Annotated in this window: 55 protein-coding genes and 1 tRNA gene (2 of these 56 cut by a window edge); 18 read left to right on the top strand and 38 right to left on the bottom strand. The window is 62.8% G+C overall.

The annotated features are described in order from the left end of the window. From D3250_RS08055 to D3250_RS07990, 12 genes are all read right to left on the bottom strand, one after another. Window positions 1-1,296, bottom strand: the 5' portion of a protein-coding gene (locus D3250_RS08055) for a S8 family peptidase (RefSeq protein WP_225973221.1). 183 nt of this gene lie to the left of the window's left edge; 1,296 of the gene's 1,479 nt are visible here — the first part of the coding sequence; the start codon lies at window positions 1,294-1,296; the stop codon falls past the left edge of the window. After that, window positions 1,293-2,267: a Ppx/GppA phosphatase family protein gene (locus D3250_RS08040; RefSeq protein ID WP_192892577.1), complete on the bottom strand. Its 975-nt coding sequence runs from the start codon at window positions 2,265-2,267 to the stop codon at window positions 1,293-1,295. The genes D3250_RS08055 and D3250_RS08040 overlap by 4 nt, the downstream gene beginning before the upstream one ends. After that, entirely contained in the window at window positions 2,264-2,875 is a 612-nt protein-coding gene (locus D3250_RS08035; RefSeq protein WP_119902823.1) for a DUF501 domain-containing protein, read from the bottom strand. The genes D3250_RS08040 and D3250_RS08035 overlap by 4 nt, the downstream gene beginning before the upstream one ends. Before the next feature lie 11 nt (window positions 2,876-2,886). Next, entirely contained in the window at window positions 2,887-3,513 is a 627-nt protein-coding gene (locus D3250_RS08030; protein WP_119902822.1) for an FtsB family cell division protein, read from the bottom strand. Window positions 3,514-3,706: 193 nt separating this feature from the next. Next, complete coding sequence (gene eno, locus D3250_RS08025) at window positions 3,707-4,990, bottom strand: phosphopyruvate hydratase (protein ID WP_119902821.1); 1,284 nt, start codon at window positions 4,988-4,990, stop codon at window positions 3,707-3,709. Between the two features lie 59 nt (window positions 4,991-5,049). Next, complete coding sequence (locus D3250_RS08020; RefSeq protein WP_119903051.1) at window positions 5,050-5,433, bottom strand: MazG nucleotide pyrophosphohydrolase domain-containing protein; 384 nt, start codon at window positions 5,431-5,433, stop codon at window positions 5,050-5,052. A gap of 14 nt (window positions 5,434-5,447) precedes the next feature. Further along, a complete protein-coding gene (locus D3250_RS08015) occupies window positions 5,448-6,587 on the bottom strand; it encodes an adenosine deaminase (RefSeq protein ID WP_119902820.1) in 1,140 nt (379 codons plus the stop codon). 29 nt (window positions 6,588-6,616) lie between these two features. Further along, the gene (locus D3250_RS08010) at window positions 6,617-7,348 is read right to left on the bottom strand and encodes a DedA family protein (protein ID WP_119902819.1); all 732 of its coding nucleotides are present in this window, start codon (window positions 7,346-7,348) and stop codon (window positions 6,617-6,619) included. A 10-nt stretch (window positions 7,349-7,358) separates the two neighbouring features. Further along, window positions 7,359-8,675 (bottom strand): thymidine phosphorylase, encoded by a 1,317-nt coding sequence (locus tag D3250_RS08005; protein ID WP_119902818.1) that lies wholly within the window; start codon window positions 8,673-8,675, stop codon window positions 7,359-7,361. Further along, the gene (locus tag D3250_RS08000) at window positions 8,672-9,076 is read right to left on the bottom strand and encodes a cytidine deaminase (protein WP_119902817.1); all 405 of its coding nucleotides are present in this window, start codon (window positions 9,074-9,076) and stop codon (window positions 8,672-8,674) included. The genes D3250_RS08005 and D3250_RS08000 overlap by 4 nt, the downstream gene beginning before the upstream one ends. Before the next feature lie 9 nt (window positions 9,077-9,085). Then, window positions 9,086-10,366 (bottom strand): amidohydrolase, encoded by a 1,281-nt coding sequence (locus tag D3250_RS07995; RefSeq protein WP_119902816.1) that lies wholly within the window; start codon window positions 10,364-10,366, stop codon window positions 9,086-9,088. Beyond that, the gene (locus D3250_RS07990) at window positions 10,356-11,525 is read right to left on the bottom strand and encodes a mannose-1-phosphate guanylyltransferase (RefSeq protein ID WP_225973220.1); all 1,170 of its coding nucleotides are present in this window, start codon (window positions 11,523-11,525) and stop codon (window positions 10,356-10,358) included. Before D3250_RS07990 ends, D3250_RS07995 begins: the two co-directional genes overlap by 11 nt. Window positions 11,526-11,766: 241 nt before the next feature. Between D3250_RS07990 and sdhC the strand changes: the two genes are divergently transcribed. From sdhC to D3250_RS07970, 4 genes are all read left to right on the top strand, one after another. Then, on the top strand, window positions 11,767-12,171 hold the full coding sequence (gene sdhC, locus D3250_RS07985) for a succinate dehydrogenase, cytochrome b556 subunit (protein ID WP_225973219.1): 405 nt from the start codon (window positions 11,767-11,769) through the stop codon (window positions 12,169-12,171). Window position 12,172: 1 nt separating this feature from the next. Then, a complete protein-coding gene (locus tag D3250_RS07980) occupies window positions 12,173-12,682 on the top strand; it encodes a succinate dehydrogenase hydrophobic membrane anchor subunit (RefSeq protein WP_119902813.1) in 510 nt (169 codons plus the stop codon). A 63-nt stretch (window positions 12,683-12,745) separates the two neighbouring features. Continuing rightward, window positions 12,746-14,533 (top strand): succinate dehydrogenase flavoprotein subunit, encoded by a 1,788-nt coding sequence (gene sdhA, locus D3250_RS07975; RefSeq protein ID WP_119902812.1) that lies wholly within the window; start codon window positions 12,746-12,748, stop codon window positions 14,531-14,533. Beyond that, window positions 14,533-15,321 (top strand): succinate dehydrogenase iron-sulfur subunit, encoded by a 789-nt coding sequence (locus D3250_RS07970; RefSeq protein ID WP_119902811.1) that lies wholly within the window; start codon window positions 14,533-14,535, stop codon window positions 15,319-15,321. Before sdhA ends, D3250_RS07970 begins: the two co-directional genes overlap by 1 nt. A 22-nt stretch (window positions 15,322-15,343) precedes the next feature. On the opposite strand, the gene D3250_RS07965 is transcribed toward D3250_RS07970, so the two are convergent. Continuing rightward, window positions 15,344-16,468: a YihY/virulence factor BrkB family protein gene (locus D3250_RS07965; protein ID WP_119902810.1), complete on the bottom strand. Its 1,125-nt coding sequence runs from the start codon at window positions 16,466-16,468 to the stop codon at window positions 15,344-15,346. Window positions 16,469-16,473: 5 nt separating this feature from the next. Continuing rightward, on the bottom strand, window positions 16,474-17,469 hold the full coding sequence (gene trpS, locus D3250_RS07960) for a tryptophan--tRNA ligase (protein ID WP_264080526.1): 996 nt from the start codon (window positions 17,467-17,469) through the stop codon (window positions 16,474-16,476). A gap of 272 nt (window positions 17,470-17,741) precedes the next feature. On the opposite strand from trpS, the gene D3250_RS07955 reads away from it, so the two are divergent. Beyond that, a complete protein-coding gene (locus D3250_RS07955; protein WP_119902808.1) occupies window positions 17,742-18,572 on the top strand; it encodes a hypothetical protein in 831 nt (276 codons plus the stop codon). A 30-nt stretch (window positions 18,573-18,602) separates the two neighbouring features. On the opposite strand, the gene menC is transcribed toward D3250_RS07955, so the two are convergent. From menC to D3250_RS07935, 4 genes are all read right to left on the bottom strand, one after another. Beyond that, on the bottom strand, window positions 18,603-19,715 hold the full coding sequence (gene menC / locus D3250_RS07950; RefSeq protein WP_119903050.1) for an o-succinylbenzoate synthase: 1,113 nt from the start codon (window positions 19,713-19,715) through the stop codon (window positions 18,603-18,605). Between the two features lie 5 nt (window positions 19,716-19,720). Then, entirely contained in the window at window positions 19,721-19,999 is a 279-nt protein-coding gene (locus D3250_RS07945) for an Lrp/AsnC ligand binding domain-containing protein (RefSeq protein WP_119902807.1), read from the bottom strand. Window positions 20,000-20,179: 180 nt separating this feature from the next. Continuing rightward, a complete protein-coding gene (locus D3250_RS07940) occupies window positions 20,180-20,956 on the bottom strand; it encodes an exodeoxyribonuclease III (RefSeq protein WP_438830141.1) in 777 nt (258 codons plus the stop codon). A 199-nt stretch (window positions 20,957-21,155) separates the two neighbouring features. After that, entirely contained in the window at window positions 21,156-21,722 is a 567-nt protein-coding gene (locus D3250_RS07935) for a hypothetical protein (protein WP_192892576.1), read from the bottom strand. A 69-nt stretch (window positions 21,723-21,791) separates the two neighbouring features. Here D3250_RS07935 and D3250_RS07930 point away from each other — a divergent pair, with 69 nt between their 5' ends. Beyond that, a complete protein-coding gene (locus D3250_RS07930) occupies window positions 21,792-22,130 on the top strand; it encodes a hypothetical protein (RefSeq protein WP_147383506.1) in 339 nt (112 codons plus the stop codon). Here the strand turns inward: D3250_RS07930 and D3250_RS07925 are convergent. The 4 genes from D3250_RS07925 to D3250_RS07910 form a co-directional block, all read right to left on the bottom strand. Further along, window positions 22,114-23,595 carry an MFS transporter gene (locus D3250_RS07925; RefSeq protein WP_119902804.1) on the bottom strand — a complete coding sequence of 494 codons (1,482 nt, stop codon included), beginning with the start codon at window positions 23,593-23,595 and terminating at the stop codon, window positions 22,114-22,116. The genes D3250_RS07930 and D3250_RS07925 overlap by 17 nt on opposite strands. Window positions 23,596-23,673: 78 nt before the next feature. Further along, window positions 23,674-24,306, bottom strand: coding sequence for a DUF3784 domain-containing protein (locus D3250_RS07920; RefSeq protein ID WP_119902803.1), 633 nt, complete (start codon window positions 24,304-24,306; stop codon window positions 23,674-23,676). A 66-nt stretch (window positions 24,307-24,372) separates the two neighbouring features. Next, on the bottom strand, window positions 24,373-25,656 hold the full coding sequence (locus D3250_RS07915) for an ABC transporter permease (protein ID WP_119902802.1): 1,284 nt from the start codon (window positions 25,654-25,656) through the stop codon (window positions 24,373-24,375). Beyond that, a complete protein-coding gene (locus D3250_RS07910; protein WP_119902801.1) occupies window positions 25,653-26,444 on the bottom strand; it encodes an ABC transporter ATP-binding protein in 792 nt (263 codons plus the stop codon). The genes D3250_RS07915 and D3250_RS07910 overlap by 4 nt, the downstream gene beginning before the upstream one ends. Before the next feature lie 165 nt (window positions 26,445-26,609). On the opposite strand from D3250_RS07910, the gene D3250_RS07905 reads away from it, so the two are divergent. Together D3250_RS07905 and D3250_RS07900 are read left to right on the top strand one after the other, a co-directional pair. Beyond that, complete coding sequence (locus D3250_RS07905) at window positions 26,610-27,617, top strand: ABC transporter ATP-binding protein (RefSeq protein WP_119902800.1); 1,008 nt, start codon at window positions 26,610-26,612, stop codon at window positions 27,615-27,617. Continuing rightward, on the top strand, window positions 27,610-29,412 hold the full coding sequence (locus D3250_RS07900; RefSeq protein ID WP_119902799.1) for an ABC transporter permease: 1,803 nt from the start codon (window positions 27,610-27,612) through the stop codon (window positions 29,410-29,412). The genes D3250_RS07905 and D3250_RS07900 overlap by 8 nt, the downstream gene beginning before the upstream one ends. 119 nt (window positions 29,413-29,531) lie before the next feature. Here the strand turns inward: D3250_RS07900 and D3250_RS07895 are convergent, their stop codons facing one another. Next, window positions 29,532-30,701: a serine hydrolase gene (locus tag D3250_RS07895; protein ID WP_119902798.1), complete on the bottom strand. Its 1,170-nt coding sequence runs from the start codon at window positions 30,699-30,701 to the stop codon at window positions 29,532-29,534. A gap of 109 nt (window positions 30,702-30,810) precedes the next feature. Between D3250_RS07895 and glyA the strand changes: the two genes are divergently transcribed. The 3 genes from glyA (at window position 30,811) to D3250_RS07880 (ending at window position 33,513) form a co-directional block, all read left to right on the top strand. After that, window positions 30,811-32,082, top strand: a complete 1,272-nt coding sequence (gene glyA, locus D3250_RS07890; RefSeq protein WP_225973216.1) for a serine hydroxymethyltransferase — start codon at window positions 30,811-30,813, stop codon at window positions 32,080-32,082. Window positions 32,083-32,093: 11 nt separating this feature from the next. Next, complete coding sequence (locus D3250_RS07885) at window positions 32,094-32,981, top strand: bifunctional methylenetetrahydrofolate dehydrogenase/methenyltetrahydrofolate cyclohydrolase (RefSeq protein ID WP_119902797.1); 888 nt, start codon at window positions 32,094-32,096, stop codon at window positions 32,979-32,981. Between the two features lie 319 nt (window positions 32,982-33,300). Then, the gene (locus tag D3250_RS07880; RefSeq protein ID WP_119902796.1) at window positions 33,301-33,513 is read left to right on the top strand and encodes a hypothetical protein; all 213 of its coding nucleotides are present in this window, start codon (window positions 33,301-33,303) and stop codon (window positions 33,511-33,513) included. 72 nt (window positions 33,514-33,585) lie between these two features. On the opposite strand, the gene katG is transcribed toward D3250_RS07880, so the two are convergent. The 12 genes from katG to D3250_RS07820 form a co-directional block, all read right to left on the bottom strand. Continuing rightward, complete coding sequence (gene katG / locus D3250_RS07875; RefSeq protein ID WP_119903048.1) at window positions 33,586-35,856, bottom strand: catalase/peroxidase HPI; 2,271 nt, start codon at window positions 35,854-35,856, stop codon at window positions 33,586-33,588. A 69-nt stretch (window positions 35,857-35,925) separates the two neighbouring features. Beyond that, window positions 35,926-36,369, bottom strand: coding sequence for a Fur family transcriptional regulator (locus tag D3250_RS07870; RefSeq protein WP_119902795.1), 444 nt, complete (start codon window positions 36,367-36,369; stop codon window positions 35,926-35,928). 109 nt (window positions 36,370-36,478) lie between these two features. Beyond that, window positions 36,479-37,519, bottom strand: a complete 1,041-nt coding sequence (locus tag D3250_RS11805) for a hypothetical protein (protein WP_158583106.1) — start codon at window positions 37,517-37,519, stop codon at window positions 36,479-36,481. A 28-nt stretch (window positions 37,520-37,547) separates the two neighbouring features. After that, window positions 37,548-38,426 carry a hypothetical protein gene (locus D3250_RS07860; protein ID WP_119902794.1) on the bottom strand — a complete coding sequence of 293 codons (879 nt, stop codon included), beginning with the start codon at window positions 38,424-38,426 and terminating at the stop codon, window positions 37,548-37,550. 160 nt (window positions 38,427-38,586) lie between these two features. Continuing rightward, window positions 38,587-40,278, bottom strand: a complete 1,692-nt coding sequence (locus D3250_RS07855) for an alpha-amylase family protein (protein ID WP_119902793.1) — start codon at window positions 40,276-40,278, stop codon at window positions 38,587-38,589. Further along, window positions 40,278-41,258, bottom strand: coding sequence for a TIGR03885 family FMN-dependent LLM class oxidoreductase (locus D3250_RS07850; RefSeq protein ID WP_119902792.1), 981 nt, complete (start codon window positions 41,256-41,258; stop codon window positions 40,278-40,280). Before D3250_RS07850 ends, D3250_RS07855 begins: the two co-directional genes overlap by 1 nt. A 94-nt stretch (window positions 41,259-41,352) precedes the next feature. Next, window positions 41,353-41,892, bottom strand: coding sequence for a gamma carbonic anhydrase family protein (locus tag D3250_RS07845; protein ID WP_119902791.1), 540 nt, complete (start codon window positions 41,890-41,892; stop codon window positions 41,353-41,355). A gap of 2 nt (window positions 41,893-41,894) precedes the next feature. Beyond that, window positions 41,895-44,114, bottom strand: a complete 2,220-nt coding sequence (locus D3250_RS07840) for an NADP-dependent isocitrate dehydrogenase (RefSeq protein ID WP_119902790.1) — start codon at window positions 44,112-44,114, stop codon at window positions 41,895-41,897. A 60-nt stretch (window positions 44,115-44,174) separates the two neighbouring features. Then, a complete protein-coding gene (mgtE, locus tag D3250_RS07835; protein WP_119902789.1) occupies window positions 44,175-45,509 on the bottom strand; it encodes a magnesium transporter in 1,335 nt (444 codons plus the stop codon). A gap of 131 nt (window positions 45,510-45,640) precedes the next feature. Further along, window positions 45,641-47,275 (bottom strand): bifunctional phosphoribosylaminoimidazolecarboxamide formyltransferase/IMP cyclohydrolase, encoded by a 1,635-nt coding sequence (purH, locus tag D3250_RS07830; RefSeq protein WP_119902788.1) that lies wholly within the window; start codon window positions 47,273-47,275, stop codon window positions 45,641-45,643. Window positions 47,276-47,347: 72 nt separating this feature from the next. Continuing rightward, window positions 47,348-48,028, bottom strand: coding sequence for a response regulator (locus D3250_RS07825; RefSeq protein ID WP_119902787.1), 681 nt, complete (start codon window positions 48,026-48,028; stop codon window positions 47,348-47,350). Then, window positions 48,025-49,299 carry a sensor histidine kinase gene (locus D3250_RS07820; protein WP_192892575.1) on the bottom strand — a complete coding sequence of 425 codons (1,275 nt, stop codon included), beginning with the start codon at window positions 49,297-49,299 and terminating at the stop codon, window positions 48,025-48,027. Before D3250_RS07820 ends, D3250_RS07825 begins: the two co-directional genes overlap by 4 nt. A gap of 166 nt (window positions 49,300-49,465) precedes the next feature. Between D3250_RS07820 and phoU the strand changes: the two genes are divergently transcribed. Beyond that, entirely contained in the window at window positions 49,466-50,122 is a 657-nt protein-coding gene (gene phoU / locus D3250_RS07815; RefSeq protein ID WP_119902786.1) for a phosphate signaling complex protein PhoU, read from the top strand. A gap of 186 nt (window positions 50,123-50,308) precedes the next feature. Here phoU and D3250_RS07810 read toward each other — a convergent pair whose 3' ends face one another. The 3 genes from D3250_RS07810 to D3250_RS07800 form a co-directional block, all read right to left on the bottom strand. Continuing rightward, on the bottom strand, window positions 50,309-51,286 hold the full coding sequence (locus D3250_RS07810; protein WP_119902785.1) for an endonuclease domain-containing protein: 978 nt from the start codon (window positions 51,284-51,286) through the stop codon (window positions 50,309-50,311). A 221-nt stretch (window positions 51,287-51,507) separates the two neighbouring features. Next, the gene (locus D3250_RS07805; protein WP_119902784.1) at window positions 51,508-52,254 is read right to left on the bottom strand and encodes a phosphoglyceromutase; all 747 of its coding nucleotides are present in this window, start codon (window positions 52,252-52,254) and stop codon (window positions 51,508-51,510) included. 90 nt (window positions 52,255-52,344) lie between these two features. After that, the gene (locus D3250_RS07800) at window positions 52,345-52,677 is read right to left on the bottom strand and encodes a DUF2516 family protein (RefSeq protein ID WP_225973215.1); all 333 of its coding nucleotides are present in this window, start codon (window positions 52,675-52,677) and stop codon (window positions 52,345-52,347) included. A gap of 21 nt (window positions 52,678-52,698) precedes the next feature. On the opposite strand from D3250_RS07800, the gene tmk reads away from it, so the two are divergent. From tmk to D3250_RS07770, 6 genes are all read left to right on the top strand, one after another. After that, window positions 52,699-53,364 carry a dTMP kinase gene (gene tmk, locus D3250_RS07795; RefSeq protein ID WP_438830133.1) on the top strand — a complete coding sequence of 222 codons (666 nt, stop codon included), beginning with the start codon at window positions 52,699-52,701 and terminating at the stop codon, window positions 53,362-53,364. Next, window positions 53,361-54,590 (top strand): DNA polymerase III subunit delta', encoded by a 1,230-nt coding sequence (locus D3250_RS07790; RefSeq protein ID WP_119902782.1) that lies wholly within the window; start codon window positions 53,361-53,363, stop codon window positions 54,588-54,590. Before tmk ends, D3250_RS07790 begins: the two co-directional genes overlap by 4 nt. Beyond that, the gene (locus D3250_RS07785; RefSeq protein ID WP_119902781.1) at window positions 54,583-56,226 is read left to right on the top strand and encodes an alpha/beta hydrolase; all 1,644 of its coding nucleotides are present in this window, start codon (window positions 54,583-54,585) and stop codon (window positions 56,224-56,226) included. The genes D3250_RS07790 and D3250_RS07785 overlap by 8 nt, the downstream gene beginning before the upstream one ends. Window positions 56,227-56,315: 89 nt before the next feature. Next, window positions 56,316-57,287: a universal stress protein gene (locus tag D3250_RS07780; RefSeq protein WP_158583105.1), complete on the top strand. Its 972-nt coding sequence runs from the start codon at window positions 56,316-56,318 to the stop codon at window positions 57,285-57,287. Between the two features lie 74 nt (window positions 57,288-57,361). Then, window positions 57,362-57,437: transfer RNA gene (locus tag D3250_RS07775), tRNA-Thr, on the top strand. A 91-nt stretch (window positions 57,438-57,528) separates the two neighbouring features. Beyond that, on the top strand, window positions 57,529-57,671 hold the start of the coding sequence (locus tag D3250_RS07770) for a hypothetical protein (protein WP_119902779.1). 178 nt of this gene lie beyond the right edge of the window; 143 of the gene's 321 nt are visible here — the first part of the coding sequence; the start codon lies at window positions 57,529-57,531; its stop codon lies off the right edge, out of view.

Here is a 57,671-nt window from a genome sequence, read left to right as displayed (position 1 = left end):
AATGTCACCTGCGTCCTGCGCATCGGACTCGGAGCGGCGGTGCACCTGGATCCAGTTTTCCAGAGTGTCGTAGTCGGCTGCGTTGAAGTCTGGGACGCTGCCGCTGACTGCCGCATCAACATTCAGCACCCCGTGACCATACTCCGGGTCGAGGCCGTCAGCTCCGGCTGAGTCCGCCGTGGTCAGCAGACGGTGCTTGACCTCCTGCGCCGAGAGCTCTGGGTGTGCAGCCATGACTAGGGCAGCGGCTCCTGCCACAATGGGGGTGGCTCCCGAAGTGCCGGTCCAGGCGGAATAGCCGCCCTCGGGAAGCGCGCCCACCAACGGTTCGGACGCTGCGGCGATGTCAATGGCGATGCCCTGGGAAGACGATTCCTGACTGATGTCACGTTCCTGGTCCACCCCCGCGACTGTCAGGACACCAGGAATCGTCGCGGGCGCACCCACGGACCAATGTCCGGCGGCCCGGTTCCCCGCTGCGGCGATGACCAGGACATCATTCTGCTCCGCGTGCATGAATGCCTCGTCCCAGCTTTCTGGCCAATCCTGGGTCCCTGAGCCGATCGACATGTTAATGATGTCAGCGCCGTTGTCCACGGCCCAGGTCACAGCTTGGGCGATCTGGTCCTCTGTCCCGGGGCCGTACGGGTTAGGGTCTTCCAGCACCAGCGAAACAGATAAGAGCTCAGCTTCCGGGGCGACCCCCACGACCCCCGCAGGGCGCTCCGGCCACGGCAGTGACTCGGGGTCCACCTCATCGGAGTCGTCGTCCTCAGCTTCCTCTATTCCAGGGAAGCTGCGGGTTTCGTAGAATTCGTCGAGGACGTCTTCGTCGACTTCTTCCTCCCAGTCTTCGCCGTAGATCTCCTCCAAATCGGCGAGGAAGTCGTCAAACCAATCGTCCCACTCCTCGTCGGAGAGGTCGTCAAAGTCTTCAGCTTCCATCTCCTCGGGCAGCTCTTCGCCACGTCCTGCCGCGAGGGAGGCTACTAAGGTGCCGTGTTCGGTATTGGTCTGCGTGACAGGGCCTCCACTGCCGTCGCCTCCCCCTGAGACGTCGGTGCCCCCGACTGTGGCTCCCTCGAGCGAGGGATGGTCGCCGTCGACCCCCGTGTCAATCACGGCAATTGTGATTCCTTCACCCTGGGTGGTCTCCCAAGCCTCGGTGATCCCGTAGTCCTCCAGCCAGAACTGGTCGCCACGGGGCCCCTGACCGTAAGCTGGCGCGGCCATCAGCTGTGCCGCTAAGAGCCCGACGACGCCGACTGATGAGACCCTGCGTCCGATCCGGTTCAACTCGTGACCTCTTGGGCAGCCGGCTCATCGCGGGCCACAGACATCACCAGTCCGTCCAGAATGTCGTGCTCCGAGGCGATAGCGGTGGTGACTCGACCCTCAGTGATCTTGTTGAGGTAGTCCAAGATGGTGCCCCAAATCAGCGCACCGGCGCCGATAACATCAACCCGGCCTGGGTGCATGAACGGCATAGCGGCCCGCTGGTCCCGGGTGCTGTGGATCAGCTGCTCAACCGACTGCTGGACGGCATCGAGTGACAGTTCGGCTCCATGAATTGTCTCGGCGTCGTAGTCCTCCAACTTCAGCGCATGAGCGGTGACGGTGGTGACAGTGCCGGCCACACCGATGACTGTCTCAATCTCGTGCAGCGGCATCACCTGCGCGACGTTTTCCAGGAAAGTCAAAGTTTCGAAGGTCGCCATGGAACATTCAGTCTCTTCGGGAGGGTCCGTGCGCATATGCCGTTCGGTGAAACGCACACAACCCATATCAGTCGAGGTGGCGTGCTCGGCCCCAGCACAGGTGCCCATCACAAATTCGGTGGACCCTCCACCCAGATCGACCACCAAGACCTTTCGGTTCGAATCCCAGTCCAGCACCGAGACTGCCCCCGAGAAGGAGAGCCCGGCTTCCTCGGACCCGCGGATGATTTCCGGCTCCACCCCGAGTCTCGCTTTGACTCCTGCAATGAACTCACTGCGATTACTGACGTCCCGAGAGGCAGATGTGGCCACGAATCGGACCGCTTGTGCTTGATGCTTACGAATGAGCGCGGCGTAGTCGTCAACCGCTGCGAACGTGCGTCGCAGGGCCTCGGCGGAAAACTTTCCGGTCTGATCGACTCCCTCTCCAAGACGCACAACGGTCATGCGGCGGACCACATCCCTCAGCGCACCGCTGCCCGGGAGGTCAACATCGGCTATCAGCAGGCGGATGGAGTTGGTGCCACAGTCGATGGCGGCGACTCTCATGATGATTCTCTTTCCTCGAGACGGCGCACGTGGCGCGACAGGTCTGCGACGGGGACATCGGCACTGTGGTCCCACGCAGTCTCACATGCACAGGTCTCCGGGGTCCATTCAGGGCTGATCAGTTTCAGAGTCTGATCTCCCAGGGGGTTGGTTCCGGGGCCGGCTGCCAGTGCATGCCCGGCAAGCACGTGGAGGCACTTGACTCGCGTGGGCATTCCACCTGCGGTGATGCCTTCGATTTCCCAGACCGGCTCCAGACCTGCCTTCTTCCGGATGCGTTCCCGCTCCTGAAGATAATGCTCGTGGGCTTTCTGATACTGCTCCGCCAGCTCCTGATCCTCACTGAGCTGTTGTGTCATCTCTGCCATGACTCCTGCTGCTTCGAGCCGGGAGACGGCCGCCGTCAGGGTCGGATGAGTGAGGTAGAACGTGGTGGGAAAGGGGATCCCATTGGAGAGTCGGGGTGCCGTGGCGGCAACCAGCGGGCTCCCGCAGATGCAACGAGCCGGGATTTCGACGACGTCGCGCACCGGCCTGCCCAACTGGAGGCTCAGCGTGTCAAGATCCTCCTGAGTCGGAGTGGACGAGGGTAGGGGTGCGCGGTTCACAGCACACCACTTTACTGCTCAGCTGATTCGATGACCGATTCCCATAAGTCGTCCGCCCAGTTGACGTCCTCAGTGGCGTCCTCAGCCGAGTCTGTGTGAATGTCCACCGTATCGAGATCACCGATCACGTGGTACCTGCGCTCCCCTGGGACCATGAGGTTAATCCGCTCCCTGGCCTGGCGCTGCACAAACTGCGGATCATCCCAGCGTGCCAATTCGGAGTAGAGCTCCTCCTGTCGCTGCTGCTCCTCGGTGATCTCTGCTGCCAGCTCGTTGAGCTCGGCACGCTGCTGCATGTACGTGCGAACGGTCGGCACAAGGAAGGAGATCACCACCAGCGTGACGATCGTCAGCACAATCATCCGGCCGGAAAAGGTCCGCTCCGGCACCAGGGTCCGGGCCGAGACCGGTGTCCTGGTCGAGGGCCGCTGGGTGTGCTGCCGAGGCCGGTCCGCCTGGCGGGCACGGCGGGCGGTGATTTCATCGGGGGTGCGGATCTCACCTGAGACCTGTTCGCGCTCCTGGAGGCGCCGAGCTCGGGCTCGTTCTGCCCTTGTCTGCGCCCGGTGCTTGCTGCCGCTGGCGGAGGTTTCCGGTGCGGGGGCGGCCGCATCTGAGCTGCGCGCGTGTCGGGGCACGACTGTCACCGCCTTAATTAGGTATGTCTCGCCGGTTCAGCCGCGGGAGGCCAGAACCGGCGAGCACACCACTGATGGGAAGCGTTCTTACAGAACCTCAGCGTACTGGCGGGCCAGTATAAGCGGACCCTAGGACACGCAGAGGCGCCGGGATTGTTGTGGGCAGTGCCCCTCCCGGAGAGTCGGGGCAGCCCTAGGACGCAGCGAAGCGCGGGAAGGCGGACGCACCGGCGAAACGCGCAGCATCTCCGAGCTCCTCCTCGATGCGCAGGAGCTGGTTGTACTTGGCCACACGCTCTGAACGCGCGGGAGCACCAGTCTTGATCTGTCCGGAGTTCACCGCCACAGCAATATCGGCGATTGTGGTGTCCTCAGTCTCCCCGGAGCGGTGACTGATCATGGTGGTGTACCGACTCCGCTGCGCAAGTGAGATAGCGTCCAGAGTCTCGGTGAGCGACCCGATCTGGTTGACCTTGACCAGCAAGGAGTTGGCGGTGCTGCTGTCGATACCTTTGGCGAGGCGATCGGGGTTCGTGACGAAGAGGTCGTCACCGACTAGCTGGACCTGCGCTCCGATGGTGTCTGTCAGTGTCTTCCACCCCTCCCAGTCATCTTCGTCCAGCGGGTCTTCAATAGAGACTAGCGGGTAGGCCTCCACCAGCTCCCTGTAGTACTGGCTCATCTGCTCCGGTGTCTTCTGCTCACCCTCAAAGGTGTATGCGCCCTCAGAGTAGAATTCGGTGGCGGCGACATCCAGGGCAAGGGCGACATCTACCCCTGGTGTGTAACCGGCCCGTTCAATGGCCTCGGTGATCAGATCCAGCGCAGCCCGGTTCGACGGAAGGTCGGGTGCGAAACCCCCTTCGTCACCCAGCCCGGTGGACAGGCCCTTCTCCTTCAGCAGGGCCTTGAGCGCGTGGTAAACCTCCACGCCGGAGCGCAGCGCCTCGGAGAACGTCACCGCACCGATCGGGGCGATCATGAACTCCTGGATGTCCACATTGGAGTCTGCATGTGAACCGCCGTTGAGAATGTTCATCATGGGTACCGGAAGCAGGTGAGCGTTCGGCCCACCGAGGTACTTGTAGAGCGGCAGGTCCGATGCATCCGCCGCCGCCTTCGCGACCGCCAGCGAGACGCCCAGGATGGCATTCGCTCCGAGGCTGCCCTTGTTCTCGGTGCCGTCGAGGTCTAGCAGCACCTGGTCCAGGGATCGCTGCTCCGTGGCGTCCAGGCCCTCCAACGCTGGAGCAATGATCTCGTTGACCGCCTTCACAGCCTCCGTGACGCCCTTCCCCAGGTAGCGCTGTTTGTCGCCGTCGCGCCGCTCCACAGCCTCGAATGCGCCGGTGGACGCTCCCGAGGGGACGACGGCTTGGCCGAAGCTCCCATCATCGAGCAGAACATCGACCTCCACCGTGGGGTTGCCGCGGGAGTCGAGGATTTCGCGGCCGAAGACGCTAGCGATCAGGGACATGGATTCTCCTTGGCTTAAGGGGACGACGGGACTTCGGTCACCATTGACTGGTCCCCAGCCTAGTCGAGTTCAGCCTTCTCCTGGGCTTTGATTCGGTCCCAGGCGGCGTCAATCTCCTCAACTGTTGACTCCTTGGGGTTCAGCGTCCCATTCGGCTCGAAGACGTGAGGGTTGCGCCGGATGAGTTTGGCACAGATGGCCTCTGCCACACCGTCCAAATCGAACTCCCCGCGCTCTTGAGAGATCGCTGCGTGCAGCACCACCTGGAGGAGGATGTCACCAAGTTCCTTGCGCAGCGGCTCCCCCACGATCCCCGCCTCAATCTCCGCAGCGACTTCCTGAGCCTCCTCCAACAGGTAGGGGGTCAGGGCTTGGTGGGTCAGCTCAGCGGTCCAGGGGCAGTGCTCACGCAGCTGGGCGATGATGTCGCGCAGCTGCTCCATATGCGGAAGTGCAGTCACTGCCAGGCCTCAAGGATATGAGCGGCGAGCACCTCGCGCTCCTCATATCCCAGAAAGCTTGCTTCGATAGCGTTGACCTGAAAATCAGCCAGCTCAGCCAGTCCGTAGTCGAAGGCTTCCGCAAGCGCGGCGAGCTCCCCACTGAGCGTGACACCAGAGACCAGGCGGTTATCAGTATTGACTCCCACGTTGAAACCTAGCTGGTACAGCATGTCAAAGGGGTGGTGGGGCATCTCTGAGGGACTCTTCCCGGTCAGGGCGGAAACGGCACCGGTCTGGAGGTTGGAGGTGGGGGACGTCTCCAGGTGGATCTGCCGATCACGGACCCAGGTGGCCACAGGGCCAAGTTCCACCTCGATGAGGTCCTCTCCGCCGTCGCCGGTCTTCGACCGCGACTCAGGTCCGGACGTGAGTGCAATGTCCTCGGCCACCCGGATGCCGTGACCCAGCCGCTGGGCCCGGCCGTCCACCAGAGCACTGCGCACGGACTCGATGCCGTCAGCCTCCCCGGCGTGCACGGTGACCGGGAGCATCTGCTGGGCCAACCGGGTGAAGCTGGAGGCGAATCGGGAGGGCGGGAATCCCGCCTCAGGCCCAGCGATGTCGAAGCCCACCACTCCAGCATCCCGGTGCCGCAGCGCGAGTTCGACAATCTCCTCGGCATGGTCAGCCTGGCGCATGGCGGAGATCAGCTGCCCGACTGCGATCACGCCGTCTTGCTCCTCGACGGCCTCAGTGCCCTCATTGAGCCCGGCTTGGACCGCGTCGACTGCTTCATCCAGGGTCAGGCCCCCAGCGAGATGCTGCTCCGGAGCCCACCGCACCTCCGCATAGATCACGCCGTCGGCGGCCAGGTCCTCCACGTACTCCCGCGCCACCCGGCGCAGGTTCTCCGCTGATTGCATCACCGCAGTGGTGTGCGCGAACGCTTCCAAGTATTTGAGCAGGTCGCCAGAGTTTGCGTTGCTGCGGAACGTCTCCTGCAGTGATTCAGGGTCGGCGCTCGGCAGCTCATGGCCGATCTCGCTGGCCAGCTCAATCAGGGTGGAGGGCCGAAGGGACCCGTCCAGGTGGTCGTGCAGTGATACTTTGGGCAGGTCGCGCAGCTGGGCTTCAAAACCCTCGAGAGTGCTCATACCCCTAGCCTACCGCCGGGTCCCGCGTCTCAGAATGCGTCGCCCCCATCATTCTTGTCCCGAGGTCTGCGCCGAATGTGGATGGGAGGCTCCACCGGGACCTCACCGATGTCTTGGTACCCTTTGGCGTCCAGACGGTAGCCGCGGCGGTCCAGCCAGACGGTGAAAAGTTTGAACACTCGCTCACTGATCCACCCCAACACAATGGCGACCCCGATACCCACCACCATGGCGACGAGCATATTTCCGATGATTGCCTCTCCGATCATGCCAAGACCGGTCAGCCAGCTGGCCCAGAGCAGAGAGGCGGCGCTGTCGATGAGCACGAACCGACGTAGGGAGTACTGTGTGGACCCCGCCACGAAGTTGATGGCGACCCTAGCTCCCGGGATGAACCGGCCCACAAAGATCAGCAGCACGCCACGCTTATCAAGTTCGTGCCTGGCCCACACAAGTGTCTTCTGCGGCCTGGGCTGGCGCATCCACTGGAACCGGTGGGTGCCGATCCAGCGGCCCAGATTCCATGCGATGACGTCACCCACAACGGCACCACCGGCGGCCACCAGGATGACCCACAGCCAGTACGGCGTTCCCATCGAGTCCTGGACAGATCCGAGGCCGACCACCAGGGCGTCCGAAGGGAGCACTGGGAAGATCCCGTCCCCCACACAGAAAATGAAAAGACCCACCAGGGTCCACCATCCGGAGGCCGCAGTGAGGATCAGCTCATTGAGCTGGTCAAAGAGGTCACCAAGTCCCATTGCGGATACGTCAGATGTCCCCGGCAACGATCCGGGCCTTGATCAACGCCACAGGCTCGGCGTCTCCGCCCTCGAAGATGTCAATAGCTTCGGCCATCGCCTGTTCGGCGCGCGGGATGCGCTGCTGCTCATCGGTGCAGAGCGTGACCAGCGGCGCCCCGGCCCGCACGGTGTCACCGGGCTTGGCATGCAGCCTCACACCGGCAGCGGCCTGTACGGCGTCCTCCTTGCGTGCCCGTCCAGCCCCCAGCCGCCACGCGGCGACGCCGACTGCATAGGCATCTAGCCGGGTCACAGTGCCGGACTCCGCAGCGGTGATGGTGTGCTGATGGCGCGGCTCGGGAAGCTGCGCATCCGGGTCTCCCCCCTGGGCAGCGATCATGGCGCGCCAGGAATCCATAGCTTTGCCGTTGTTCAGCTTCTCCCGCGGGTCCACTCCAGTAATACCCACTCCCGCCAACATCTCCTCGGCCAGCGCCACGGTCAGCTCGACGACGTCGGCCGGACCGTCTCCGGCAAGCACCGCCACAGACTCCTCCACCTCCATGGCATTGCCGGCGGTGAGCCCTAACGGGGTGTTCATTTCGGTGAGCAGGGCGGTGGTGTTCACCCCGGCATCGGTGCCCAGCGCCACCATAGTCCTGGCCAGCTCGGCGGCGTCATCGCAATTCTTCATAAACGCCCCTGTGCCGACCTTCACATCGAGCACCAGTGCATCGGTGCCCTCAGCGATTTTCTTGGACATGATGGAGCTGGCGATCAGTGGAATCGACTCTACGGTGCCGGTGACGTCGCGCAGCGCGTAGAGCTTCTTGTCTGCTGGTGCCAGGCCGGACCCGGCGGCACAGATCACCGCACCGATGGTGTCCAGCTGCTGGAGGATCTCCGCGTTAGAGAGGCTAGCCCGCCACCCAGGAACAGCCTCAAGCTTGTCCAGAGTTCCCCCGGTGTGGCCCAGACCGCGGCCCGAGAGCTGCGGGACCGGCACTCCGTACGAGGCGACCAACGGGGCCAGCGGCAAGGTGATTTTGTCTCCCACTCCTCCAGTGGAGTGTTTGTCCGCGGTCCGCCGTCGGCCGCCCTCTGGGTTGCTGAGAGAGCTGAAGTCCATCTGCTCCCCGGTGTTGATCATGGCTGCGGTCCACTGGCGGATCTCCGCTCGGCTCATACCGCGCAGCACGATCGCCATAGCGAGGGCGCTCATCTGCTCCTCGGCGACGGTTCCGTCGGTGTAGGCGGTGATGAGCCAGTCGATCTGATCCTTACTCAGTGATCTGCCATCGCGCTTGGCTCGGATGAGGTCGACGGCATCGTACGCCGAATTCACGGTGCCACCTTTTCAAGGTCTGCAGAGCCGAAGGCCTGCGGCAGGATCCCCTCCATGTCGGTGACTCCCTCCGGAGTCAGGATCGCAAAAGTGTCTGCTGCGAACTCCTTGAGCAGCTGCCTGCACCGACCACAAGGCATGATCGTCTCCCCGTTGGCGTTGACGCAGGTGAATGCCACAATGCGGCCTCCGCCGGTGAGCTGCAGCTGACCGACCAACGTGTTCTCAGCGCACTGCCCGAGCCCGTAGGACGCGTTCTCCACGTTGCAGCCGGTGATCAGCCGCCCGTCACTGGTCAGTGCCGCGGCCCCCACCGGATACCGCGAGTACGGCGCGTATGCGCGGCTCATCGCCTGGTGTGCGGCGGCGGTGAGTACACTGAAATCGACGTCGTCAGACATGGGCCAATCCTAAGCGTTGGCGGAGAGGCAGGCCCGTGCCACTTCTGTCATTACTCTGACGCCGACCGCGATGGCCCTCTCGTCAGGAATGTAGTCTCCGCGGTGCAGGTCGTAAACCTCTCCGCCCGGGGTCATGGTGCCTAGACGGAACATCGAGCCGGGAACCTCCTGAGTCATCCAACCGAAGTCCTCACCGCCCATGGACTGCTCGGCGAGTGTCAGACCGGATTCGCCCAGAGCCCGCTTGACGGCTCGGTCGATAATGCCTGTGGCGCCCTCATCGTTGACCACCGGGGGGACTCCTCGCACGTGATCCAGCGCGACGCTGACTCCGTAGGCTGCGGCTGCCTGCTCCACTACGTCTGCCAGCACTCCCCCTGCCTCTTTCCATGCATCAGCGTCAAGGATCCGCATGGTGCCGTGAAGCGCGCCGGAGGCGGGAATGGCGTTGGCGGCATTCCCGGCGCTGATGTGACCCCACACCAATGCCACACCGCTTCGGACGTCGATCCGGCGGGCCAAAATAGCCGGCACACTTGTGGCAATATGCCCCAGCGCGCCGATGACGTCTTCAGTCAGATGGGGCCGGGAAGTGTGTCCCCCACGGCCGGAGACCTCTACCTGGACCAGGTCGGAGGCTGAGGTGATGGGGCCGATGCGAGTGCCGACGCAACCCACTGTGAGTTTGGGGTCTGCGTGCAGGGCGAAGATCCGCGGCACACCGCGGAGCAGGCCCTGCCTAACGACCTCCTGAGCGCCTCCTGGGAAATGCTCCTCAGCGGGTTGGAAAATGATCCTGATTCGGGAATCGAGACCCCCAGATCCGGTCACTGACGACGCCTGAGTATGCACACGCTGCAGAGTCCAGGCTAGGCCTAACATAACGGTGGTGTGCAGGTCGTGACCGCAGGCATGTGCCACGCCCGCATTCTGCGAGGCATAGTCGAGTCCCGTAGTTTCGGTGATCGGCAGCGCATCAATGTCACCCCGGAAGGCTGCAGCGATCGGGGCATCGGCGGGTCCGATGTCCACATAACAGCCCGTGGTCTCCGGCAGCAGCTGGGGCTCTAAACCCACCTCGCGCAACTGTGATGCGATGGTGGCGGTTGTCCGCTTCTCCCTCCACGACAGCTCCGGATGCGCGTGGATGTCCCTGCGGAAGGAGATCAGGGCGTTCTCCAGCTCCGCGACTATGTCCGCCACTTCGGCGACCGGTGTGGTGGCGAGAGTGACCTCGGCGTCGACCCGCGCCGTGGTCTCCTGCCCGTATGCTTCCGCTTCAGAGGACATCGGAATCTCCCTTCTCCTTAAGCGCTTCGACTGCCTGCTTCACACTCTGCGCGTGATCAGTGGTGGTGACCAGAAGGGCATCCTCTGTATCGACCACCACGATGTCTTGGACCCCGATCAGCGCCACCACCCGTTGGGTCTCCGAGACGACGACACCTGAAGAATCCTCAGAGTAGACCCTCGGCTTGGTACCCAGGACAGTCATATTCTCCTGTTGGGCCGCCGGGTTGAGCCGCGCGATAGCGGCAAAGTCACCGACGTCGTCCCAGGTGAAGTGCCCGGGAATCACAGCGACGTCGCCGGCATCGGCGGCGGGCTCCGCCACGGCATAGTCAATGGCAGTCTTCGGCAGCGTCGGCCAGATGCGCGCCATGGTCTCCGCTTGGCGTGGAGTCCCCCATGCGGCAGCGATCTCACTCAGGCCCGCGTAGAGCTCGGGCTCAGCAGCGGCCAAATGATCAAGCAGCAAGGACACGGGTGCCACGAACATGCCGGCATTCCAAAGGTAGTGACCACTGGCCACATACCCCTGGGCCACCTCCTCGACTGGCTTCTCCACGAATTCGATGACGTGGTGTGCATCCGGGGCGTCCGTCACTTGGTACTTATCGCCGGTGCGTATGTACCCGAAGCCGGTTGAGGGGTGAGTCGGTTTGATGCCGATGGTCACGATCTTTCCAGTGGCAGCTGTGGCCACTGCCTGACCCACCGCTTCGCGGAAGATCGGCACGGGAGCGATCACATGGTCAGCAGCGAAGGAACCCATGATGGTCCCTTCGGAATCAGTGCGGCCCGCCGCTTGATCGCGCGCGTGAAGAATGGCGGCGGCCAGGCCTATGGCTGCGGCCGAGTCTTTGGGTTCGGGCTCCAGCACCAGATCCGCGGCATTCAACTCAGGAAGCTGACCCAGTACTGCCTCACCGTGAGCCTCTCCGGTGACGACCATTACCGCGTGTCCGGAGAGTGGGAAGAGACGCTCATAGGTGGAACGGATGAGTGTGGTTCCCGCGCCGGTCAGGTCGTGCAGGAATTTCGGGGCGCCCTCCCGGGAGAGTGGCCAGAGCCTGGTACCCACACCGCCAGCAGGAATGACTGCATGGAAGCGGTCCAGTGCCGGCGCGTAAGGACGGGCTTGTGTAGAGCTGGAGCTGGAAGTCACTCGACCAAGAGTATCCTCTGGGCAGCAGCTGCTATGGCACCTGTGAAGCACGTCATGCAACTCCGCTGAGGCCCCTCGTAGGAGGCGTGCGTAGGGCATCGGGCTGATCGGAGGTGATTTGGGTGATTGTACGTGAAACTGAGATCGAGTCTTTTCTACAGCGTGTAGAAAACAAAGCGGCATCAGTAAAGATTAGGATGGAGCTCAGTGCCATGCGACGACGCTGGAAAGGTAACTGATCGTGACGCAGACAAAAAGCACCTCCGGTGGACGGGGGACGCTCTACAGAGGCCGCGAGGGTATGTGGTCCTGGGTGGGACACCGCATCACCGGGGTCGGCATCTTCTTCTTCCTTCTGGTCCATGTTTTGGACACCTCGCTGGTCCGCGTCTCGCCAGAGGCCTACGACGCGGTCATCGGCGCGTATAAGCACCCCATCATGATCATGGGCGAGATCGGTCTGGTCGGCGCCATAGTCTTCCACGCCTTCAACGGCCTGCGCATCATCCTGGTGGACTTCTGGAAGCAAGGAACCCGGTACCACCGGCAGATGCTGTGGGCCGTGATGGTTCTGTGGTTCGTAACCATGGTGGCGTTCTCAATACGCCACCTGATGATCTTCTTTGAAGGCTGGGAGGGTTTCTGAGATGACCGCCACTAACTCCGAGGCAGTACTCCCGGCGCAGGGCATCGAAGCCCCCCGCTCGGGACGCATCGATCCGAAGTACTTGCGTTCCAGCGCCTCCTCCGGCTCATTCGAGATGGTGGCATGGGTGTTCATGCGCGTCTCCGGGGCAGCACTGGTAGTGCTCATCTTTGTGCACCTCTTTTCCAATCTGATGGTTGGGGAAGGTATTCACCAGATCGACTTCGCATTCGTGGCAGGCAAGTGGGCCAATCCCGTATGGCAGTTCTGGGATCTCACCATGCTCTGGCTGGCCATGCTGCACGGCACCAACGGCATGCGCACCATCATCAATGACTACGCCGAGAAGGACTCAACCCGGTTGTGGTTGAAGTCGATCCTCTACTTGGCCTGTGCCGTCATCATCATCCTTGGCACCCTGGTGATCTTCACCTTCGAGCCTTGCCTGCTCGATGACGCCGGCAACCTGATGGACTACTCACCGTCGTTCTGCGAGAGCGTTGTGAACTGATCACAACGGCATCACCGCACCGCACGCACTCAAACGCACCAACAGAAGAGAGCCGAACAGAACATGCAGGTTCATAAGTACGACGTTGTGATCGTCGGCGCCGGCGGCGCAGGGATGCGCGCTGCCATCGAGTCAGGTCAGCGCGCACATACCGCGGTGCTGACGAAGCTCTACCCCACTCGGTCGCACACCGGCGCCGCACAGGGCGGCATGTGTGCAGCTCTGGCAAATGTCGAAGAGGACAACTGGGAGTGGCACACTTTCGACACTGTCAAAGGTGGCGACTACCTGGTGGATCAGGACGCCGCGGAGGTCATGGCCAAAGAAGCTATCGACGCCGTACTGGATCTGGAAAAGATGGGGCTGCCCTTCAACCGCACCCCCGAGGGCAAGATTGATCAGCGTCGCTTCGGCGGCCATACCCGCGACCATGGCAAAGCTGCCGTGCGCCGGGCATGCTACGCTGCCGACCGCACCGGCCATATGATTCTGCAGACGCTCTACCAGAACTGCGTCAAACACAACGTGGAGTTCTACAACGAGTACTACGTCCTGGACCTCATCACTGTGGAGGAGGACGCCACTCGCGAGGACGGCACCACGTACAAGCAGAAGCGTGTGGCGGGTGTAGTGACCTATGACCTTGCCTCAGGTGAGCTGCACATCTTCCAAGCGAAGTCAGTGGTCTTCGCCACAGGCGGACTGGGCAAGATCTTCAAGACTACCTCCAACGCGCACACTCTGACTGCCGACGGCATGGCCCTTGCTTACCGGGCCGGCATCCCGCTGGAAGACATGGAGTTCGTGCAGTTCCACCCCACCGGACTGGCCGGCCTAGGAGTGCTGCTGTCCGAGGCGGCACGTGGCGAGGGTGGCATTCTGCGCAACAGTGACGGTGAACGGTTCATGGAGCGGTACGCCCCAACGATCAAGGACCTAGCTCCCCGCGATATCGTTGCTCGCGCGATGGCCCAGGAAGTCCGGGAGGGACGGGGCGCCGGCCCCAACAAAGACTATGTGTACCTGGACCTGACGCACCTGGAGCCGGAGCACATCGACGCGAAGCTCCCGGACATCACCGAGTTCGCTCGCACGTACCTCGCAGTGGAGCCACACACCGAACCTGTGCCGGTGTTCCCCACCTGTCACTACGCCATGGGTGGTGTGCCAACGAATATCAAGGCTGAGGTCCTCCAGGACAACGAGGTAGTCGTTCCGGGTCTCTACGCCGCAGGTGAGGTGGCCTGCGTGTCAGTGCACGGCTCCAACCGGTTGGGCACCAACTCGCTGCTGGACATCAATGTGTTCGGCAAGCGCGCTGGCATCTATGCCGCCGAGTACGCCTCCACCGCCGAATTTGTGGAGCTTCCGGAAGCTCCGGAGACATTCGTGACCGAACAGCTGGAGATGCTTCGCAACTCCAGCGGAGATCAGCGCGTGGCCACTATCCGGGCCGAACTCCAGGACACTATGGACCTCAATATGCAGGTCTTCCGGTCCGAGGAGAGCATCCGGGAGGCGCTGGATAAGATCTACGAGCTCAAAGGCCGGTACCAGCAGATCACTGTTCAGGACAAGGGCAAGCGCTTCAACTTGGACTTGTTGGAGGCTCTCGAGCTGGGATTCCTGCTGGACATGGCCGAAGTCATGACCGTCTCCGCCATGCACCGCAAAGAGTCCCGTGGTGGCCACTACCGTGAGGACTACCCTGACCGGGACGACGAAAATTTCATGCTGCACTCGATGCTGTATAAGGATCCCGGCTTCGAGACCGAGGGGGTCAAGGGCATCCGCTTCGACACCAAACCGGTCATCTTCACCCGCTACGAGCCGATGGAGCGTAAGTACTGATGAGCACTCCCACAGTTGAGAAAGAGCCCGCTTCCAAAATCGATCTCGCCGAGTCCGGCGATGGCGCGGGAGCCGTGCAGCAGTTTGACATCACCCTCAAGGTGCGCCGTTACGATCCCGAACGGACCGAGGATGCTTGGTGGGACGAATGGAACCTCACCATGTTCGGCACTGACCGTGTGCTGGACGCCCTGCACAAGGTCAAGTGGGACGTGGACGGAACCCTCACGTTCCGTCGATCCTGCGCTCACGGCATCTGCGGCTCCGATGCGATGCGCATAAATGGTCGCAACCGTCTTGCGTGCAAGACCCTTCTGAAGGACTTGGACACCTCCAAGCCGATCATCGTCGAGGCGATCAAGGGTCTGCCCGTGGAGAAAGACCTGATTGTGGACATGGAGCCGTTCTTCCAGTCCTACCGGGAGATCATGCCCTTCATGATCAACAGCTCCCCTACCCCCACGGCAGAGCGGGTGCAGTCCCCTGAGGAGCGGCAACGCTTCGACGACACCACTAAGTGCATTCTGTGCGCAGCCTGCACCAGCTCATGCCCGGTGTTCTGGACCGACGGTCAGTACTTTGGTCCCGCAGCCATCGTCAACGCCCACCGCTTCATCTTCGATTCGCGCGACGATGCCGGCGATATGCGTCTGGAGATCCTCAACGACAGAGAAGGTGTGTGGCGCTGCCGCACCACGTTCAACTGCACCGAGGCATGTCCCCGCGGCATTGAAGTCACGAAAGCCATCCAAGAGGTGAAGACAGCCATTCTGACCCGCTCACTCTAGTGAGTGCGCCGCTGACCGTCCCCTAGGGGCGGTCAGCGTGGTCGGAGGCCGCTATGGCGCCCCAACTGGCGGCAAAGAGATAGACCAGGCCGAAGATGAAGAAGTAGAAGAAGACGCCTAGCACTGTGCCAAAGGTGTTCAGGAGCGGGTTGGGGCTGTCAGCAAAGTTCTGCAGGAGCTGACTCGAAGCCAGGCGGAGCAGGGAGGCCCCAACCCCCGCAATCAGCGCTGACTGCCACAGAGCAGCCACCGGCATCACCAGCCGGGAGGCGACCCGCATCAGGATAATGGCGATCATCATGTCCAGGACAAAGGAAATGCCGAAGGACACCAGCTGCAGCACCACTCCGGTCCGCCCCTCGGAAGTCCATCCCAGGAAATTCAGGACCTCGGTGATCAGACCGTGGCTCAGCAGACCCAACACCGCAGAGACAATGGCGATGACGCCCAGAACAATCAGCATCACAAAATCTTTGAGCTTCACGAAGATCACGTTCTCGGCCATCAGCGGCCGCTCCCAAATGCTACGAATGCCGGCGCGCAGACCGTGCAACCAGCTCAAAGACGTCACCAGCGCCACCGCTACAGCAATAGCCAACGAGACAGTCAGCCCTTCGAGGATGAAGAGGTCGCGTGCCTGGTTCTCCGATATCAGTCCACCCTCGCTGATCAGGCCAGGGACCGCAGTCTGAACACTCTCTATGATGAGGTCCTGGTATTCGGGGCTCCCACCGATGATAATGCCCGCCACCGAGAAGCCGGCCCACAGCATGGCCGTCACCGAGAAGAACATCATGTAGGCCGCACCTGCGGCCATCACTGTTCCGTAGTGGAAGAAGAAGAGGTTCAGGGAGCGCATCAGTCGCGTCCGACTCAGCCGGGCAAAGCCCCAATCCATTAGCGGAACGAGCCGGGCGATGCCGGTACGGCCCGCGCGCTTGGCTCGACCGTAGGCCATGCGCGCCTGAAGCTCCTCCTGTTGGAGGAGGTCATGGTTCAAAGGATTATTGCGTGCCCTGACCTCATGACGCTCATCCAGCTTCTCGACGCGCGCCTTGGCCGCCTCCAGGATTGCGCCGGTGCTGCCCAGCTGAGATCCTCGGCTACCTGGTTGGGGCTGCGGGCGAAGGCCGCGGCTGCGAGCCATCTGAGCTATACCGGAGCCGCAGGCAGGAAGCCGACTTTGTCGTATACCTCAGCCAGCGTCCCAGCTGCGGTTTCGCGCGCCTTCGCTGCGCCTTTCGCCAGCAGGTGGTCCAACTCGCCAGGGTCGGCCAAGAGTTCTTGGGTCCGGTCCCGAACCGGTCCGATTCTCGCTACCACTACTTCCGCGAGGTCCACTTTGAGGTGACCGTACATCTTGCCCTGATACTCGGCCACCAACTCGGGAATGCTCCTGCCCGTCACGGCGGAGTAGATGCTCAGAAGGTTGGAGACACCCGGCTTCGCCTCGCGATCGAAGCGAATTTCTGTGCCGTCATCGGTGACCGCGGACTTGATCTTCTTGGCGATCTTCTTATCGGTGTCGTTGATGTTGATGAGCCCATTGGGGGATGACGCTGATTTGGACATCTTCGCAGTCGGCTCCTGGAGGTCGTAGATCCTCGCGCCCACTTCGGGGATGAAGGGTTCAGGAACCCGGAATGTCTCACCGAAGCGGTGATTGAACCGCTGGGCGAGGTTCCTGGTGAGCTCCACGTGCTGCTTCTGGTCATCACCCACCGGCACACCGTGGGGCTGATAGAGGAGAATATCGGCGGCCATAAGCATGGGATAGCTCAGGAGCCCGACGGACGACGCTTCCGTTCCCTGCTTTGCCGACTTGTCCTTGAACTGCGTCATCCGCGCAGCCTCACCCATCCCTGTAAGACAGGTGAGCACCCAGGCCAGCTGGGCGTGCTCAGGCACATGGGATTGGACGAACAGTGTCGACCGGTCAGGATCAATGCCCCCGGCGATGAACTGCGCGGCAGTGTTCCGCGTCCGTTCGCGCAGAGCCTGCGGCTCGTGCGGGACGGTGATCCCGTGCAGATCCGGGATGAAGAAGAAGGCTTCGTACTGCTCCTGAGTCTTCACCCAATTGACCAAGGCACCCACGTAGTTACCCAGGTGCAATGACTCGCCCGAGGGCTGCATGCCTGAGATCACTCGCGCACCGGGTTCCGGAACTGTTCGAAGGGTCCTTTGCTGATCAGGGGAGAAGTTGGGGTCGTCAGTCACGGAGAGATCCTTTTGTCCTATTCATTTCGGAGCGAGTCTGCGGTCATTCTATGGCCCTGGTGAAAACCACCAAAGTTCTGGTGACGCACCTGAATGATGACTATCCTGAACGGAAGCTGAATCCAAGCTAGAGTTGCACAGGACCACCGTCTTATGTGGTGCAGAGGGGCCCAGCGACTGACCCGGAGGTAGGAGGAACGGTGACACATTATTCGACCACCAAGCAGGTCGGCAGGACAGCGGTGCTAGGCATGGCTGCGGCGGGACTCTTCGCCCTCACCAGCTGCGGTGAAGACGAGCCACCTCCGCTGGAAGACATCGCGGACACCATTATTGAGTCTGTTGAGGAGGCCGAGTCCTTCACTGTCCTCAGCGACGGTGACTGGGACGCGGCCTTCGCCTCCGACCCTATGCTCGACGATGTTGATGCAGATGCTGATCAGCAGGAAGTCCTGGTGCACTTCACCGAGGGCGGGGATCGGGTATCTATGCAGATCGATGTGTTGGACGTGGAGTGGGACATGCTGTTCCTCCGACCGGAGGCAACCGCATACATGCCGGTGGCCGCGTTCATTGAACTCATGGAGCTCGGCGCCGAGATGGAGGGCGACGACATCAGCTCGTTCCTCGATGTAGACGGCTTCCGGGAGGACGCCGGCGACCGCTGGTTGATCATCGAGGACATCAGCGAGTCCGAGATGGAGGAGCTCGAGATCAGCAGCCTGCTTTCCGAGTATGGATTCGATGACGGCCCCAGCTTGGCCGAGCAGTATGCCAGCGAAGGTGAGCTTCAGGATCGCGAGGGCACATCTGTATGGGTCTACGAAGGCGAGGACGAGACAGAGCTCGTAGTCCTGGCGGACTCGGAGAACCCATACTTTGTAGAGCTGACCTATTACGAAGACGACGTTCGCGTCACGGAGCACTACTCCAACTGGAATGATGCTCCGGAGACTGAAGCTCCGTCCGAGGATGAGCTCATCACCGAACAGGAGCTCGAAGAGCTTCTGATGCGTCACATCATTTTCTGAGAGCGCGAGAGGACCCAGGGGTTTACCGGCTCAGCGGAGCTGGACGGTGAATTCCTGGGTCGTCAGCGACTCCAACATGGCGGTCTTGACCTCGTACCCCAGACCCGGCCCTGTGGGCACTTCGATCTGGCCATTGTGCATCGTCACCTCGGGGGTGATGAGGTCTTCGGCCCAATATCGCGCTGACGGCGCAGTGTCGCCAGGAAGCGTGAAGCCGTCCAAGCTGGCGATCGCTACATTGTGCGCGCGCCCGATCCCCGTCTCGAGCATCCCTCCGCACCAGGCGTCGACCCCGGACTCCCGGCAGAGCTGTTCGATCTTCAGCGACTCGGTCAGACCACCAACCCGACCCACCTTGATGTTGATTATCTTGCCAGAGCCGAGTTCCAGAGCCTTGCGGGCGTCATCGAGCGAGTGGATGGACTCATCAAGACAGATGGGAGTCCGAATCGCCGCCTGCAGGTGACGATGATCCACAATGTCGTCATGCGCCAGCGGCTGTTCGATCATCATCAGATTCAGCTCATCGAGTGCGGCGAACAGCTGAGCATCGTCCAACGTGTAAGCAGAGTTGGCGTCGACCATGATCGCCTCGTCGGGGAATTCCCGCCGGACGGCGCGCATCATCTCGAGGTCGCGGCCGGGGGCAATCTTAATCTTTATTCGCCGGTACCCGGCTTCGACTGCCTCACCTACAGCCTGGAGGAGTTCAGCGTCGGTCGGTTTGATGCCGATGCTCAGGCCGACGTCCACCCGGCTCTTGGTGCCGCCGAGCGCCTGCGACAGCGAGATTCCCTGCTGTTTGGCCCACAGGTCCCAGACGGCGCCCTCCACCGAGGCTTTCGCCATGTTGTTGCGTTTGATGGGGTGCAGCAGCGTACTGATGTCGTCCGGATGCTCCACCGCGGCGTTCTGCAGCCGGGGCAGCACGTACTCAGCCAGAGCGACTTCACAAGTGCTGGTGGCCTCCTCGGAGTAGGTGGGTTCGGCACCGGCTACACATTCTCCATATCCCACCGTGCCGGCGTCGTCGCGTGCTTCGACAATCAGCAGGTCTCGGTGAGTCTGAGTGCCGAAGCTTGTGGTGAACGGGGTGAGCATTTCTGTCGTCAGCCGGCGCACGGTGATGGAAGTCAGATTCATCACTGTCAGTCACCCCCGAGGGCGAACCCGGCCTCGAGATCGCGCTGGGAGTACGTGCGGAAGGCGACCATCGTTTCGGTGCTGATGATTGACCCGGCCTTGGAGATCTTGCCCGGCACCAGCTCGCTGAGATCCTCGAAGTTCTGCGTCTTCACCACCGCGACCAAATCCCATGACCCGGTCACTGAGTACACCGCGTCGACCTCTTCGATCGCCGCAATCTCTTGGGCGGTCTCTGGGATCTTCTTAGGATCCGTCTTGAACAGAGTGATCGCGGTGATCAATGTGAACTCCTTCGAGTCTCGAGGGCTGGACGACCATCTACATGCTGCTACCCCTGGGGGAACGCCGCACGCGTCGGGGCAGGCCTCCCCGGAAAGAGACCCATTTCATACTCTAAGGCACTGTCGTGCAGGAGCGCCCGCCCAAAGCGGAAATCCTCGAGCTGCGCCCGCCGCCGGTGCTTACGGCAGGTTGTAGTCGACCACCAGCGGGGCGTGGTCCGACCAGCGCATGGAGTAGTCAGCTGCACGGTCAACTTGAGGATTGACGGCACGGCCTGCAAGCTCTGGTGTCGCCATGTGGTAGTCAATGCGCCATCCGGTGTCGTTGTCGAAAGCTTTTCCGCGATAGGACCACCAGGTGTAGGGGCCGTCGACCTCCCCGGCGAGCGACCGGGCCACATCAACGTAACCGGCATCGCCGAAGAACGTGTCGAAGAACGCGCGCTCCTCCGGGAGGAAGCCGGAGTTTTTCACATTTCCCTTCCAGTTCTTGATGTCGAGCTTGGTGTGGCCCACATTGAGGTCGCCCAGCACCAGCACATGATCAGAGCGCTGTGCCAGCTGTGGAAGGTGTTCACTCATGTACTGCAGGAAACGCATCTTGTGGTCCTGGCGGGGGGTGCCGACTTCTCCGGAGTGCGCGTAGACACTGACCACTGTCAGAAGGCTGCCGTCGCCGATCTCGTAGTCGGCCTCGATCCACCGACCGTCGTCCTCGGGGCGGTCGTCACCTATCCGTGTCCGGGTCTCCACCGGGGCCTTACGGGAGAGGATGGCCACTCCGGCACGGCCCTTGTGCGCAGCCTCATGGTCGTGGACGTGCCACTGGGAGTCAGGGTCCTCGGCGCCGGCCTGCTCAGCAAATTCGGTGACCACCTTGCTGAGGACGTCCGGTGTGGCCCGCACTTCCTGCAGCGCTAAGATATCCACCTCCCGGGAGGCCAGCCACTCCCCCATGCCTTTACGGGCAGCTGCTCGGATGCCGTTGACGTTGACCGAGGCGATCCGAGTCGCCTCTGCTGGCTTGGGGTCCACAATCCGGTGCGGGAAGTCGTCGGGCTCGCTCACTGGTTCTCCTTCACAGGTGTCAGGTGGGTGTTGAGATGACGCATAGCTACAGCGGACTGGCATCTCAACAAGGCAAAGAAAACGTGCGTCAGCGCACGATGTCGCCTTCGATAGTCTCGCCGTGGGCGTCGTCGTTCCCGGCTGGCTTCTTCTTCCGCCGACCAACCTGCTCGGCGAGCATATCCCGACCGTTGTGCGCGGTGATCTCCAGGGTTTCCAAGGCGCGGTCCACCATCTCGGTGTCGGCCTCCTGGCCCTTGCCCAGCTCCTGCTGGATGACCCGGGTTTGAACCTGGACGATCTTGAAGGAGTGGTCCAGCTTGAGGTTACGGGTGTGAGTGTCCTCATCGATCACTGCGGTGCCCCCTGAGCTTGGGGCCCGGGTAGCCGCCACATCCGCTCTGGCTGAGTCCACGGCCTGGCCGAACTTCTTGGCGCTGCGGGAGAAGGCGAGCACCACGATGGTGGCCAGCAGCAGCCAACCACCGGCGATCACCACCAGAATCCATCCGATGATCTGGTTCTCGTTGGCCGCGAAGATCAGCGCCACCAGCAGCACGGTGATCATGACCGCGAACACGATGCTGGTGCCCCGGCGGCCGGCATTGCGCAAGGCTTCGTGCGCTCTTTGGGGGGAGGGAAGAGAATTGCTCACAGGAGCCTATTGTTCCAGACTGCAGGGATAAGATCTAAAGGCACCGACTGCAAACTTGAGGAGCTCGACGTGACCGTACTGCCGGAGATGATTGCCACTGACACTTCTGAGCGGACCACATGGATGCGGCGCTACACCCTGGAACCTTCGCTGGCCGACCAGTTTGTGCAGTTCCTCAGCCAAGAGGTCTTTCCGGCTCGTGAGGGACGTGGCTTCACCATAGAGTCCGTCTGGCTGGACAGTGACAAGTCCCAGCTGACATGGTTCGTCTCCCGGCTGGGCAGCTCAGCGGAGTTCGCTGAGGCTGAGCAGGCGTGGGAGGACTCGGAGGAGCGTGCCGAGATCTTCGCGGGCAAGCCGCAGTTCGTCACGGGCAAGGACGTTCGCGAAGTCATTCGCCTGAGGTGACTGTTGCGCTCCGACTGAGCCGTCTGTCGGCTGCGGCACGCCGGGCAGCGCCCACCGCGGCGAGCACCGAAGTGAGCATGATTCCGGAGATCACAAGTGACGTCACCAGGAGGGCTGTCTGGTGGTCGTAGCCTGAGAGCACCATGAAATAGACGGCTGTCACCACCGCGAGCCCAATCGCCGTGACCACCCTTTGCGCGCTCTGCGCCACTCCCCCGGCCGCACCGGCCATGCTTTCGGGTACGTCCTGCATGGAGAGTGTCTGCGCACTCGGGATGATCAGTGCCTGGGAAAGGCCGTTGACACCCAGCGCCAGCGCGACCCACCCGATTGAGGCCCACTGGGTGCTCTGCAGAAACGCAGCGCCGGCTAGCACAAGCATGGAGATGAAGGCCGCGACGCTGCCCAGAACCAGCATCTGCGGGCCTATCCGCTCCACTCGGCGCCCCACTTGGGAGGCCAGCAGGATGACCATGGCCGCGCTGGGCAGCATCACCAGGCCTGCGGTCAGGGCGCTGAGCCCCAAGCCCTGCTGTATGTAGATGGCGACGACCGCCCAAATGCCCGGCATACCGGCGAAGTAGAGAATGATGACTGCAGAATTCCAGGTGTAGCTCGGCAGTGTGAACAGTTTGAGATTCACCATGGGTGCTTCAGCATCGCGTTCGCCCAGCCGCTTTTCCCACAGGTACCAAAGCACCAATAGGACCAGGCCTCCCACCCCGACTGCTGCGCCGATGAGGTTAGCGAACTGGATGACGGGCAGCATCACGCACACGATGGCGACGGAGAGCAGCCCGGCCCCGAGCGGATCCAACTTTCGTATCCCGCGGAAGGCACCGGCCGCGGTGGACTTGGTGGGGTGAGCGTCTCGGAATTTGGGCAGCCAGAGGAACGCCGCGACCAGCGCCGCTGCCGTGACCGGGACATTGAGGAGAAAAACGAGTCGCCAACCTGTGTCCGCTGATGCTGCATCAATCAGTACCCCTGCGAGCAGTGGGCCGATGGCAACAGCGACACCGATGACCGTGCTCATCAGGCCGTAGGCGCGGCCGCGGGCCTGACCTGTGAAGAGCCGCTGGATCATCCCGATAATCTGCGGAACGAGCATTGCCGCACCTAAGCCAGCGGCAATGCGCATGGCGTTGAGCATCAGCGGATTGGGCGAAAATGCGGCCGCCAGCGATGTGGCGGCGAAGACGGCTGTACCGATGAGGAAGAATCTTCGGCGCCCCCAGAGGTCTCCGGCTCGGCCAGCAGGCACCAGCCCCACACCGAATGCAAGCGCATAACCCGAGAGGACCCACTGGAGGTCGGCTGAGGTCGCACCGAGACCCTCCTCGATGGCTGGGAGAGCGACCATCACCGAGGAGATGCTCATCAGCGAGGCGAAGAGGGGCAGCAGCAGCGCGATGAGGACACGTGCACTCGGTGCACCCTCGGAACTGCGCTGATCCTGGCTCACCTGATGCACTCTATACCGAACCGGAGGGGCCGTTGCGCAAGGCAACTTTCCTCCCCGTGGGTCCTCATGTGCGAAGTCTCAGCGCTTGACCTCGCGCAGGTAGCGGGCCACGTCCGGACTCAAGGCAAGCACCAGCCAATAGATGTTCACACCAATCCAAATCAGCGTAATCACAATTGTGGCGAAGTCTGTCGGCCCGCCGAGGACGAAGCCGAAGATCCCAAAGCCGGCGCCGAGGAAAGCGAAAACGATGCCCACGATCCTGGCCCAGTTCTTCGACGCCCGCAGTCCGGAGTACACCATGAGGTAGATGCCCAACCCGATGAGGGCGAAGATCACGGTGACGCCGAGGACAACGCTGAGGTAGTTCTCAATTTCGCTGCGTTCTATAGTCTGTCCAGCCGCTGAGAGCTGCTGTTCAAAATCGTTGATCATCTGCTCGCGGTACGTAGCCGTGTTCATCATGATGAAGCTCACCAGCTGGTTGAGCACATACACTGCCAGGGACACCAGGGTGACGAGCTTCAACTTGCGGAACTTATCTGGCGCCTCGACGGGGCCGCCGTAGGCGTGCGGGTTATAGGGCTCGGTGCCGTATTTTGAGGGGCCCGCACCACCGTAAGGTGAGTCACCCCCGCCAGGCGCTGCGCCGGGCTCGGGGGTCCCCCACTGGGGATCATCGGGGTGGTTCTCGTGCGGTGGGTTGCTCATGTCTCCTCCTTGTGCTGGGAAGTTTCCACTATGGTTCCCGTCAGATTCTCTGCTGCTTTTAGGTGACTATTCATACCGCAGCGCCTCAATGGGGTCTTTCTTCGCCGCTCGCGCAGCCGGCAGAGTGCCCGCCAAGAAGGCGATGATAATGATGAGCAGAAAGATTCCGCCGATGGCAAACGGGTCGAGCCCGAAGAGACTCAACTCGGCAAAGCCGCCCAGCGGTCCATCATCTGCAGTCAACAGGCCGTTGGTGACGAAGCCGGCGATCAGCCCGAGGCCGATGCCGACCACTGAACCCATGATGCCGATCACCACTGCCTCCATGGAGAACAGAGTGAACACCCTAGCCCGTGACATGCCCAGCGCCTTCATCAGACCGATCTCTCTAGTACGCTCCTGGACACTCATCAGCAGCGTGTTGACGATGCCGAAGCTGGCCGCGAGCAACGCGATGAGCGCAAACCCGGACAAGATCCACGTGATGGCGTCAATGACCGCTTCGAACATGGCGATCTGGTCTTCGACGGTGAGTCCCCAAAGGCCCTCAGCGGCGAGCGCATCCTTCACCGCGTCCTCATTCGCCTCGAGGTTCTCTATCTCGGCAGCAGCCATAATGTAGGCCTCGGGCATCTGCCCTTCGTAGCCCTCGGCATTGATATCAGCAACTTCCTCAGCAAGCGCCACTGAGGGAATCGGGGTGAAACCGACGCCCGCTAGGGTCCCTTGGGTGACCCCCACCACCTCGGCCTCGAACTCGGTGGTCTGTCCCACCGCATTCGGGGCGGCGACTATCAGCGTCTGACCCAGAGCGTCCTCCGGGTCCTCAGTTCCGAAAATCTCCAGCCAGTCCTCCGGCAGGGTGATCTGCATTTCACCTCGGTCGGGTGCTCCTCCAGCGGCAAACTCGGCCAGTACATCGTTGAGCGCAAAGTCGAACTGCGCCTGGTACTGCCCGCCGTCTGGGGCCTGGAGGTACTCAAGCTGCGCCGCCACCTCAGTATCGACGCCCACCACATGGTCCAGACCCTCAACAATCTCGACGTCCGCGGCGGAGAGCATTCCTGTCCCGAAACCGTCCTCCGGCTCCACTCCAGCCTCGGGGTCGTACTCTGGTGGTCCGTCCTGCTCCTGGGCGTCTGCCTCCATCTGCGGCACCACGTAGATGACGTCGTCGACCCCGAAGCCGCCAAAGATCCGGTCCACGGTCTGGTTGATCCCGGCACCCAGACCCGAGGTGAGGGTCAGAGTGAAAGCACCAATAACGATCGCGATGACAGTCAGCGCAGTGCGCAGCTTGGAGCGGAGTGTGTTGCTCAGCGCTGATTTGGTGAGGTCCAGGGATTTCATCGCGCCCCTGCTCTGCCGAATGAGAGAAGACGCCGACGCCGCGGTGCAGGTCTTCCCTGCCCCCCTGTGATGGGGGCCTTTCGGGAGGAGGAGACTCTGACGCCGGTCTGTTCTTCGACGATCTCACCGTCCTGCATGATCAGGCGACGCTGACACTTCGACGCCAGATCCTCGTCGTGGGTGACGACCACGAGCGTGATGCCGTGGTCGCGCTGCAGGTTAAGCAGAATGTTCTCCACCGTCTCGCTGGTCGCGCTGTCCAGGTTTCCGGTGGGCTCGTCTGCGAAGAGCACATCTGGGTTGTTGATCAGTGCCCGGGCAATGCAGACGCGCTGCTTCTGTCCGCCGGAGAGGTCGGTGGCCCGATTCTTGGCCTTATCGGCCATTTCGAGCTGCTCCAGCGCGTGCATGCCCCGCTGATCCCGCTCTGACCTCGAGACGCCTGCAATCTTGAGCGGCAGGGTGACGTTCTCCAGGACTGACTGATTGGGGTTGAGGAAGAACTGCTGAAAGACAAATCCGAACGTCTCATTGCGCAGTGCGGAGACAGTCTTGGGCTTGAGTTTGCTCACCGGGCGTCCGTCGAGCGCCACTACGCCAGAGGTGGGTTCGTCCAGCAGGGCCAGCAGATGCATGAGGGTGGATTTCCCCGATCCTGACTTGCCGACGATCGCCACCGATTCGCCCCGGTGGATTTGAAAACTCAGGCCTTTGAGCGCATGGAACTGCGCGGGGCCACGTCCGTAGACTTTAACCAGATTCTCCGTCTCTAGAACGGGTGTGCTCATTGTTGCCTCTCGCTTGCGTGTCACTCTCGGGATCAGTCTTCCGGATGAGAGCCCTCTTTGCATCGCCCGCAAGGATGAACCGCGGCGGGAGGGCCGCAAAAAGGGAAGCGCGACGCATCCTAGTATGCTAGCAATGTGTTTAGTTTACCGTGTAAACTATTGCGCATGTCCATTTCGTCTGCCCTGGAGTTCTCTGTGCCTACCGAGTCTGGGCCCGAACCGGCGATTCACGCCGTTGACCTGGTCAAGAGGTACGGTGACTTCGCGGCGGTCGACGGCATCAGCTTCAGTGTCTCCAAGGGAGAGTCGTTCGGACTGCTGGGGCCCAATGGTGCCGGCAAGTCCACCACAATGCGGATGATAGCCGCAGTCGCCTCACGCACCAGCGGTCAGATGCGGGTCGCGGGCCTGGACCCGGAGCAGCAGGGTCCTGAGGTGCGCGCCCGGCTCGGTGTGATCCCCCAGCAGGACAACCTGGACGAGGAGCTCACCGTCCGGGAGAACATCATCATGTACGGCCGCTACTTCGGTCTCCCGCGGCGCTATCTGCTGGCGAAGGCAGATGAACTGCTGGAGTTCGCCCAACTCAGTCACAAGGCCAACTCCCGGGTCGAGGACCTCTCTGGGGGGATGAAGCGTCGGTTGACCATCGCCCGCGCACTCGTAAACGAACCGGAGGTCCTGCTGCTGGATGAGCCCACCACCGGGCTGGACCCGCAGGCGCGCCACGTGCTGTGGGACCGACTCTTCCGGCTCAAGGAGTTCGGCACAACTCTTGTGCTGACCACCCACCACATGGATGAGGCGGAGCAGCTCTGCGACCGGCTCGTGGTGGTCGACCACGGCACCATCATGGCCGAAGGCTCCCCTCAAGGGTTGATTCGCGAACACTCCACCCGCGAGGTGTTGGAGCTGCGCTTCGGCACCGACCGCAACGCCGAGCAAGCTGAGACGCTCAAAGAACTGCTCACCAACACCGATGCTGGTGCAGGAGAGGTCGGTTTCAGCCATGTGGAGGTGCTCCCAGACCGGCTCATGGTCTACGCCGAGCATGCCGAGTCCGCGCTGGAGAAGATCCACGCCGCCGGACATAGGCCCATGACCTCGCTGGTCCGGCGGTCCTCTCTGGAAGATGTCTTCCTCCGCCTGACAGGGCGGTCCCTGATTGACTGAGACGACGACGCCGCCTCGGGACCCCCTGAGCAGCGGCTCCCTCGAATCTCCCGCGGCCAACAAGAATCTGCTGACCCGGCGCGTACGCCGCTTCGGCGCCCTGTATCAGGCGGAAGCGACCCTGCGCTCCATGCGCGCCTACGGCGGCGTCATCCTCTTCTCCTCCACGTTCCAGCCGATCATGTATGTCCTGGCGATGGGGCTGGGGCTCGGGGTCCTGGTGGGAGCCGAGACCGACTTCTCGGCGTACGGCGCCGATTCGTACTTGATGTACATCGCCCCTGCCATTCTCGCCTCGACTGTCGCCATGACTGCCGGGATCGAATTCACCTTCCCGGTCATGGAGGGGTTCAAGTGGAGGCGCAAGTACTTCGGCGCTCAGGCCACCACGCTGACTCCGCAGCAAGTCGCTGCCGGTCATATCTTGGGAGTCTGCTGCCGGTTCGGGGTCCACGCCCTGATCTTCACCGGTGTGCTGTTCGCCTTCGGAGCGCTGAGCTCACCCACTGCGGTGCTGATGATCTTCTCCGCCATGCTGGGCGGGCTTGCCATGGGCTTGCCCATCATGGCTTACATCTCCACGCTGCGCGATGAGAAGGGCCATGCAGCCATGATCCAGCGGTTTGTGATCATGCCGCTGTTTCTCTTCTCGGGCACATTTTATCCGCTCACCAACCTGCCGCAGTTCTTGCAGGTCATCGGATGGATCTCCCCGATGTGGCACGCCAACGAACTCGGCCGAACCTTGGCGTTCGGTCAGCCGACACCGCTGTGGCTGCTGCTGGTGCACGTGGGCTACCTCCTCGCGATTGTCGTGCTCGCCTGGATGACGGTCCGCCGCGTGTTCATCCGTCGCCTGGGGTACGAGGAGTGGCGCGGACGGATCCCGGGGCTGAAGGCCGATCAGCGCCGCCAGCAGAAGCAGGACGCAAGAGAGTCGCAGTACGGCACTTACCAGCGCAGTGAAGGAACCCCTGAGGCGACCTTCCGTCGCGGTATCGGAGCCAACTATTACTCCGGGAACGTCCGGGCCGTTTTCAGCCGCGGTATGGCGGCTATCCGCAACAATCGTGGCCTGATCTTGCTCTCCGGCTTCCTCGAGCCCGTGCTGTTCCTCACCAGCTTCGGCCTCGGGGTTTCCCCCATGATCTCCGGGATCGAAGCCGAACAGGCTGGTGTTGCCGGTCAGGACACCATCAGCTACGCCGCCTTCATCGCCCCTGCCCTGTTAGCCGTTGCCGCCATGAACGGCGCGGTGTTCGACTCCACCTGGAACGTATTCTTCAAGCTGAAGATCACCAAGCTCTACCACACGATGATGTCTACATCGCTGGGACCGGTGGACGTGGCAGTGGGCGAAATCTGCCTGGCGCTCTTCCGGGGCGCCATCTACGCCTTCGGATTTCTCGGGGTCTTGTTGGCCACCGGCCTGGTGACGCCCTTGTCAGCAGTACTGATGTGGTTCACCGCACTGTTTATCGCACTGGGATTCGCCTGCGTGGGCATGGCGGTGACCAGCTTCATGAAGCGCTTCCAGCAGATGGACTGGATGATGATGGTGCTGATCCCCATGTTCCTCTTCTCAGCCACGCTGTTCCCCATCAGCGTCTACCCTGCCGGAGTCCAGGCGGTGATCCAGGCCCTGCCGCTGTGGCATGGGGTGGAGCTCATGCGGGATATCGCGTTCTGGGACTTCAGCATGCTGACCCTGGTGCACATCAGCTATTACCTGGTGATGATCGGTCTCGGCGGAATGCTCGCCGCCTACCGTATGAAGGCTCTCTTCCTCAGATAATCCCTGAATCGCGTGGTGTACGCACCCACTCCGCCACACAGCGTCTCGGGATGCGGGGAACAACCCGTTCAGAGGTGGTAGTTTCCTACATCCCCAGACGCTGTGCCTCAGGGGACGTCTCAGTCGCTGTCGCGTTCTGTCTCGGTGTCGGCGATTAGCGCATCCAGCGCCAGGGAGAAGAGCTCGTCCCGGTGTTCGGGCATGTCCTCAGTGTCATCGGTGTTGAGCAGGAGCACCACCGTGCGCCCGGTCCCGTCCTCCGCCTGGGCATGCCAGGTGCCAGTGACCACTCCCGGCAGCCCGCCTCCTTTGAAAGAGAGGCTCTCCCACCATTCATCCTGCACTAGCTCCACCAGCCCAGGATTGGCGGTGAGGATCTCCCCCACCTCAGCATGGTCCTGGGCCTGTGCGGCAAGCGCTTGGGTCACCTCGGCCACATCCTCCGCGGTGGCGTACCAGTCTATGACTTCGTCACGGTCGTGCCGCGAGGTGTCCTCCGAGGTGATCTCCAGATCCTCTTCGGAGACCTCCTCCAGCACGTCCTGACGGTCTGCGAGCTCCAGATCTTCCCAATTTTCACCCAGTTCGGGGACTCCCCAGCGCAGCTGGAAGAGCTCCCTCGTGCTGAGGAACGGCTGAAGCAGCTGAGGATCGTGGTGCCCCGACTCAATAACTGCCTCCTCCACCGCGTCACGTCCGAGCAGAGCCATGAGCATGTCGGTGCCGGTGTTGTCGCTGAGCGAGATCATCCGATGCGCGACGTCGTAAACGGTGGTGGTGTACCCCTCCGGCTGATCCTGCAGCGTGCCGGAGGGCAGACTGCGCAGCTCGTCTGTGAGCTCCATTGCGTCCAGCCAGTCAACGTCCCCGGTCTCGATCGCCTCAACAAGCGCAGCGAGCACGTAGATCTTGGAGACCGAAGCCAGTGGAGCCGGTTCTCCCTGGCCGGATTGCAGCAAGACCTCCCCATCCTCCACCACCAGCGCTTCAACATGTCCGGGAAGCTCTGACAGCCGCTCGGAAATCTCCACAAACCCTTCCGAGGGCTCTACCAAGTCCGCTTCGGACTCGGCCGGAGGAGCGACGTCGTCCTGCTCAAGCGGGAAATCCGGGCCCTTGTCAACGGGCTGGGTCTCAGATTCAGGTTCGGGCTCGTTGAGCTGGTGGCCCCCATCCAGCGGAACCTCCACCTGAGTCCGCTGCCCTGAGGCGGCTTCCGCAGCACAGGATGCCACGAGCAGGAGAACGCCCGAGGCTGTCGCAGTGCGAAAGATCTGGTGCCGGGTCACTCCGGTGAGACTAGTCGGTCTACCCCCGCGGCGCCACGTGCAGACGGGATAGACTGGCCAGCGGCAGCGCTCTGCACAGGTTCACGCACGACATCCCAGGAGGACTCACTTGTCTGACATTCATTCCGCCCCGCTCTCCGAGGTCGACCCTGAGATTGCTCAGGCCATGTCCGATGAGTTGGGCCGGCAGCGCGGGACGCTGGAGATGATTGCCTCCGAGAACTTCGTACCACGCGCCATCCTGGAGGCTCAGGGCTCGGTCCTCACCAACAAGTACGCGGAGGGCTACCCGGGACGCCGCTACTACGGCGGGTGTGAGTTTGTCGATGTGGCAGAGAACCTCGCCATCGAACGCGCCAAAGCCCTCTTCGGGGCGGACCACGCCAATGTCCAGCCTCATGCGGGAGCGCAGGCCAATGTTGCGGTGATGACTGCATTCCTGAACCCCGGTGACAAATTGATGGGCCTCTCCCTTGCTCACGGGGGGCACCTCACCCACGGCATGAAGCTCAATCACTCCGGGAAGTTCTACGAGATCGCTGCTTATGAGGTGGACCCGGAAACAGGGCTGATCGACATGGAGCAGGTCCGCGAGGTGGCCCTGGCGGAGAAGCCGGACATGATTGTGGTTGGTTGGTCGGCCTATCCACGGGAGCTGGACTTCGCTGCATTCCGTGAGATCGCAGACGAGGTCGGCGCCATCCTCTGGGTGGACATGGCACACTTTGCCGGGCTGGTGGCCGCTGGCCTGCACCCTAACCCCGTTCCCTACGCAGATGTGGTGACGACCACCGTGCACAAGACCCTGGCCGGTCCTCGCTCAGGACTGATCCTTTGCACTGAGGAGCACAAGAAGAAGATCAACTCAGCAGTCTTCCCGGGCCAGCAGGGTGGGCCCCTGATGCACGTCATCGCGGCCAAAGCGGTCGCGTTCAAGATCGCCGCCACCGAGGATTTTGCTCAGCGGCAGGTGCGCACCGTGGAGGGTGCGCGGATTATCGCAGAGCGGCTGACTGCCGCCGACGTCGCCGAGACCGGTGTCTCCGTGCTCACCGGCGGCACTGATGTGCACCTGATCTTGGTGGACCTGCGCAATTCAGAGTTGGACGGCAAACAGGCCGAGGACCTGCTCCACCAGGCGGGCATCACCGTCAACCGCAACGCGGTGCCGAATGACCCGCGTCCGCCGATGGTGACCTCAGGACTGCGGATCGGCACCCCCGCCCTGGCTTCGCGCGGTTTCGGGGATGCTGAGTTCCGCGAAACCGCAGACATCATCGCTGAAGTCCTCAAGCCGGGGGCCGACATCGCGGCGCTGAGTGACCGCGTAGCGAAGCTCGCCGCCGACTTCCCACTGTATGAAGGCCTCGAGGATTGGTGAAGCGGAGTTCCATGACTGCACAGCTGCTCGACGGACGCGCCACGGCCAAAGCCATCAAGGCTGACCTCAGAGAACGCGTCACCGCACTCAAGGCCAAAGGAATCACGCCGGGTCTGGGCACCGTGTTGGTCGGCTCAGACGCCGCAAGCGAGTCTTACGTGGCGGGCAAGCACCGCGACTGTGAGCAAGTCGGCATTGAGTCCATCCAGGTGAACTTGCCTGAGGACGTCTCCGAGACGGAGCTGCTCGCTGAATTGGATCGGCTCAACAATGACGACTCCTGCACCGGATACATTGTGCAGCTTCCGCTTCCGAAGCACCTGGACCAGCAGAAGGTGCTGGAGGCAGTCTCGCCGGAAAAGGATGCCGATGGCCTGCACCCGACGAACCTGGGACGTCTGGTCGCCGGAGTGAATGAGGAGCTCACCTCACCCCTCCCATGCACTCCTAAAGGGTGTGTGGATCTGTTGGCGCATTATGGAATCGACCTGGCGGGCCAACATGTGGTGGTCGTCGGCCGCGGAGTGACCATCGGAAGACCCATCGGGCTGCTGTTGACCCGCAGGGCCGTCAACGCCACGGTGACGCTCTGCCACACTGGCACCAAGGATCTGCCACGCCACCTGCGCGAAGCGGATGTGGTGGTCGCGGCCGCTGGGGTCAAGCACATGATAGATCCGGCTGATCTCAAGGAAGGGGTGATCGCCCTGGATGTGGGCGTGACCCGCGAGGTGGACCCGGAGACCGGCAAAGCCACGATCTACGGTGACCTGGCCCCGGGGATTGCAGAACGAGCCAGCTGGTACTCTCCCAACCCCGGCGGAGTGGGTCCCATGACTCGTGTGGAGCTGCTGCAGAACGTGGTGCTCAGCGCCGAACAGCAGACCGCCGCGGAGTGAGCCTGTGCCTGGGCACACATAGTCAGCCCAGGACGCTCTGCTGGGCCTCATTGAGACCTCGTTGAGACCTCGTTATAACGGCGTTTCAGCTGGACAGAGCCTTGGCGAATCTTCCCTCGGGTGCACGTTACCTGGACACTTGCCCAGAGTCTGCCCATAGTTCTCCCAAAACCCCCTGTTCTGGCTTCCGTTAGACGGGGGTATGTGGTGAGAATGGAGACAGTTCACCCAGGGATGCATCAAACGGCAGACCGGGTGCAAGGCGGAAAGCCCGCCCAGCATCCAAGTGATGCAGTTCATGTACGGAGGTAACAAGCTTATGGCTACCACCGATAACAAGCTTCGTTCAATCGCCGCGATCCTCGGCATCGGATCCCTGGCTCTCGTGGGCGTATCTGCCTGCGACGATGGAGGAGCTGACGACGCCGAAGATCCTGCAGTGGAGGAGAACGGCGACGAGGGCATGGAAGAAGAAGAAGAGGCCCCCGAGGATGACGGCATGGAAGAGGAGGATGACGAGGGCGACCTCTGATTCCTGACTTCTAGTCATAGGAAAGGCCCTGCGGGATTTTCTCCCGCAGGGCCTTTCTCTGTCATGAGCAGATTATGCTGCTGTCTTTCCGGCCGGCTTGCGCAGGTCGAAGCGGTCGAGCTCAGAGACCCTCGCCCAGGCGCGAACGAAGTCTCTTACGAATTTCTCGTGAGCATCGTCAGCGGCATACACCTCAGCCACAGCTCGCAGCTCGGAATTGGAGCCGAAGACCAGATCGACCCGGCTCCCGCGGCCGAACACCTCACCCGTTGCGTCGTATGTGGCTTCAAAGGTCTTCCTGTCCGAGTCCAGGGCCTTCCAGGTCTTACCCAGATCGAGAAGATTGACGAAGAAGTCATTGCTCAGCACGCCGACGCGATCGGTGAAGACGCCGTAGTCAGACTGGTCCCAGTTTGCTCCGAGGACCCTGAGTCCGCCGACCAGCACAGTCATTTCCGGTACGGAGAGTGAGAGCAAGTTGGCTTTGTCGATCAGAGCGTGCTCAGCCGGCAGCGAGCTGTCAGGACCCACGTAGTTGCGGAAACCATCAGTCACCGGCTCCAGGTACGCGAACGACTCTTTGTCGGTCTGCTCCGGTGAAGCATCGACGCGTCCCGGGTTGAACGGCACCTCCACCGCAACGCCCGCGTCAGCGGCGGCTTTCTCCACCGCAGCATTCCCGGCAAGCACAATCAGGTCCGCCAGAGACACCTGCTTGTCCGAGCCCGACGTGCGGGAGTTGTACTTCTCCTGCACGGACTCTAAGACGTCGAGCACCTTGGCCAGCTGCTCGGGATTGTTGACTTCCCAGTTCTTCTGCGGGGCCAAACGGATACGAGCGCCGTTGGCACCACCGCGCTTATCACCGTGGCGGAAGGTTGAGGCTGCCGCCCATGCTGTGGAGACGAGCTCCGTGACACTCAGGCCGGACCGCAGAATCTCCTGTTTCAGCTCTGCGGCGTCGGCATGGTCAATGAGTTCGTGGTGCACCTCCGGCAGCGGGTCCTGCCAGATCAGGTCTTCTTCGGGAACCTCGGGGCCCAGGCAGCGCGCCTTGGGTCCCATATCGCGGTGGGTCAGCTTGAACCAGGCGCGTGCGAACGCGTCGCGGAACTCTTCCGGGTTCTGGTGGAACCGCCGTGAAATCTTGTCATACTCCGGGTCGACTCGCAGGGAGAGGTCCGTGGTGAGCATGCGGGGTTCGCGCTTACCCTCGCCGTGGGCCTCGGGCACCAGACCGGCTCCCTCACCATTGGTGGGGCGCCACTGCCAGGCACCGCCGGGGCCCTTGTACACCTCCCACTCATAGGCGTAGAGAATGTGGAAGAACTCGTTGTCCCAGCGAGTGGGATGGTAGGTCCACGTCACCTCGAGACCTGAGGTGATCTGGTCATCACCTTTGCCCGTTCCATTGGCGTTGTCCCAACCCAGACCTTGACGGTCCAGATCGGCGCCCTCTGGATCAGGTCCCAGGTGATCGTCGGTATTGGCTCCGTGACCCTTGCCGAAAGTGTGCCCGCCGGCGATGAGAGCAACAGTCTCCTCATCACCCATTCCCATTCGGGCGAATGTCACCCGAATGTCATGAGCTGCCCTGAGTGGGTCGGGCTCGCCGTCCGGACCTTCGGGATTGACGTAGATCAGCCCGAGGTGCGTGGCACCGAGAGGCTTGTTCAGGTCACGATCGCCGCCCTCGGCGAATCGCTTCTCACTGCCAAGCCATTCTTCTTCGGCTCCCCAGTAAACGTCATCTTCGGGCTCCCACACATCGGCCCGGCCGCCGGCGAAGCCGAAAGTCTTGAGGCCCATTGACTCCAGGGCCACATTGCCGGCCAGAATCATCAGGTCGGCCCAGGAGAGCTGACGTCCGTACTTCTTCTTGATCGGCCACAGCACCCGCCGCGCCTTATCCAACCCGACGTTGTCCGGCCAGGAGTTCAGCGGTGCGAAGCGCTGCTGGCCCGTTCCACCGCCACCACGACCGTCGACGGCCCGGTAGGTACCCGCCGAGTGCCACGCCATGCGAATGATCAAGGGGCCGTAGTGGCCGAAGTCGGCTGGCCACCAGTCCTGGGAGGTGGTGAGCGTCTCCGCAATGTCCTGCTTAACCTCAGATAGGTCCAGTTTGAGGAACTCTTGTGCGTAGTCGTAGTCCTCCTCGCCGAACGGGTCTGCGACCTGGGGGTTCTTGGCGAGGACTTTGAGGTTGAGCTGATGGGGCCACCAGTAACGGTTTCCGCCTCCCTGGGTCGGGTGTGCGGGCCCAGACGGCGCCTCAGCTGTCGGTATGGCGGATGACCCCTCATTGTGCATGACGGGGCAGCCATTGGTGTTTTCGGTCATGGATTTCCTCTCTTCGTTGAGCATTGACTCTCTAGGAGACAAGTCGGTTCGGTAGACGTCTTGCGCAGATCAGGCAATGACAGCGCGCTCGGACCTCGCCGCTGCGCACTGGTCACAAATTCCACGAAAGACCACGTCGGCCACACTGATCTGCATACCCAGAGACGTAGGGACCTCCAGGCAGGGCGCCTCACCGTGGACGCAGTCCACATCCTCGATTCGCCCGCATTCCGTGCACACGGCATGGTGGTGGTTGTCTTCAGTGCGGGTCTCATAACGAGCCGCGGAGCCTGGCGGATCGAACCGCCGCAACAAACGATGGGACGAAAGATCGTGAAGCACCGTGTAGATCGACTGCACGGTGATGACGGGCAGCACCCGGGCCACCTGAGCGTGGATAACCTCAGCAGACTGATGGGGGTGCGCGGCGACGGCCTCGAGCACGGCCAGGCGCTGTCTCGTGACGCGGAGACCACGTTCACGGAGCGCTTGCGACCAATCGAACGACGTCATATCGCCTATTTTGCACTACATCTGAATAACTCACAATTGGAGGCCCTACACAGCATTGGGGCCGCCCCTTAGGCGGGGCGGCCCCAATGCTGAGGTCGGGTTCTAGCTTCTACTGCATCATGTCTTGCACGATAGCTTCGAGTTCGTCCTCGGCAATGACGTCCTCGTCGGCGGGCTCATCCTCTGCCACATCCTCGGAATCGTTCCAGTCGGTGAAGTTTATGGAAACTTCTATGCCCTCCGAATCCATGGAAATTTCAGAGAGAAGCGGTTCGTCCTCATCAGCGATGATGACGAACTCCACGAACTCGTCCTCCATCTCTTCGCGGTAGACCCATACATCCTCCCCGTCGCGGTTCTCCGCCTCACCGGTGATCCCCGTGTCGGCCAACGAGTCCATGTCGGCGGAGGACAGCATCTCCTCCCGGAAAGTCTCCACATACTGCTCTGGGGTTTCAATCTCCCCGGCCAAGGTGCTCGTGACGTCTACCCAGGAACCTTCGGTTTCCAGCTCGGATCGAAGCTCCTCGGGATCAGGACCGGCGCCCTCTTCCGGCTGGAACTCCCGGTACTCTTCGCTGAAGGACTCAACCGTCTGGTAGATGGTGTCTCCACCGTCGTAGAGCAGGTAGTCGATCAGGTCTTCTAGCTGCCACACTGAGCCATCACCGGTCATGTCCCCAGCGACGACCACCTGGACGACCTCTTCCTCCTCGGCGATCTCCTCTGTGTCATCGTCAGCAGCTTCGTCGTCTTCCTCCTCGACGAGATCATCGATCTCGTCATCGTGAGTCACCTCGTCCAGTCCCAGCATCGAGGCAGGCACTTCCGAAGTGATGGTGACGGAGTCCTGGGAGCTGGAGCTCTCCCACACGCTGTCTTCGATGTCAGCGAGGTCGGGGGCGTCGCCTGCCTCGGAGTCCTCATCTCCGGCGTCCACCTCTTCTTCCGGGTCCGGCTCCTCGCCCTCCTCGTCGGCTACCTCGCCGGGGGTGTCGCCCTGGTCCTCGGCGCCGTCCGGATCGAGGTCCTCCTGGCCGTCCTCGGCGACGTCGTCGCGGGCACCTTCATCCTCCGGGCCGCAGGCGGTCAGTGCCAGCACTGCCACACCGAGAAGACCGGTTGTGCGGTAGAGAGCTTTCATCGACATTCTTCCTCCTAGCTGTTCATGCAGCGGTTCAGGCGTCCGGGTGCTCGGCGCCGCCGTCATCGCTCTCTTCATCTTCGAGTGCTCCGGGCTCCCAGCCCTGCTCCTCAGCTATGGCCCCGAAGATCTCATCGAGAGTAATGACATCGGTTGGAACCTCAGGGGGCTCGGAAGCGTTCCATTCAGTAAATTCGTAGTGGGAGTCCTCATCCGTGATCTCCAGCAGATACGGTTCCTGGTCTGCGGCGACGACGAACTCGCTCTCTCCCCCGTCGGCGGTGTACACCCACACCGTTTCACCCTCACGCTCCTCAGCGTGCGCGGCCATGGCGTCGACGTCGTCCCCGGTCAGTTCCGACCGCCAGGTACTGATGAACTCCTCTGCGGAGAAGACCGACCCTCCTGAGTCCTCGAAGAGCACCCAGTTGTCTGAGATGGTCTCCTCAACGAACTCCTCTTCCACCAGGTCGGCAACCTCATCGTCGAGCTCGCTGACCAGCAGAGCAGCGAAATCCTCGCCTCGGAAGTACTCCTGGCCGGCAACCGCACGTTGCGTGAAGCTCGACCCTCCGGCTGAGAATGACATCTCCGATTCCGTGCCGTCCAGGGCGCCGGTGATCGTCAGCTCACCTGTGGTGTCGTCGTCGACTCCGTCGAAGAGTTCATCCAGATCAGCCTCCCCGGCCCTCACCTCACCATCTATGGTGACGGAGTCTGCGGCAAGCATCGCGGAGAACATCTCCTGACGGATGTCGCCGAACGCCGGCACTTCATTCTCCGCTGCCCCTTCATCCTCCGGCGCCTCAGTCTCCTGCGGATCGGTGTCAGGGTCTCCGACATCTTGCGCGTCAAAGGGGTTGCTGCAGCCCGAAACGGCCACAGCCGCAAGTGCAGTGATCGCTATGGTCATACGCTGCACGGTCCACCTCCTACACATACTCTTCGCGAGAGTATTTGTCTTGCCTGAATGTGCCCTTGACGCATGCTCGAGGCTCAGGCAAGGACGATGCTTCCAGCGTAGGCCCGAGCTTCCAAAATTCTTGCAGCGGCGCACGGCGCCCGTGGCTGTGTCACAGGAGACGATGGTCACCCTGAGCTGCAACTCTGAGCCAGCGGTAACCATAACCGTCCATGGGCATTCGGGTGGAGCGGTCGGCGTCCAGCTCGCAGGACTCTTCACTGAGCAGATCCACCAGTTGTGTTCCCGGCTCCATCCCCTCCAGGGTGAACGGCACGATGGCCGGCTCGGAGGCCAGATTGTGCAGCAGCACCATGGACCTGTCCTCCCAGGTGGTCGTGTGCACCAGCACCTGCGGAAGTTCGGTATCGATGATAGTGGTATCCCCCCAGCCCAGTTCGGGCGACTCCCGGTAGCGCTGGGCGAGACGGGTGATGTGGTGAAGCATCGAGTTGGGATCTCTGCGAGCCTGGGCGGCGTTGACATGTTCGGGGCCGAACGGGCCCTCGGTGACCGCCCGACTCAGCTGAGAAGGCTTCGCGGTGGAGAACCCCGCGTTCTTCTCCGAAGTCCACTGCATCGGAGTGCGCACTGCTTCCCGTCCCGGGACGTCCAGGTTCTCCCCCATGCCGATCTCTTCTCCGTAGAACATCACCGGGGTACCCGGCAACGTGAACAGCAGCGAGTAGGCCATCTTCAGCCTCCGGGGATCACCGTTGAACATGCCAGGAAGTCGGCGGCGCAGCCCCCTTCCCGCGAACCGCATCTCCTCCTCCGGGGCGAATGCATCCAGGACCTCTTCCTGCTCGTCATCCTCCAGCAGATCCAGAGTCAACTCGTCATGGTTGCGCAGAAAATTGGCGTACTGAGACTCCACGCGGAGCCCAGTGGGCCGCGAGCGCAACGCCTCGGCCAGAGGTGCGGACTCCTGCCGAGCAAGCGACAAGAAAAGCCGCTGGTTGGTGAAAAAATCGAACTGCATGGTGAGCTGGTCGCCGCGCTCCCCGCCGAAGAACGCGACCTGCTCCTCATGGGGAAGGTTGACTTCCCCCAGCATGATCGCCGAACCCTGGCCTGATGCGCGGCGCTGAAGGAATCTCCGCAGCGACCGCAGGTAGTCGTGGGGCTCCTCGAATTCGTGCTCGTCCATACCGACCAGGGTGCGCTGATTGATGGCGAAGGGGACGGCGTCGACCCGGAATCCGTCCACACCCAGCTGCAGCCAGAAGCCCATCAGCTTGGTGATCTCCTCACGCACTTGGGGGTTGGCGGTGTTCAGGTCCGGCTGGGTGTGCAGGAAGTGGTGAAGGTACCACTGCTCGGTCTGCTCATCGAAGGTCCATATCCCGTCCTCCTCATCGGGGAACATGGCTTGGTCGCTGGTGTCGCCGGGGTCATCCGCACGCCAGACGTAGTAGTCACGGTATGGGTTGTCTGTGGAGCGCCGCGAGGCTTTGAACCAGGGGTGCTGGTCGGAGGTGTGGTTGATGACCAGGTCTACGATCACTCGCAGGCCGCGGTCATGGGCCACCCGGATGAGTTCGACGAAGTCCCCGTGGTCCCCGTACCGCCGATCGACCCCGTACATGTCAGCGATGTCGTATCCGTTGTCTCGCCGCGGGGAGGGGTAGAACGGCATCAGCCACAGGCAGGTGACGCCGATCTCTGCCAGGTAGTCGATCCGTTGGGTGATGCCGTGGAGGTCTCCTCCGCCGCTGCCCGTCGAGTCCAGATAGGTCTCCACATCAATGCAGTAGAAGACGGCGTTGTTGTACCAGAGGTCGGCAGTCTCGGTGATCCGCATCAGGCTCCTGTCTCGGCTGTGTCTCGGGCTAGGGCCGGCAGAATGTGCTCCCCGGCAGCGTCCAGCCACGGTGTTTGGTCCTGGCCCACGTGGTGGAGATAGACGGTGTCGAAGCTCTGACTCGCCTCAGCGATCCACTCGGTATGAGCTGCCAGGGACGACGACGTCCATACCGCCTCGAGGACAGTGCTGAGGTTGACATCTACTGCCGCGGAGTCGAAGTGCTCCGGGGTGGTCAGGTCCTGATCCAGGGGCGGGCCGAAGATGTTGCAGCGCCACTGGTCGTAGGCGATCTCCTGGGCTGCACTGTCCGTTTCTGCCCAACTGAGGTGGATCTGCAGCATCGCCGGGCCCCGTCCTCCAGCCTCACGGTATGCACTGAGCACCTCGTAGTGCGCGCCGTCGGGCTGGTTCAAGGTGATGAATCCGTCTGCCCACTGTGCTGCGCGCCGAGCGGACTCTGGTGTGATGCAGGTGCCGTAGAGCGGTATGGGGGTTTCGGGTCGGTCGTAGAGGTAGGCGTCCTCAACCTCCACCCGACCTCGGTGCTCGCTGATCCATTCCCCACGATGAAGCCTGCTGATGAGGTCCGCTGACTCCTCCAAACGGTCCCGTCGGCTCTGCAGCCCCAGCCACTTCTCACCCGTGACATGCTCATTCATGGCCTGCCCGGCGCCCAGTGCCACCCAGTAGCGCCCTGGGAACATCTCACCGAGGGTGGCCGTAGCCTGAGCGACGACGGCTGGGTGGTAACGCTGGCCGGGCGCGCAGACCGAACCAATAGGAAAGCTGGTAGAGGCCAGGGCCGCGCCCAGCCAGGAAAAGGTGAATCCGGAATGGCCCTGACGTCTGGACCAGGGGAAGAAATGGTCAGAGCTCATCGCGGCGTCGAACCCCGCCGCCTCGGCCTGCTGAACGTCCCGGAGCAGCTGCGATGGAGAGATCTGCTCCTGCGAGGCGTGGAATCCGTATGCCGTCACGCGCGCTCACCCTTATCTTCTGTATCGAGTACTCCTGGCGGTGCCTCGAACTTTATGAGAAAGCTCGCAAGAGTAGGTGAGCGTCACCTGAACGTCAGCTGGAGACGTGGGGCGCCTCGTCGGCTTCAGCCGCCAAGTGCTGTTCCTTCAGCTCCAGGTAGACTTCCGCGTTCTCGCGCAGCCCCGCCACCTCATCCTCGGTGAGTTCGCGCCGCACCTTTCCGGGAATGCCCGCCACCAAGGACCGGGGTGGCACCTCGGTGCCTTCGAGCACCACCGTCCCGGCTGCGATGAGGGACTCAGCACCGATGGTGGAGTGGTTAAGTACGGTGGCGTTCATGCCAATAAGTGCGCCATCGCCGACGGTGCAGCCGTGCACCACCGCCCCGTGCCCCACAGAGACGCCTGAGCCCAGTGTGCACGGGGCATCGGCGTCAGAGTGCACGGAGACGTTGTCCTGCAGGTTGGTTTTGGGTCCGACGGTGATCAGCGACCGGTCGCCACGGACGGAGACCCCGTAGAAGGCACTGGAGTCATCCTCCATGACTACGTCGCCTGTCACAGCGGCGGTCGGCGCGACGAACACGCGCTGACCCACCCGCGGTGTCTTGCCAGCCACAGTTCGGCGGACCATCGTCAGCCCACCAGCCCATCGACGATGGAGTTCAGCGTGGCTGAGGGACGCATCACGCGGAACGCCTTCTTCTCATCGGGACGGTAGTAGCCGCCGATGTCAGCAGGGTTGCCCTGCACCTCGTTGAGCTCGGAGAGGATCTGCTCCTCTTTCTGCACCAGGGCTTCAGCCACGGGTTGGAAGAGGGCGGCGAGGTCAGCGTCGTCGTTCTGCTCAGCGAGCTCCTGGGCCCAATACTGGGCCAGGTAGAAGTGGCTGCCTCGGTTGTCGATGGTGCCCAGGCTGCGGCCCGGGCTGCGGTTCTCCATCAGGAAGGTGGCGGTGGCCCTGTCCAGGGCGGCCGCCAACACCTTGGCACGTGGCGCGTCAGCCTGCTCAGCGTACTTCTGGAGGGAGGGCACGATGGCGAAGAACTCGCCCAGGGAGTCCCAGCGCAGGTAGTTCTCCTCCGTGAGCTGCTGGACGTGCTTAGGTGCGGAACCGCCCGCACCCGTTTCGAAGAGGCCTCCGCCGGCCATCAACGGCACGATGGAAAGCATCTTGGCGGAGGTGCCCAATTCCAGGATGGGGAAGAGGTCGGTGAGGTAGTCGCGCAGTACATTGCCGGTGACACTGATGGTGTTCTCACCGCGGCGGATACGGTCCACGGAGTACTTGGTGGCGGCCACCGGATCCATGATCTCGAGGGTCAGCCCGTCAGTGTCGTGATCTGCCAGGTAGGTCTTGACCTTACTGATCAGGTTGGCATCGTGTGCGCGGTTCTCATCCAGCCAGAACACGGCAGGCCATCCGGTCTCCCGGGCCCGGTTCACGGCGAGCTTGACCCAGTCTTCGATGGGCGCGTCCTTGGTCTGGCAGGCGCGCCAAATGTCGCCGGTTTCCACCTGATGTTCGATGAGCACATCGCCCGCAGAGTTGAGGACCTGAACGGTACCGTCTGCGGGGATCTCGAAGGTCTTGTCATGGGAGCCGTACTCCTCAGCCTTCTGCGCCATCAACCCCACATTGGGCACGGTGCCCAGGGTGGTCGGATCGAAGGCGCCGTTGGTCCGGCAGTCATCGATCACCGCCTGGTAGACACCGGCGTAGGAGGAGTCGGGGATGACTGCCAAGGTGTCGGCGGTCTCCCCGGAGGGGCCCCACAGCTGACCGCCGTTGCGGATCATTGCGGGCATTGAGGCGTCAACGATCACATCGGAGGGGGTGTGCAGGTTGGTGATGCCCTTGCGGTCGTTGACCATGGACATCCGTGGACCGTTCTCCAGTGCCTTGTCATACTCTGCTTTGATCTCCTCGCCTACGGCACCCATCTTCTCCGCCCCGGAAAGGATCGAGGCCAGCCCGTCATTGGGCGAGAGTCCCGCTTCAGCAAGCTGGTCACCGAACTTCTCAAAGATGGTGGGGAAGAAGGCCCGGACCACGTGACCGAAGATGATGGGGTCGGATACCTTCATCATGGTCGCCTTCAGGTGGGCCGAGAACAGCACATCTTGTTCCTTGGCGCGTTCGACCTGCTCGCTGAGGAAGGCGTCAAGCGCCTCTGCGGACATGAAGGTGCCGTCGATGACCTCACCGGCCTGGACGTCCAGACCGTTCTTCAGGGTGGTGGTGGAACCGTCTGCTGCCACATGCTTAATGGTGAGCTGATCGGAGGATTCGATGATGACCGACTGCTCATTGTCGGCAAAGTCCCGCTCCCCCATGGTGGCCACGGCGGTCTTCGACTCAGTGCTCCACTCACCCATTCGGTGCGGGTTGGAGCGCACGTACTGCTTGATGGAGGCCGGGGCGCGCCGATCGGAGTTGCCCTCACGCAGCACGGGGTTCACTGCAGAACCCTTGACCTTGTCATAGCGGGCCCTGACGTCGTTCTCTTCGTCACTCTCGGGCGCCTCAGGGTACTCCGGCAGAGCGTAGCCGGCCTGCTGGAGCTCCGCTATCGCGGCCTTGAGCTGGGGCGTAGATGCGGAGATGTTCGGCAGCTTGATGATGTTCGCCTCGGGGGTCTTGGCGAGCTGACCGAGCTCGCCGAGAGCGTCCGGCTCAGCCTTGTCCTCACCTACGTAGTCTGGGAACTGCGCGATGATCCTCCCGGCCAGTGAGATGTCGCGCGTCTCGATCTCCACGCCCGCTGTTGAGGCGAAGGCCTCCACAATGGGCTTCAACGAAAAAGTTGCCAGCATCGGCGCTTCGTCAGTGTTGGTGAAGATGATTTTTGCCATAGAGCGGCAGCTCCCTTGAGGTCGAACGGAATTGCAGTATGAGGTCAATCTATCAACTCGTCACAGACCGAGGACGGCCATGGCGATGACGAAGTAGATGATCAGGCCGGTGGCGTCCACGAACGTGGTGATGAAAGGGTTGGCAAAGACCGCCGGGTCGGCGCCGATCTTCTTTGCAAGCAGCGGCATCATTCCGCCTACCGATGCCGCCAGTGTGCAGATGGCGACCAGCGTCAGTCCGATGACCGCACCAACGTCCCAGTCCCACCGCCAGCTGACCACCAGGAAGCCCAGCACTCCCAGCACCGAACCGAGGGTCAGCCCAACCCGCACCTCACGCCAGAGCACCCTGAAGACGTCACGGGAGGCGACGTCGCCCAAGGCCAGGGCGCGAGTGACGGTGGTGGCCGCCTGGTTGCCGGTATTGCCCCCGGTGCCAATCAGCAGTGGGACGAACAGCGCCAGCACGACGACGGCTTCGAGAGTCTCCTCGTAGGTGTCCAGCACCTGCACCGTCAGTGTGGCACCCAGGGCAAGCACCAGCAGCCAAGTGATGCGCGAGCGCATAATGGTCAGCACCGGGGTGGACAGGTAGGGGCGGTTCAGCGGCTCGGCACCACCGTGGCGGGCCGCGTCCTCGCTCTCCGCCCGCTCGAGGATGTCCATCGCGTCATCGACGGTGAAGATGCCGACCAAGCGGTGTTCCTTGTCTGTGACCGGCATGGCCAAGTGCTTGCGGTCGGCGCACATGCGAGCTGCGTCCTCCGCGTCATGGTCGGCGTCGACCGAATCGGCCTCCGACATGATGGCGCCCACCACTGTGTCTTCGTCGGTGAACATCAGCTCCCGAAGCGAGACCACACCCTTAAGCAGTCGGTGGCCGTCCACCACCGGAAGCGTGTAGACCGTTTCGGCGTCCATCGCGGCGAGCCGCACCTTCTCCAGTGCTTGGCCGATTGTCCAGTGCTCGGGGATCGCGACGAACTCCGGGCTCATCTCGCGGCCAATGGTCCCAGTGGCGTAGCCGAGGACAATATTGGTCAGCGCGCGTTCTCTTGCATCCAGGTGGCGCAGCATCTTCCGGGCCACTGAAGCTGGCATCTCGTCCATGAGCCGCACCCGGTCATCGGGGTCCAATGACTCGAAGAAGTGGGCGACGTCAGTATCCTTGAGGCCTTCGACGATCTCATGCTGCAGCGCCTGGTCCAGCTGATCGAAGACCTGGACGGCCGTGTCCTTGGGCAACAGCCGGAAGGTGACGGCGCGGTTCTTCACACCGAGGCGTTCCAAGAAGTTGACGATGTCGCCAGTGTTGAGGTCATCGAGGGCTACCCGAAGATCGCGCAGTCGCTCGTCGCGGATCAGGTCCGCCAGATCATCAAGCTGTTCGGTCAAGGCAACGCTCCCTTGGGGTCTAAGGTCTGTCTGCTGTGGTCACAGGACGGCCCAGCCGGCGCCATGACTTTCCATGCCGCACCGCGGGGCTAGCCACTGGGTGGGTTCATGCCGCTAGCCTACCCACCCTCTCAGTGATAGAAGTGCCGGGTCCCGGTGAGGTACATGGTCAGCCCAGCCTCCTGGGCCGCGGCAACCACTTCCGCGTCGCGCTGGGAACCACCCGGCTGGACCACCGCACTGACCCCGGCAGCGATCAGACTCTGCAGCCCGTCAGCAAATGGGAAGAACGCGTCGGACGCGGCCACAGATCCCCGCGCCCTCTCCACTCCGTCGCCGCCGAGGGTGTTGGCTCGCTGGACGGCCAGGCGGCAGGAGTCCAGACGGTTCACCTGCCCCATGCCGATGCCGACGGTGGCTTCGTTTTTGGCCAACAGGATTGCATTGGACTTCACCGAGCGCACCGCCCGCCAGGCAAAGGCGAGGTCCTTGAACTGGGTCTCATCTGCTGCCGGTCCGGCGGCCAGGTTCCATGTGGACGGCTCATCTCCGGGTGCTTGGAAGCGGTCGGAGGCCTGCAGCAGCATTCCCCCGGAGATCTGTTTGTATTCGACCGCGTCGCGCTTGTGCTCGGGACTGAGTTGGATCAGCCGCACGTTCTTCTTCCGTTTCAGGATCTCCAGCGCTTCCGCCGCGAATGCAGGGGCAACGACCACCTCGGTGAAAATATCCGCGATGGCAGTGGCCATCTCCGCGCTGACCTCGCGGTTGGCGGCTATCACGCCGCCGAAGGCCGAAAGCGGGTCACAGGCATGCGCGGCCCGGTGCGCCTCAGCGACGGTCTCCCCCGCAGCCGCACCGCAGGGGTTAGCGTGCTTGACGATCGCCACCGCGGGTTCGGTGAAGTCGTAGGCTGTGCGCACCGCGGCGTCGGCGTCCACATAGTTGTTGTAACTCATCTCCTTGCCGTGCAGAACGCTGGCCTGGGCTAAGCCCGGAGTACCGTTGTGCTCGGCGTAGAGCGCCGCCGGTTGGTGCGCGTTCTCTCCGTAGCGCAGGGTGGCGACACGGTCCAGCGCCAACCCGGCGAAGCGCGGGAACTCAACTTTGCGGCCTTCGCTCAGCGTCGCCGGCGCGGGAATGTCGGCGCTGTCCACATCGTCAGCAAACTCTGCGGCGGTCCAGCGGGCCACTGCGGTGTCATAACTGGCTGTGTGGGCGAATGCCAGAGCAGCGAGGCGTTTGCGGGCGGCGAGACTGAACCCCTCACCCTGAGCAGCGGAGACGGTCTCACCGTAGCGGAGGGGATCGACCACAATGGCCACTGCGGAGTGGTTCTTCGCAGCGGCGCGGACCATGGAGGGACCACCGATGTCGATCTTCTCGATGATCTCGTCCTCTGCGGCGCCGGAGGCCACGGTTTCGGCGAACGGGTAGAGGTTGACCACCACCAGGTCAAAGGCGGCGATGCCGTGCTCGTCTAGTGTCTTCACGTGCTCCGGGTTCCGGCGGTCAGCGAGGATACCGCCGTGGATACGGGGATGCAGAGTCTTGACCCGCCCGTCGAGCATTTCGGGGAACTCGGTGACCTCTTCGACGGCGGTGACTGGGATGCCGGACTGGGAGATCCGCGCGGCTGTGGACCCGGTGGAGACGATCTCAACCCCAGCCTGGTGCAGGCCTTCGGCGAGCTCCGTCAGACCAGTCTTGTCGAACACTGAGATGAGCGCCCGCCTGATCGGATGGAAGTCTTCTGAACTGGTCATCGTCTCTCCTTCTGCCTCACCGTGCTGAACCATGGGCCAGTCTAGCTGGGTGCCGGGACCGCTGGAGGTGGCTCAGGCGTCGAACTTGTACCCCAGGCCGCGCACAGTCACCAGCAGGCGGGGCTTGGCCGGGTCGGTCTCCACTTTGGAGCGGAGCCGCTTGACGTGCACGTCGAGAGTCTTGGTGTCACCGACGTAGTCGCTGCCCCAGACGCGGTCGATGATCTGCCCGCGGGTCAGCACACGGCCAGTGTTGCGGATGAGGATCTCAAGGAGCTCGAACTCTTTCAGCGGCAGGTTCACACTGCGACCAGCCACCTCCACGATGTGCCGCTCGATGTCCATCCGGACAGGTCCGGCAACAATGGTGGAGGAGTCGTCGAACTCGGTGTCCACGTGCCGGCGCAGCACTGCCCGCACCCGGGCCAGGAGTTCACGTGAGGAGTACGGCTTGGTGACGTAGTCATCGGCGCCGAGCTCCAGGCCCACCACCTTGTCGATCTCCGAATCTTTGGCCGTGAGCATGATCACCGGCACTGCGGAGCGCAGCCGGATCTGCCGGCAGACCTCCGTTCCAGGTTGGCCCGGGAGCATCAGGTCCAGCAGAACCAGGTCCGCGCCCTCTCTGTCGAAGATCTCGACTGCCTGGTGGCCGTCCTCGGCTACAGAAACGTCGTAACCCTCCTTTTGGAGGGTGTAGGACAGCGCCTCAGAGAATGAAGCCTCATCTTCAACGATGAGAATCCTGGTCAAGGTGTCTCCTCTTCAATGGAGTCCGGGGCGGACGCCGGACGGTGATTCTTCCTGGTGTGTGGCTGCTGGCCGGCGTCGCTCTCGGTGAGTCTCGCGGCGTCGTCGTCCCGGAAATCCCCGTACCCCAGGCCGCTGAGGTCATCGAGTCCCTCCTCCAGCTCCGGCAGCCGGACGGTGAACGTGGACCCTTTGCCCGGCTGGGACCAGAGGGCCACTTCCCCGCCGTGGTTGCTGACCACATGTTTGACGATGCTCAGTCCCAAGCCGGTGCCGCCGGTGGACCGCGAGCGCGCGGGGTCCACGCGGTAGAACCGTTCGAAGATCCGCTCCTGGTTCTCGGCCTCGATTCCGATGCCCTGATCGGTGATGGTGACCTGCGCGATCCCGTCCCGGGATGACAGGCCGATCCCCACTCTGGTGCCTTCCGGGGAGTAGCGGACTGCGTTGTCGATGAGATTGCGGAAGGCCATGGTCAGCTGGTCCGCATCGCCGTGCACCCGTCGGGGCAGCTCACCCGCTACGCGCAGGTCTATGCCTTTGTCTTCGGCAGGCACCCTGGAGCGGTCCACAGCCTCAACGATGACCGTGGTGAGATCCACCGGCACTCCGGCGTGGACCACGTTCTTCCCCTGGACTCTTGAGAGCTCGATGATGTCCTGCACCAGGACCGCCAGGCGGTTGGACTCTTTATGGAGGCGCTTGGAGAAGCGGCGGACGGCTTCATCGTCCTCGGAGGCGCCCTCGATGGTCTCGGCGAGCAGGCTGATGGCTCCCACCGGGGTCTTCAGCTCATGGGAGACGTTGGCGACGAAGTCGTTGCGGACCGCCTCCGTCCGGCTGACCTCCGTGCGGTCATCGGCCAGCACCAGGATGTACTCATCGCCCAGCGGCGCTACGCGCAGATTGACCACTATTGTGGTCTCACCCTGGAGTCCGCGGGGAAGCTCCAGCTGCTCTTCGATGATGATCCCATCGCCGCGGACCCGCGAGGTCAATCGCAGCACCTCTTGGTGGACCACGGTGTGGCCGCGGACCAGGCCGAACGCGTAGGCGGCCGGGTTGGCCCGCACCACCCCGTCCACGGTGTCCACCACGATGTAGGCCAACCCCAGGGAGGCCAGCACCTCGTTGGCCCCTTCGGGCATGGTGGGCTCGTCCACGTCGATCCCCTCGGCGCGCTGGCGCTCACTGACGCGGAAGGCGTGCATGCCGACCACGCCGATGGCGATGCCGACTAAGCCGGCCAGAGCCGCAATGAGCAGGGAGTCCACAGTTTCCCAGCTTAGGTGGAAAAACTGGCGTCGGCTGCCGAACCGTCACCGAGGGGTCAACAGTTCACGAGCTGTTCACCTGACGGTTGCCTGATCATCCCTAAGGTGTTCAGTCATGCCGGGAAGGATCGGTTCATGCCCCTGTGTGAGGAAAGGACCATTTAACATGCGCAAACTCTTTCAGGAAGACCTGCATCTTGTCGGTGATCAGCTCACGGACATCGCGATGCGCGTCACCGAAGCCATGGAGAAGGCCTATCGGTCATTCGAGCTAGCAGACGTCCAACTCGCAGATGAGGTCATTGCCGCAGATACGCGCATTGACGCCCAGCAGCATGACCTGGATGAGAAGGCGATCGAGCTTCTGGCGCTGCAGGGGCCGGTGGCCTCCGATCTGCGGCTGGTCGTCGGGGCGCTGCGGATGTCGACCTCCTTGGAGCGGATGGGGGATCTGGCGCGGCACATCGCGCAGCTGACCAGGTTGCGCTTCCCAGACCCTGTAGCGCCGGCCCCGCTGGTCCCGGTCTTCCGGCAGATGGCGGTGAAAGATGTTGCGATCTCCAAGAAGTTAGTGGAGCTGATGGAGTCCCGTGAACTAGGAGTGGTCTTTGAGATCTTCGCGCTGAATGAGCAGATCAACGAGCTGCACGCCGGGATCTTCACGACGATCGCCAGGCCGGGGTGGGAAGCGTCCCCGGCATCGACCGCTGACGCTGTTCTGGCCAGCCGGTTCTTTGAGCGCTTCGGTGACCACGGTGTCTCTGTGGCCCGCAAGGTGCAGTACCTGGTCACCGGGGAGTGGGAGGCCAAGCCTGCACGCTGATCGCTCTTCCGCGGCCGGACCCCACCACCCGCAGGTCGCACCCACCAGCACGGCGCCGCCATCCACCAAGTCGTCCCCACCACAGTAGGTCGCCCCCACCACACAGCGTCTCGGGATGTGGGGAATAGGCACCTCGGGAGGCGTAGTTTCCAACATCCCGAGACGCTCTCCGCCGAGAAACGCGCCTCACCGGGCCCCAAAGTGCATCTTGACGCGGGCAGCCAGCCCTTGAAAGTTCTCCCTGAGATCCACCCGGTTCGCCAGCATCACCGTCCAACCGGCTGCTTCGAACTGGGCGTTCCTGCGCTGATCGCGGGCCTGCTGCTCAGGCGTGAAGTGATGTTCGCCTTCGTACTGGATCACCAGACGCTGGCTGCGATACCCCGCATCGCCCACCGGAGCGAAAGGATCATTCGGCTTCAGCGGAATCTGCAGCTGCGGTTCCGGCAGCCCGGCACTGATCAGCGCCAGCCGCAGCCGTGTCTCTGGCGGCGAGTCCGCACCGACCCGGACCAGACGCAGCGCCTCTCTGGCCCGGAGGATGCCGAGCCTCCCACGGCCCTGGCGGACGCTTTGTTCCAACTCCCGCAGGCTGGACCAAGGTGAGACCCGCGTCTCCAACCCGGCCCGCGGTGTGCGGACCAGCTGGTCTCCGACGACGACGAGCTCGGGAACCCTGAGGTAGCGGGCGAGCTCCACAAAAAGCTCCGGCGGCGGGGAGACCGGCACCCCGTGCAGGCAGTATTCGCGTTGCGGGACGGCTGAGGTTCTGTGCAGTCGCACGCCAGGATCCGAGACACTGGCATGCGAGCTGCTGCGCCCCGTCAAGTGAAGGGTGGTGCTCTCTGTCCAGCGCCGGGGCAGCGGCAAGCCATGAAGCAGGGCCGCAGTCACGTGACTCACCCGCACCACCGCGCACCGTCGGCACAGTGCCCGCAGCATTTCCAGCTGTGCGGGATCGCCGTCCTGCAGAGCTGCGGGCTGGACCGCGAACGTAGCTGATTGCGTTTCAGTTGGCGGCCCGAGGTGCCGGTAGGTGGCGTGGGCGATCCGCTGGATGTCCCGAGCCCGAAGCCGATCGGAACTGACGCCGAGCTGGCGCGCCTCAGTCCGAGTGAAGATGCCTCCCGTGAGCGCCGGAGGCAGAGGTTTCGGGGGTCTCACGCCTCCAGGATGGCCCGAAAAGAGCCGTCACAGGGCGGAACAAGGCAATCTGTGGATAACCGGCGGGGCACCGACGTCACCCCTTGGTCTGCCCCATGTAGGAGAGCGTCTCGGGATGTGGGGAACTCCCGCCTGAAACGGGCGAGTTTCCCACATCCGGAGACGCTCTGCGGGTGGAGGGAGGGCGTGGAGGGACGGTGGAAGGCTGCGGAGCCGGGGGCCTACTTCTTGCCCTGGTTGGCGACGGCCTGAATGGCGTCCTTCGCGGCCTCGGGGTCCAGGTAGGTGCCGCCCGGGTTCAGCGGACTGAAGTCCTCACGGAGCTTGTAGTGCAGCGGGATGCCGGTAGGGATGTTGAGCCCGGCGATGTCCGCGTCAGAGATACCGTCCAGGTGCTTCACCAGGGCGCGCAGCGAATTACCGTGCGCGGCCAACAGAACGGTCTTGCCAGCCTTGAGATCGCCCACCACCTCGGACTCGTAGTACGGGATGAACCGATCCACCACGTCTTTGAGGCACTCTGTCCTGGGGGCGGCGTCGCCCAGGTCCGCGTAACGGGGGTCGGCAGACTGGCTGTGCGGATCGTCGTCGCTGATCTCCGGCGGTGGGGTGTCATAGGAGCGGCGCCACAGCATGAACTGCTCTTCCCCGTACTGCTCACGGATCTCAGCTTTGTCCTTGCCCTGAAGGGCGCCGTAGTGGCGCTCATTGAGCCTCCAGTCGCGCTTGACGGGGATCCAGAGCCGGTCGGCAGTTTCCAGCGCCAGGTGCGCGGTGGTGATCGCGCGCTGCAGCAGGCTGGTGTGCACCACGTCGGGCAGCAGGTTGCGCTCTGCCAGGAGCTCCCCACCGCGGGCGGCCTCGGCGCGGCCGGTATCCGTCAGTAGCACGTCCACCCATCCGGTGAAGAGATTCTTCTGGTTCCAGTCGCTCTGGCCGTGGCGCAGCAGGATCAGGTCATAGCTCATAGCCGGTACTCCGATTCGTCAGGGGTGGTCAATTGGCGACGCCATTGTCCTGCCGCCGAGTCTACTCGGCGCGGACGGGACCGCAGCGGCTCAGTAACTGTCCGGTTTGCCGCTGACGGCTGGGTTGACGTCCGCCAGGTACACGGCCGCCATGCAGGCGCCGGCCAGCAAGAACAACAGGCCGAAGGGGCCGATGCCCAAGAACCCCAACAGGGTCAGCGCCACGGCACCGCCAGTCATGCCGGTCCAGAAGCCTTTGGTGCGCTTGTTCTGCACGAAGAACATGTCCGGGTTCTTCGGCAGGCATTTCACCAGCGCGACGACGGCCAGCACAATACAGCCGATGGCCAGCACAATGTGCATGGTGGCTTCGGCGTAGCAGACGGCGCTCCACAGCGGGCTCGCAAGGCAGTGGTTTCCCATAGGTCCCAAGCCTATAGGCTTATGGACGTGATCGACGAGACGAGCGGGCTGTTCATCGTCCTGGAGGGCGGCGAAGGTGCAGGCAAGACCACCCAGCTGGGCCTGCTGCAGGATTGGCTCGTGAAGTCCGGGCGCCGCGTGGTGTGCACCCGGGAGCCCGGTGGCACGGAGGTTGGCGAGCGCATTCGAGGGCTGTTGCTGGACCACGGCCAGGGCGAGGTGGACCCCCGCACGGAGGCGCTGCTGTTCGCCGCCTCGCGGGCGGCGCATGTGACACAGAAGATTCGCCCGGCCCTCGACTCCGGTGCGGTGGTGCTCTGCGACCGGTACATCGATTCTTCCCTGGCGTATCAGGGTGCGGGCCGCGGCCTCGGCGTGGAGGATGTGGCCGAGATCAACCACTGGGCCACTGAGGGGTTGCAGCCGGATCTGACGGTGGTGCTTGATGTGGATCCGCTGGTCTCTGCTCAGCGGCGGGCCGCCCGGGACGGCGGTGCCGCCGGGGACCGGATCGAATCTGCGGACCTGGCGTTCCACACCGCACTGCGTGAAGCCTTCCTGGCCCGCGCGGCTGCGGCGCCGGAGCGCTACCTGGTGCTGGAAGGCACCCAGTCGGTGGAGTCGCTGCACCAGGCGGTGCGCGCTCGCTTAGAACCGCTGCTCTCCACCGCGGGGAGCGCCCCATGAGCACACCAGCAGCCTCTGATCTCCCCGCACCCTCCAGCACGACGCCGCCTGAGGGCTCGACGCCGTCTGCTCCCTTGGGCAGCGACAGTGTCTTTGCGGAGCTGGTGGGTCAGCAGTCCGTGGTCGAACAGCTGGAGTCGGCGGTGAGCTCCGCTGCGCCGACGCATGCTTGGCTGTTCACCGGGCCTCCGGGATCGGGCCGTTCCAATGCGGCCCGGGCGTTCGCCGCCGCGCTGAACTGTCCGGAGCAGGGTTGCGGCGACTGTCAGTCCTGCCGCCTGGTGGCCGCGGGGTCGCATCCGGCGGTGTCGCTGGTCTCCACGGAGAATGTCAGCTACCGGATTGAGGACGTCCGCCAACTCATCACCACCGCACAGGACCGCCCGCAGGGGTACCGGTGGCGGGTGATTGTGGTGGAGGATGCCGATCGGATGACCGAGCGGGCCACCAATGTGCTGCTGAAGGCCATTGAGGAACCACCCCCGCGGACGGTGTGGGTGCTTTGTGCGCCATCGCCGGCTGATGTGCTGGTCACTATCCGCTCACGCTGCCGGCACGTGAGCCTGCGCATCCCCCCTGCCGATGCTGTGGCGGAGCTGCTCATCCGACGCGATGGGCTGACCCCCGAGCGGGCACGCTTTGCCGCCCGAGTGTCGCAGAACCACATCGGTGTGGCGCGCAGGCTGGCCACTGACGCTGAGGCGCGGACCCGCCGGGAGGAGACAGTGTCGCTGCCGCTTAAGGTTCGGTCTGCCTCGCAGGCGATTGTAGCGGCGTCGCGGCTTGTCGCCATGGCGCAGACGGATGCCGCAGCGGAGTCCGACGCCCGCCTGACGGAGGAACAGGCCTCGCTGCGCCGATCATTGGGCCTGGAACCAGAGGAGAAGGTCCCGCCGAAGCTGCGCGCCCAGTTCAAGCGATTGGAGGACGAGGCTGGCCGCCGCGCCAAGCGTGCTGTGACGGATTCGTTGGACCGGACGCTGATTGATCTCACTGCGGTGTACCGGGATGTGTTGAGCCTGAAGCTCACCACCGGTGCGGAGCTGATCAATGAACATCTACGCGGTCAGCTGGCAGAATTGGCGGAGGCTCTCTCCCCCGAGCAGACGTTGGCCTGCCTGGATGCACTCAACACCTCCCGGGTGCGCATCACACAGAACGTGCCGCCTGCCCTGGCGATGGAAGCCCTCATGATGCAGCTGATCCCCAGGAGACCACGTGGCTAAAAGTCCTCTGTCCACACTGACTGCTGTGGGCGGCGTCGTCGCTGTGCTCTTGGTGGGTTGCTCTCCTGCGGACAACCAGGCGGACTCGGAGCCTGAGCCGGAAACTATCGGATCCGATGATGCGCCTGAGACCACCTCCCCCGCACCGGAGGAAACCGACGACGACGCCGGCGAACCAGATACGAAGAGCAGCGCAGGCGAGGTCTCACCCGACCCGGGCCACGTGGCTCCTGAGCACTTCCCCACTGACCCGTTGGCGGGCTTGGATGAGTTCTATGAGCAGGAGGTGCAGTGGAGTGACTGTGCCGAGGAGATGCACTGTGGGTCCGTCGAGGTCCCCCGGGACTATGCCGATCCTGCCGGTGAGAGGATCACGATCGAGTTCGTCTCCGACACTCTGGACGACCAGCCGTTTGTGGTGATGAACCCCGGGGGGCCGGGGTCGTCGGGCTACGAGATGGTCGCAGATCAGGCGAACCTGGTGTTCAGCAGTCGGCTGCGGGAGGAGTCCAACATTATTGGGTTCGATCCGCGCGGAGTGGCCCGTTCTGAGCCCCTGGAGTGCATGGATGACAGCGAGTACGAGGAGTGGAACCAGGAGACTGGTGAGGCGGGCTTTGAGACTGATGTGGACCTGAGCTCGGCGGAGCTGGCGGAGGTGGTCGCCCAGTGCCAGGAGCGCAGCGGGGACATCATCGAGCATATTGACACGATCTCTTCCGCCCGGGATATGGACATTCTGCGTGCGGCGATCGGCGAGGAGCAGCTGCACTACTTTGGTATGTCTTATGGCACCAAGCTGGGCCTGGCGTATGCGGAGATGTTCCCTGATCAGGTGGGCCGGTGGGTGCTTGACGGCGTGATGGATGTGTCGGTGAGCCTGGCGGGTATCGCTGGGGACCAGGCCGTCGGCTTTGAGCGGGAGCTGTGGAGGTTCGCCGAGTGGTGCGCCGGACGGGAGGAGTGCCCGATCAGCGGTGACGCGCAGGAGGTCTTCGACGGGATCAGTGAACTCACCGATGAGATTCGTGAAGAGCCGGTGACCGCCACGGACGGCCGGCAGGTCACCGCGAATACGATCTTCGGCGGACTGTCCACCACCATGTACATCCCCGGAGGGCGGGAGGTTCTGCTGGAGGCTCTCCAGCTGTGGGTGGATGAGGCGAACCCTGAGTACTTCCAACAGATCTCTGACATCGCCGACGGCCGGAACGCTGACGGCACTTATGACTGGATCTCCAGCTGGTCTTTCCGCGCCATCATGTGCAGTGACTATCCCCCTGAGGGTGAGGGCCTGAACGGCCCGGGACTGCTTGAGGGCGAGGACGTGACCTACACCGAGCAGTTCCTCTCAGCCAACACTGAGTTCTGCGACGCGCTGCCGGGTGAGCGAGCCGGTGAGCCGTGGGAGCCCAGTGAAGAGCTGCCGCAGATGCTGCTGATCGGCGGCACCCAAGACCCGGCGACCCCGGTGGAATGGGCGGAGAATACGCACCGCATGCTGCCGAACTCGTCGTTGCTGATCTATGACGGAGACGGCCACATCTCCTACGGTCTGGGCAACACCTGCGTGAACAACATCGCCGACGATTATCTGATCGATGGTGAGCTGTTTGACGGTCGGCAGGACTGCTGACTCTGGTCTGTGACCAGTGCCACTGATAGCCTAAAAGTGCACGAACACAGACATCACAGCAGTGCAATCCTCAGGAGGCAACCACAGTGTTGGACACAAATAAATCACTGGGTGTGTTGGTTGGTTTCGATGGTTCAGACCATGCGATCCGAGCATTGCAGTGGGGTGCCTGTGAGGCCTGGCGGCGGGATGTTCCCGTCACGGTGGTCACCGCGTTCACCGTTCCCCGGATGATACCGGGCAACACCGAAGCTGCCGCACAGACGGTGGACAATTCCCTGGCCCGCGAAGGTGCGGAAAATACATTGGCAGAGGCCAGGGAGATTCTCCGCGACTTCCCCGGAGAGTCCAGGTTCCATGTGGAGTATGGTGACGCCGCCGGAGTGCTGGTGGCCCATTCCTCCAATGCTGAAATCGTGGTTGTGGGCGCCCGCGGCCGTGGCGGTTTCGTCGGCCGAGTCCTAGGGTCGGTCGCATCCGCGCTCCCGGCTCACGCTGCGTGCCCTTCAGTGATAGTTGACCGGAGTTACAAGTTCACCTCCACGAACGAGGATCCTTGGATCAGCAGTGATGAGCGGCCGATTGTTATCGGAATGGACTCCTCCCGCGGGTCCAAATACGCGGCTCTGCAGGCGGCGGAGGCGGCCGTTCGGCATGGGGTGCCGCTGCGTGTGGTGATGTCCGTACCTCCATTGGACGGAGCCCTGATGTGGTACCCGGAATTGGGACCACGCTACGACGAGCGCGAACGTCGCCACTACGAGCTGGAGGACCGGCTGCAGGTCATTGTTCGGTGGCTCTCTGAGCATTTCGAACACCTGGTCATCCGTTGTGAAGTGATTGACGGCCTGCCGGTGGAGGTGCTGCAGAATGAGACTCGCAACGCCCAGCTGACGGTGGTCGGTACGCGCGGACGCGGTGGACTTGCCAGCGCCCTGCTGGGCTCCACGTCTTCGTCACTGCTGATGCACGCGGCCGGCCCGGTGATGGTGGTCCCTGAGGAGGATGACCCGCGCATGCCGGATGACGACCATGCAGCAGCACACGCGCCTCTGAGGTGAGCCCGGCTGACTCCTTGGCGAAGTGGCGGGTCAGCCTGACCTGCCGGTAGCATGGTGGATCGTGCCCGGCGCACGCCTCCTTAGCTCAGCTGGTAGAGCGTTCCACTCGTAATGGAAAGGTCACCGGTTCAAATCCGGTAGGAGGCTCCACTAAGTCACTCTGAATGGTGCTTTCGCGATTTCAGCGAGCCGTGTCCGGGTGTGGCTGTGCCACAGGCCACCCTCTGGCACAATGTCGCCTATGACTGAGCACACTCCCCCGCAGGATGTCGCCAACGCGGCCAAGCGAGCTCTGGACTGGATAGATGAGGGCAAGGCTGGGTCCGGGTTCACCGATACCGGAAAGCACCGAGCTCACCAGTTGGCGAACCGTGATGCCCTCAG

Source organism: Nesterenkonia natronophila, assembly GCF_003595215.1.
Classification (GTDB): Bacteria; Actinomycetota; Actinomycetes; order Actinomycetales; family Micrococcaceae; genus Nesterenkonia; species Nesterenkonia natronophila.
The sequence above is the reverse complement of the archived record's forward strand: the minus strand, read 5'-3'. Positions and strand labels throughout refer to the sequence as shown.

What these genes read in the sequence shown, in the direction of transcription:
- D3250_RS08040 (WP_192892577.1), bottom strand. Translation starts at nt 2,267, where the DNA reads ATGAGAGTCGCCGCCATCGACTGTGGCACCAACTCCATCCGCCTGCTG.
- eno (WP_119902821.1), bottom strand. Translation starts at nt 4,990, where the DNA reads ATGTCCCTGATCGCTAGCGTCTTCGGCCGCGAAATCCTCGACTCCCGC.
- D3250_RS08020 (WP_119903051.1), bottom strand. Translation starts at nt 5,433, where the DNA reads ATGGAGCAGCTGCGCGACATCATCGCCCAGCTGCGTGAGCACTGCCCC.
- D3250_RS08015 (WP_119902820.1), bottom strand. Translation starts at nt 6,587, where the DNA reads ATGAGCACTCTCGAGGGTTTTGAAGCCCAGCTGCGCGACCTGCCCAAA.
- D3250_RS08010 (WP_119902819.1), bottom strand. Translation starts at nt 7,348, where the DNA reads ATGGGACTTGGTGACCTCTTTGACCAGCTCAATGAGCTGATCCTCACT.
- D3250_RS08000 (WP_119902817.1), bottom strand. Translation starts at nt 9,076, where the DNA reads ATGTCTGACGACGTCGATTTCAGTGTACTCACCGCCGCCGCACACCAG.
- D3250_RS07995 (WP_119902816.1), bottom strand. Translation starts at nt 10,366, where the DNA reads ATGTCCTCTGAAGCGGAAGCATACGGGCAGGAGACCACGGCGCGGGTC.
- D3250_RS07980 (WP_119902813.1), top strand. Translation starts at nt 12,173, where the DNA reads ATGACCGCCACTAACTCCGAGGCAGTACTCCCGGCGCAGGGCATCGAA.
- sdhA (WP_119902812.1), top strand. Translation starts at nt 12,746, where the DNA reads ATGCAGGTTCATAAGTACGACGTTGTGATCGTCGGCGCCGGCGGCGCA.
- D3250_RS07970 (WP_119902811.1), top strand. Translation starts at nt 14,533, where the DNA reads ATGAGCACTCCCACAGTTGAGAAAGAGCCCGCTTCCAAAATCGATCTC.
- D3250_RS07965 (WP_119902810.1), bottom strand. Translation starts at nt 16,468, where the DNA reads ATGGCTCGCAGCCGCGGCCTTCGCCCGCAGCCCCAACCAGGTAGCCGA.
- menC (WP_119903050.1), bottom strand. Translation starts at nt 19,715, where the DNA reads ATGAATCTGACTTCCATCACCGTGCGCCGGCTGACGACAGAAATGCTC.
- D3250_RS07940 (WP_438830141.1), bottom strand. Translation starts at nt 20,956, where the DNA reads ATGGGGGAGTGGCTGGCCTCCCGGGAGGTGGATATCTTAGCGCTGCAG.
- D3250_RS07920 (WP_119902803.1), bottom strand. Translation starts at nt 24,306, where the DNA reads ATGAGCAACCCACCGCACGAGAACCACCCCGATGATCCCCAGTGGGGG.
- D3250_RS07915 (WP_119902802.1), bottom strand. Translation starts at nt 25,656, where the DNA reads ATGAAATCCCTGGACCTCACCAAATCAGCGCTGAGCAACACACTCCGC.
- D3250_RS07910 (WP_119902801.1), bottom strand. Translation starts at nt 26,444, where the DNA reads ATGAGCACACCCGTTCTAGAGACGGAGAATCTGGTTAAAGTCTACGGA.
- D3250_RS07905 (WP_119902800.1), top strand. Translation starts at nt 26,610, where the DNA reads ATGTCCATTTCGTCTGCCCTGGAGTTCTCTGTGCCTACCGAGTCTGGG.
- D3250_RS07885 (WP_119902797.1), top strand. Translation starts at nt 32,094, where the DNA reads ATGACTGCACAGCTGCTCGACGGACGCGCCACGGCCAAAGCCATCAAG.
- D3250_RS07880 (WP_119902796.1), top strand. Translation starts at nt 33,301, where the DNA reads ATGGCTACCACCGATAACAAGCTTCGTTCAATCGCCGCGATCCTCGGC.
- katG (WP_119903048.1), bottom strand. Translation starts at nt 35,856, where the DNA reads ATGACCGAAAACACCAATGGCTGCCCCGTCATGCACAATGAGGGGTCA.
- D3250_RS07870 (WP_119902795.1), bottom strand. Translation starts at nt 36,369, where the DNA reads ATGACGTCGTTCGATTGGTCGCAAGCGCTCCGTGAACGTGGTCTCCGC.
- D3250_RS11805 (WP_158583106.1), bottom strand. Translation starts at nt 37,519, where the DNA reads ATGTCGATGAAAGCTCTCTACCGCACAACCGGTCTTCTCGGTGTGGCA.
- D3250_RS07860 (WP_119902794.1), bottom strand. Translation starts at nt 38,426, where the DNA reads ATGACCATAGCGATCACTGCACTTGCGGCTGTGGCCGTTTCGGGCTGC.
- D3250_RS07855 (WP_119902793.1), bottom strand. Translation starts at nt 40,278, where the DNA reads ATGCGGATCACCGAGACTGCCGACCTCTGGTACAACAACGCCGTCTTC.
- D3250_RS07845 (WP_119902791.1), bottom strand. Translation starts at nt 41,892, where the DNA reads ATGGTCCGCCGAACTGTGGCTGGCAAGACACCGCGGGTGGGTCAGCGC.
- D3250_RS07840 (WP_119902790.1), bottom strand. Translation starts at nt 44,114, where the DNA reads ATGGCAAAAATCATCTTCACCAACACTGACGAAGCGCCGATGCTGGCA.
- purH (WP_119902788.1), bottom strand. Translation starts at nt 47,275, where the DNA reads ATGACCAGTTCAGAAGACTTCCATCCGATCAGGCGGGCGCTCATCTCA.
- phoU (WP_119902786.1), top strand. Translation starts at nt 49,466, where the DNA reads ATGCGCAAACTCTTTCAGGAAGACCTGCATCTTGTCGGTGATCAGCTC.
- D3250_RS07805 (WP_119902784.1), bottom strand. Translation starts at nt 52,254, where the DNA reads ATGAGCTATGACCTGATCCTGCTGCGCCACGGCCAGAGCGACTGGAAC.
- D3250_RS07800 (WP_225973215.1), bottom strand. Translation starts at nt 52,677, where the DNA reads ATGGGAAACCACTGCCTTGCGAGCCCGCTGTGGAGCGCCGTCTGCTAC.
- tmk (WP_438830133.1), top strand. Translation starts at nt 52,699, where the DNA reads ATGGACGTGATCGACGAGACGAGCGGGCTGTTCATCGTCCTGGAGGGC.
- D3250_RS07790 (WP_119902782.1), top strand. Translation starts at nt 53,361, where the DNA reads ATGAGCACACCAGCAGCCTCTGATCTCCCCGCACCCTCCAGCACGACG.